Genomic DNA, 54,724 nt, shown 5'->3' on the forward strand with positions numbered 1-54,724 from the left:
GGCGCGGGCCTGATCGACATAGCTGCGGATCCGCCCGGTCAGCCCGCGGGTGATGCGGATATAGCCGTTCATCGACATGTGGATGCCGTCATTGGCGCGCATCAGGATGGGCTTGCCGGTGGCAGGATCGGCCAGATAGGCGGCGTAGCGGCCATCGCCGTCGACGCTGTAGGGCGCGGTCTCGATGAAGGCGACGCCGAGCTGCGCCATCAGGTCGCGATAGAAGGCGTTCATCCGCACGACATCGGCGTCATAGGCCGCCTCGCGCATCTTCGGCAGGCCGACCCAATAGACGATGGCGCCTTGTGCCCGCAGCATCGCCACATAGGAGGAGACGCGCCGCGCGATCGCCGCCTTCCATTTCGGGCTCAGCAGTGCATAGACATGGCCGCCGTCGGCGACGCCCATCATGTCGTTGGCGCCGAAGGAGATGACCGCGATATCGACCGGTGCCGGCGCGAGCCGGGCGCGATCATGGTCCTCGAGGTTGAGCGTCTTGTAGCGGGTGAAGCCGGTGGCCTGCTGGCTATATTTGATCACCTGGTAGCCGGCCTTGCGGCTGAGCTGATTATACAGTGCCGACCAGATGCCGTCGCCGAAGCTGTCGCCGAACACGCCGACCCGCACCGGCCGGCCGGCGGCGATGGCGTTGACGATGCCAGGCTGGATCGGGCGGGTCTCGGCGACGGTGGGCGGACCCGCGGTCGCCCCCGGAACGGTGACGGGAGGCCTGCCGTCAGCCGGCACCGCATCGGCCGGATTGGCGCCGGTGCCGATCGGTGCCGAGACCTCGGGGCCGCTGGCGATGACAGGTATCTCGGCCTGCTGGCGAACGCCGAACGCATAGCCGATCGCCGCGCCCGCGGCGACGCCGAGGAACAAGACCGCCGTCCGATCGAACAGAAGCAGCGCCGCTCTCATCGTCCCACCCGTACACACTCCCGCTACGAACCGACGCGGCCACTCTGGTCAGCGGAACGGGATCGCTGCGGCCGTCCTTAAACTGGCCGCGGCGGCGCTGTCGAGCCGCTTCGGTCGCCCCGGCGCGACAGGATCACGTCCTGCCGGGTTGCACCCGGGCGATCGGCCGAATCACGGATCTCGCCTGCCTTTGTCGCGCGCCGGCACGGCACTGTGGATAAGCCGCAACTTCGGCTGGAGATTCGCACGAGGCTGCCTAGATTGGGATCATGCCCTATCAGCCCTTCGTGCCCCTGCGGATCTTCTCCGCCTATACGATGCTCGAAGGCGCGATCGAGCCCAAGGCGATCTCGAAGCAGGCGAAGAAGCTCGGCTTTCCGGCCGCTGCGCTGACCGATCGCAACGGCCTCTATGCGGTGATGGCCTTTTCCGACGCGGCGAAGAAGGATGGCATCCAGCCGATCATCGGCACGCTGCTTGCGGTGAAGCGGCCGGACGTCGGCCAGCACATCGTCGACTGGCTCGCGCTCTATGCACAGGACGCCACAGGCTATGACAATCTGTGCGCGCTCGTGTCGGCGGCGCATCTCGACAGGCCGGTGCACGAAGAGGCGCATGTTCCGATCGGCACGCTCGAAGGCCGCACCGAGGGACTGATCGCGCTGACCGCCGGCAGCGAAGGCGCGCTGGCCCGGCTGCTGGCTGGCGAACAGGCCAGCGCCGCGGCCGAATATGCCGACAGGCTCCAGGCGCTGTTCCCGGATCGGCTCTATATCGAACTGGTGCGGCGCGGCGACGCGATCGAGGAGGCCGCCGAAGAGGCGCTGATCGACCTCGCTTATGCCCGCGATATCCCCGTCGTGGCGACCAACCCCGCCTGTTTCGCCGAACCCGAGTTCCATGCGGCGCATGACGCGATGCTGTGCATTGCCAGCTCCTCCTATATCGACACCGTCGAACGCCCCCGCTCCTCGCCCGACAGCTGGATCAAGCCGGCAGCGGAAATGGCGCGGCTGTTCGAGGATATTCCCGAGGCGCTGGCCAATACGCTGGTGGTGGCGCAGCGCTGCGCCTTTGCCGCGCCCTACCGCAAGCCGATCCTCCCCAGCCTCGCCGGCGATCGCGATGCCGAGGCGGAAGCGCTGCGCAACGATGCGCGCGCCGGGCTGGAGATGCGGCTGGCCAAGCTCGGCATCACCGATCCCGAGCAGCGCAAAGCCTATTTCGACCGTCTCGCCTTCGAGACCGAGATCATCATCAACATGGGCTTCCCCGGCTATTTCCTGATCGTCGCGGACTTCATCAAATGGGCGAAGGAGCAGGGGATCCCGGTCGGGCCGGGCCGCGGCTCGGGCGCCGGCTCGGTGGTCGCCTGGGCGCTGACCATCACCGATCTCGATCCGCTGCGGCTCGGGCTGCTGTTCGAGCGCTTCCTCAATCCCGAGCGCGTGTCGATGCCCGACTTCGACATCGACTTCTGCGAAACGCGGCGCGGCGAAGTGATCCGCTACGTCCAGCAGAAATATGGCCGCGACCAGGTCGCCCAGATCATCACCTTCGGAAAGCTCAAGGCACGCGCCGTGCTCAAGGATACCGGGCGGGTGCTGCAGATGAGCTATGGCCAGGTCGACCGGCTCGCCAAGCTGATCCCCAACCACCCGACCGATCCCTGGACGCTCGAACGCTCGCTCAACGGCGTGGCCGAACTCGCTGCCGAATATAAGGGCGACCGCGAGGTCCGCCGGCTGCTCGACCTGGCGATGAAGCTGGAGGGCCTGCCGCGCCACAGCTCGACCCATGCCGCCGGCGTGGTGATCGGCGACCGGCGCCTCGACGCGCTGGTGCCGCTCTATCGCGACCCTCGCTCCGACATGCCGGTGACGCAGTTCGACATGAAATATGTCGAGGGCGCTGGGCTGGTGAAGTTCGACTTCCTCGGCCTGAAGACGCTGTCGGTGCTGCAGAAGGCGGTGCAGTTCCTCAAGCAGCGGGGCGAAACCATCGATCTCGACACGCTGGAGTGGGACGACCCGGGGGTCTATGCACTGCTCCAGAAGGGCGACACGGTCGGCGTGTTCCAGCTGGAATCCGAGGGCATGCGCCGGACGCTGGCGGCCGTGCGGCCGACCTGTTTCGAAGACATCATCGCGCTGGTGTCGCTCTATCGGCCGGGACCGATGGATAACATCCCGATGTTCGGCCACCGCAAGAACGGGCGCGAGCCGATCGAATATCCGCACGCGCTGCTCGAGGACATCCTGAAGGAGACCTACGGGATCTTCGTCTACCAGGAACAGGTGATGCAGGCCGCGCAGGTGCTGGCCGGCTACTCGCTCGGCGAGGCCGACCTGCTGCGCCGCGCGATGGGCAAGAAGATCAAGGCGGAGATGGACGCGCAGCGCGAGCGCTTCGTCACCGGCTGCGCGGACAAGGACATTTCCGCGCCCAAGGCCAACGAGCTGTTCGACCTGATCGACAAGTTCGCCGGCTATGGCTTCAACAAGAGCCACGCCGCGGCCTATGCGCTGGTCGCCTATCAGACCGCCTGGCTGAAGGCGCATTACAAGGCCGAATTCTACGCCGCTTCGATGTGCTACGACATGCACCAGACCGACAAGCTGGCGATCTTCATCGACGACATGCGCCGCATGGGGGTCGATTGCCTCGGCCCCTGCGTCAATCATAGCGAGGCGGAGTTCTCGGTCGAGGCGACCGACGACGGCGCACTAGCGGTCCGCTATGCGCTGGGAGCGCTCAAGGGCGTCGGCGAAAAGGCGATGGAGCAGCTGGTCGACGAGCGCAAGGCCAAGGGGCATTTCGCCACGCTGGAGGATTTTTCGGACCGCATCGACCCGCGCCTGCTCAACCGCCGCCAATTGGAAAGCCTGGCGGGAGCCGGCGCCTTCGATGCCTTCGAGCAGGAGCGCGCCGGCGTGTTCGCCGCCGCCGAGATCATCCTGGCCCATGCGTCGAGCGCCGCCGACCAACGCGAAAGCGGGCAAGGCGGGCTGTTCGGCGACTCGCCGAGCGACGTCGCGCCGATCCGCATCGATCGCGGCGTGCACTGGACGCTGATGGACCGGATGGCCGCCGAGAAGGAAAGCTTCGGCTTCTATTTCTCGTCGCATCCGACCGACCGGATCCGGCATCTTGCCGATGCCAATGGCGCTCGCAGCTTCGCCGCGCTGTGCGCCTTGCCGGCGCCGGCCGATGGCGGGCGCGTCAATTCGGTGATGGCCGCGCTGGTCGAGGATGCGCGCTGGCGGACATCGGCCAAGGGCAAGCGCTATATGATGGCCACCTGTTCGGACGCGACCGGGCAGTTCATCGCCACCTGCTTCGACGAGATGGCATCGGCCGAGCTCGAGACGGCGGCGAAGGCCGGGACCTGCGCGCTGCTGCGCGTCGAACTCGACTGGCGAGCCGGCGAGGAAACCCCGCGCGTGACGGTTCGCGGGCTGCAGAGCTTCGATTCGATGCAGTCGATCCGGTTGCGGGTCGATGTCGAGACCGCCGATCCGGCGGTGATCCCCGCCCTCGCGGCGCTGGTGGCTGACGAGCGCGGTGGCCGCGGCGAGCTGTACCTGCGCGCGCTCCTGCCCGACGACAGCTGCGCGGAACTGCTGCTCGGCCGCGATTTCCGGCTGGATGCGGAGCTTGTCGCACGGATCGAGCGGCTGCCGGGCATGACAGCGCGGATCGGCACGGTCGACAAGCCGCAGCTGCGGGTGGTGGCGTAGAAGAGAGCGCGCGTCCGAATTGACTCGCCCGCTCATCCTGAGCAGCCACTGAGCTTGGCGAAGTGGCGTGTCGAAGGCCAAGCTGCGCCCCGCGCACCATTGGCTCCTTCGATGCGGTCTTCGCCAAGCTCAGCCCTTACCCAGGATGAGCGGTTCATGGACATCGAAACATATTTCGCCCCCTTCATCAGGGGACGATCACGCTCCTTGCCGTTACTTCCTCTTGTCCGGCGGGGCGATCGTGATCTTCACCTCTTCGCCCGACTGGCCGGGGAAGTTGGTGAACAGCGCCTCGACCAGGTTGGGCACCAGCCGCGGCAAGGCATCGTCCAGCGAGCGGGCCTTGGCCTTGCCTTCGAACACATGCTTTCCGTCCGAGCTGCGCTCGATCACCATGTCGGCATAGCTCGTATAGACCGTGTAGGTGTCGATGCGCTGGTACCACGGATCGTAGAAGAACGGATCCCAGCCATAATAGAAGGCCGATCCATAGCCCCAGCGTCGGCCATAGGGGCCGAAGCCGCCATAGCCGCCATAGCCCCAGGGGCCGACGGGCTCGGGCCGGGATACCGTCTTCTGGACGCCGTGGTCGACGCCATAATCGAACTTCACCACCAGCTCTGGCCGGGCGCCGCCCTCGACCGGGCGATAGCCATAGGCCGCGAGCCGCTGGCTGACGAGGCCGGCATATTGCGCGAATTCGAGGCCACCCCGGTTGCGGGCATCGGCCGGCTCGATCGCGAAGGTCTGGCCTTCGGGAACCGGCAGCGCCTGGAAGCGCGAGACGTTGGCCTGGAACGGCTGGGTACAGGCGGAGGCCGCGAGCAGCGCCAGCGGGGCCACGGCCGCAAGGACTTTACGAATACTCGGCATGTTCGTGCGCCTTATCATTATCAGCAGGCCCGCTAAGGGCCTGGCTTCAACCTACTTCCGCCACCGTTTATCGCAAGCGGCGAGTGAACATGGCTTGAACGTTCAGGTAGAGGCCCGGTTGCGCGGCGATCATGCCTCTGTGGCCAGCACGCCCTGCGGCGCCGGCTCCTCCAATATTCCCTCGCGCCTGGCAACGATCATCGGCACCAGGATCTGACCGGCGACGTTGGTGGCGGTGCGGCCCATGTCGAGGATGGGATCGATCGCCAGCAGCAGGCCCGCGCCTTCGAGCGGGAGGCCGAGCGTGGACAGCGTGAGGGTGAGCATCACCGTGGCGCCGGTCAGGCCCGCGGTGGCCGCCGAGCCGAGCACCGATGCGAGGACGATCAGGCCATAGTCGGCCAGGCCGAGCGGCAGCCCATAGAATTGCGCGACGAAGATCGCGGAGATCGCCGGGTAGATCGATGCACAGCCGTCCATCTTGGTGGTGGACGCCAGCGGCACCGCGAAGGAGGCGTAGCTGCGCGGCACGCCGAGCAGCTCGGCCGAGCGTTCGGTGACCGGCAGGGTGCCGACCGACGAGCGCGACACGAAGCCGAGCTGGATCGCCGGCCAGGCGCCCGCGAAGAAGCGCCGCGGGGAAATGCCGTTGAGCGCGAGCAGCGCCGGATAGACGAGCAGCATGACGATCGCGAGGCCGATATAGATGGAGGCGGCGAACCAACTGAGCCCGGCCAGCGCACCCCAGCCATATTTGACGACCGCGCTGCCGATCAGCCCGGCGCTCCCGATCGGGGTCAGCCGGATCACCCACCATAGCAGGCGGCGCATGATCGCCAGCAGCCCGCGCACCAAGCCGATGAACGGATCGGCAGCGGCGCCCGCGCGCAGCGCCGCCGCGCCGACCGCGATCGAGATGACGATGATCTGCAGCACGTTGAAGCCGAGCGAGGTGTTGACCGCGCCGTCGTCGCCGGTCCTGGTGCTGGCATAGAGCCCGAGCATGTTGGCGGGAACCAGTCCCTTGAGGAAATCGAGCCAGCTGCCGACCGACTTCGGCGCAGCGGCCCCCTCCTGCACGACGCCGGCGGCGATGCCGGGCTGGATGACCAAGCCCAGCGCAATGCCGATCGTCACCGAGATCAGCGCGGTGATGGCGAACCAGAGCAGGGTCTGGCCGACGAGGCGCGCGGCATTGTGGAGATCGCGCAGGTTGACGATCGACGTGACGATCGCCGCGAAGATCAGCGGCGGCACCAGCGCCTTGAGCAGCTGCACGAAGATCGTGCCGACCAGGTCGAGAGTCTGCGCCAGGGCGTTGGGATCGCCCCCGCCCGTGCCTGTCGACCGGGCGACCAGACCGAGGATCAGGCCGACGGCCATTCCGGCGAGCACCTGCAGGCCGAAATTGCTGACATAGCGCGGAGCTGGCTTTGCGACGGAGGCCATGGATTCTCACTCGAAGGAGCAGCCAAGGTGGGATCGGCCCGGCTGCTCAACAAACGAGATTAACTTAGCGGTCCGACAGCCGCGCTACGCGGCCCGCCCGCGAGATCAGGGCCGGGTCTGGCCGGTCCCGCGCACCAGCCATTTATATGTGGTGAGCCCTTCCAGCGCGACGGGGCCGCGGGCGTGGAGGCGGCCGGTCGAAATGCCGATCTCCGCGCCGAGGCCGAATTCGCCGCCATCGGCAAACTGCGTCGATGCGTTGTGCATCACGATCGCGCTGTCGACGCCGCCCAGGAAGCGGTCAGCCGTCGCTTGATCCTCGGTGATGATGGCGTCGGTATGGTGCGAGCTGTGGCGGGCGATGTGCGCCATCGCCCCGTCCGCGCCATCGACGAAGCCGACCGAGACGATGCTGTCGAGATATTCGCAATCCCAGTCGGCGGCGCTGACCGGTTTGACGCGGGGGTCGAGCGCCTGTGCCTCGGCATCGCCGCGCACCTCGCAGCCGGCATCGAGCAGCGCCGCGACGATCGGCTGCGGCGCGGGATAGCCGCGATCGATCAGCAGCGTCTCGGTAGCGCCGCACACACCGGTGCGCCGCATCTTGGCATTGACCGCAAGCGGCAGCGCCTTGGCGGGATCGGCGGCCCGGTCGACATAGAGGTGAACGATGCCATCGAGATGCGCGAGCACCGGCACGCGCGCCTCGTCCTGGACACGCCCGACGAGGCTCTTGCCGCCACGCGGCACGATGATGTCGATCAGGCCCTGCGCCGTCAGCATCGCGCCGACCGCCGCCCGATCGGTGATCGGCACCAATTGGATCGCGTCTTCGGGAAGGCCGGCGGCGCGCACCCCCGCCAGCATCGCGGCATGGATCGCGCGGTTGCTGCCGGCCGCTTCGGAACCGCCGCGCAGGATGCAGGCGTTGCCGGACATCAGCGACAGCGCGCCGGCATCGGCCGTCACGTTGGGCCGGCTCTCATAGATGATGCCGATGACGCCGAGCGGCACGCGCACGCGCTGCAGCACAAGACCGTTGGGCCGGCTGGCCTCGTCGATCATCCGGCCGACCGGATCGGGCAGGCCCGCCACCGCCTCAAGCCCCGCCGCCATCGACTCGACGCGCGCGGCGTCGAGGGTGAGACGGTCGAGCATCGCGGCCGAGAGACCATTGGCCGTGGCGCGCCCGACATCGGCGGCATTGGCTGCCAGGATCGCGGCGGCGGCGCTGCGGATGGCGCGCGCGGCTTCGACCAGCGCCTTCGCCTTGTCCGCCGTTGGCACAGCGGCGAGCTGCCGGGCGGCCGTGCGGGCGCGGGCGCCCATGTCTGCGATCAGCGCAGCGGCGTCGGTGGGGCGGAGGGCAACGGCTTCGGTCATGCGCGCGCCCTAGCACTTTGCCGCCTTTCGCTAAACCCCACTCGCGCTTGGCCGAGCGCAATGCTAGCTTTCCGCCATGTCGGGGAACTCGAAGCTGTTGCCGATGTCGCGACCGGGGCCATGGCCGCGGGTGCCGTCGATGGCGCGGGCGCGTCGGCGCATGGCGCCGCCGGCGGCAAATGCCTGAACTGCGGCACGACACTGATCGGGCCGCACTGCCACAAATGCGGCCAGTCGGCGCATGTCCACCGCACCGTCGGCGCGCTGTTCCACGACATCGCCCATGGCGTGTTCCATCTCGAGGGACGCACCTGGCACACGATTCCACTGCTGTTCTGGCGGCCGGGCGAATTGACCCGCCGCTATGTCCATGGCGAGCGCGTCAACTTCGTCTCGCCGATGGCGCTCTTCCTGTTTTCGGTTTTCCTGATGGTCGCGGTGTTCGGTCTGGTCGGCGGGCCGATCGACTCGAAGCTCAAGGGCAAGGACGCGGTCGCGCTGGCCGAAGCCCGCACCGAGGCGGCGAACGACCTGCGCAAGACCGAGCGGAAGATCGCGGACCTCCTCAAGCAGAAGCAGGCGCTCGAGGCGAAGGGCACGCCCACCAAACAGATCGATGGAAAGATCCGCGATCTGCGGACCGAACAGGCCGCCCTGCGGCTGATCACGACCGGCCACATCAAGCCGGAGATCAAGAGCGAAGGCATGGCGATCGACGATGGCCGTGTCATCACGGGCGTCCCTGGCGTCGACGACGTGATCCGCCACGCCGCCGAAAACCCGGAGCTTACGGCCTATAAGCTGCAGTCGAGCGCTTATAAATTTTCCTGGGCACTGATCCCGATATCGTTGCCGTTCATATGGCTGCTGTTCATGTTCAAGCGCGGTGTCGGAATGTACGACCACGCGATCTTCGCCACCTATTCGCTGTCGGCCATGACGCTGATGGTTGTCGCGCTCAGCCTCGCGGACGCCATAGGGGTGCCCACGGCACTGGTCTGGCTGACGCTGCTGCTGTTCCCGCCATGGCACATGTATCGCCAGCTGAAAGGCGCCTACCAGCTCGGCTGGTTCGGCGCGGCGTGGCGGATGCTCGCGCTGATCATCGTCGCCTATACCTCGGCGCTGATCTTCTTCATGCTTCTGGTCGCGATGGGCCTGTAGATTATTTGGGCAATTTGCAGGCGGGCAGCTTCAGGCCGACCAGATCGCGGCATGGCCTGACCTGCACCGATCCGTCGCCGCCGATGAAGGCGGCGTAGGCGGCGCCGCGATCGCATTGCACCGTCCACATCTCGAGATTCTTGTAAGGGCCCTGATAGGCGACCGGGCCGATCCGCTTGCAATATTGCTTATCGTCGAGGACGGCGCGACGCATCACCGCCCGCTGCTGCATCGACGAGAGCGTCTTGAGCTTGTCACTGAAATCATTGGCCAGGGCAGGAGTCGTGGCCAGTGCCGCGGCGATCAGGGCGATGAGAGTCTTCATGGCTCGATCATAAGCTATCGGGACCGCGATGCGCCATAGCTGCGCGGCCCCGTCCAGAGATTAAAGGTCAGACCGAATCGCTGATCTTCTTCCCCGCGAACAGCGCCAGCAGCGCGAAGATGATGAACAGCGCTATTGCGATGAAGAACAGGATCTTGGCGATGCCGACGAACGCGCCGCCGATGCCGCCGAAGCCCAGCGCGCCGAGCACGAGGCCGACAACGAGGAAGATAAGCGCCCATTTCAACATCGGAAAAACTCCAGTTGGGTGTGGGCAGGGAACGAGTGGTGTGGTGCCTGGTTCCATCGCGGCCGAGGCCGTAACGACCGCGACCGGCTGATGCGACTCACGGCTCTCCGGGCGCCGTCGCCTTGATCGCCAGCGCATGGATCTTGTCCGCCAGCAGGTCGGAAAGCGCCGCATTGACCGCGCGCTGACGGCTGACCCGGTTCTGGCCGGCGAAGGACGGGCTTTCGACCTCGACGGTGAAATGGCTCTCGCCGGAACCGTCATGGCCGGCGTGACCACGATGCCTGTCGCTGTCGTCGGTCACGACGAGCCGTGTGGGGTTCAGCGCCGCTTGCAGGCGGCGAATGATCTCGGAGGCGACAGGGCCGGTGGGAAGTTGGTTCATCTCGCCTATATAGGGGCATTGAACGACAAGAGGCGAGCGTTGAGCGAAGACTTTACGGAGCGGCGGGCAAGGACCCGGTTCCACGGACGGATCGACAGCGGGCGGCGCGCCTGCATGACCCCGGGCTGCGATCAGCCCGGCGAATATCGCGCGCCCGCCGCGGAGGGGCGGCGGCCCGGCTTCGACGGGCCGGGCGATTGGCGCTATTTCTGCCTGGACCATGTTCGCGCGTTCAACAGCGGCTATAATTTCTTCGAAGGGATGAGCACCGACGAGATCGCTGCGCAGCAGACCCCCTATGCCGGCTGGGAGCGCGAAACCCGCGCCTTTTCCCCGGCGGCGGGCAGCACGCCGCGCTGGGCCGACTTCATCGACCCGCTTGATGCGATCGGCGCGAAATTCGCGCGGGCGGTGGAGCGCGAACGCGCGGACGGCAGGCCGTTGTCCGACGCCGACCGCCGTGCGCTGAAGGTGCTGGGACTGGGCCACGACGCCGATCGCCGCACCCTGAGGACGCGCTATGCCGAACTCGTCCGCCGCTACCATCCCGACAGGAATGGCGGCGACCGGAGCCACGAGAAGGCTTTGCAGAACGTGATTTCGGCTTATACGCAACTCAAAGGCCGCCCCGCCTTCGCATAAGCAACATTATCGATTCCAAAGGCTTTCGTCATGACCGATCTGCCCAACGTCCAGCCCGACAGCCGCACTGAGACGGTGCTCTCGGCGCCTGATCGGATGGTGAAGGTGCGCGATGTGTTCGGGATCGACAGCGATCTGGAAGTGCCGGCCTTTTCCGAATCGGACGAGCGGGTGCCCGACCTCGACCCGGCCTATGTGTTCGATCCCGATACGACGATGGCGATCGCGGCAGGCTTTGCCCATAACCGGCGGGTGATGATCCAGGGCTATCACGGCACCGGCAAGTCGAGCCACATCGAGCAGGTGGCCGCGCGCCTCAAATGGCCGTGCATCCGAATCAACCTCGACGCGCATATCAGCCGTATCGACCTGGTCGGCCGCGACGCGATCGTGCTGCGCGATGGCCAGCAGATCACCGAGTTCCGCGAAGGCCTGCTGCCCTGGGCGCTGCAGACCCCGACCGCGCTGGTGTTCGATGAATATGATGCGGGCCGTCCCGACGTGATGTTCGTGATCCAGCGCGTGCTCGAAACCGAAGGCAAGCTGACCCTGCTCGACCAGAACCGGGTGATTCGCCCTAACCCCTGGTTCCGCCTGTTCTCCACCGCCAACACGGTAGGCCTCGGCGACACCAGCGGGCTCTATCACGGCACCCAGCAGATCAACCAGGGCCAGATGGATCGCTGGAACATCGTCGTCACGCTCAACTATCTGCCGGCGGCGACCGAGGCGCAGATCGTGCTCGCCAAGTCGGGCGAATATGACAAGCCCGACGGCAAGAAGGTCGTCGACAATATGGTGAAGGTCGCCGACCTGACCCGACAGGGCTTCATGGCGGGGGACATCTCCACGGTGATGAGCCCGCGAACCGTGATCAGCTGGGCGCAGAATGCACTGATCTTCAACGATGTCGGCTTCGCCTTCCGCCTGTCCTTCCTGAACAAATGCGATGAGAGCGAACGCTCGCTTGTGGCCGAATATTATCAGCGCGTGTTCGGAAAGGACCTGCCGGAGAGCATCGTCGGGAAAATATGAGCACCACCGCGATCTCGCCCCTGCTGCCGCTCGAAGGCGGCTTCAACCTCCGCGACATGGGGGGCTATGCGGCTGCCGACGGGCGCACCGTCAAGCGCGGCATGCTGTTCCGCTCGGGTGTGATGTCGCTGCTGACCGAAGCGGACGAGCGCCAGCTGGCCTCGCTCGGCATCGCCACCGTCTGTGACCTGCGGCGCGGCGGCGAGCGGCGGCGCGACCCGACGCGCTGGTGCGAGCCGGCAGGCGCCTTCTACTGGTCGCGCGATTATGCCGAAGCGAGCGGCGTGTTTACCGAGATGCTGCGCAGCTCGGCGGCCACCGCCGAAGCGGTGCGCCAGATGATGCTCGATCTCTATCGCGACATATTGGTCGATCATGCGCCGTCATACCGTTTCCTGTTCGAGCGTCTGGTCGCCGGGCATGTGCCGCTGCTGTTCAACTGCACCGCCGGCAAGGACCGCACGGGCGTCGCCGCAGCGCTGATCCTGTCCGTGCTGGGCGTCGCCCGCGACACAATCGTCGACGACTATCTTCTGACCAACCGCTACGCCGACTTCCGCCGGCTGACAGACCGCAAGGAAGGCGGGATCTCGCACTACAGGACGGTCCCGGCGGAGGTGCTGGCGCCGATACTCATCGCCGACGCGGACTATCTGGCGGCGATGTTCGACAGCCTCGAGCGCGACCATGGCGGCATCGATGCCTATCTGCAGGCGATCGGCGTGGACGAGGGCGCGAAGGCGAGGCTGCACGGCCTGTTGCTCGACTGATGGCCGAACAGACCCCCATCGAAGCCTTCCGGCTTGTGCTCGGCGGAACCGCCCGGGCGCTGGCGCATGAGCCGGAGGTCGAACTGAGCTTCACGGCCGAGGCGCCGTCCTCGTCCTACAAGCAGATCCGGGTGCCGATGCCCGCGCGCAACCTGCCCGCCCAGGCGGTCGCCGAGGCGCGCGGCTTCGCCGACAGCTTCGCGCTCAAGCTGCGCCATCACGACCAGCGAATCCATGACCGCACCGCCCCGGCCGAGCCGGTGGCCCGGGCCGTTCACGATGCGGTCGAGCTTGCCCGGGTCGAGGCGATCGGCTCGCGCGCCATGGCCGGCGTCCGCGCCAATCTTTCCCAGGCCCTCGAAGTCCGCCTGCGGTCCGATCCACTGCTGCGGGCGCGAGTGCGCGAAGAAGTGCCGCTGTCTACGGCGATCGGGCTGCTGGTGCGCGAACGGCTGACCGGCGAAGCGCCGCCGGCCATCGCCGAGGCCGGATTGTCACTGGTGCGGGACTGGGTCGAGGAGAAGGCGGGCAAGGATCTCGACGCGCTCGAACTCGCGTTCGACGATCAGGCGGCGTTCGCCAAGCTGGTCGGCCGGCTGCTCGAGGACCTCGACCTGACCGACGGCGAGCAGGCGCCGGAGTTCGATCCCGAGGCGGGCGACGAGGACGAAGGCGACGATCAGGAGGAGAGCGAGGGCCAGCAGGACGAGGACGAGGACGAGGCCGGATCGAGCGATTCCGGAGTCGAGAGCCGCGCCGAGCAGACAGAAGCCGGCGACGAGGATGGCGAACAGCGCCAGCTCGACCAGGACAGCGCCGACGACATGGACAGCGAGTTCGGCGAGGACGGCGAGGATGGGATGATGCCGGTCCGGCCCAACCGGCCGATGTCCGACCTCCCCCCCGGCTTCGATTACCACGCTTACACCACCCGCTTCGACGAGGAGATCGCCGCCACCGAGCTGTGCGACGAGGAGGAGCTTACCCGGCTGCGCGCCTATCTCGATCAGCAGCTGGTCCACCTGCAGGGGGCGGTGACCAAGCTGGCCAACCGGCTGCAGCGCCGGCTGATGGCGCAGCAGAACCGCAGCTGGGACTTCGACCAGGAGGAGGGGCTGCTCGACGCGGCGCGGCTCGCGCGGGTGGTGATCAACCCCGCCCATTCGCTGAGCTACAAGATCGAGCGCGACGTCGACTTTCGCGACACGGTGGTCACGCTGCTGATCGACAATAGCGGCTCGATGCGCGGGCGGCCGATCTCGATCGCGGCGATCTGTGCCGATATTCTGGCGCGGACGCTCGAGCGCTGCGCGGTGAAGACGGAGATCCTCGGCTTCACCACCCGCGCGTGGAAGGGCGGCCAGTCACGCGAAGCCTGGCTCGGCGCCGGGCGGCCGCCGACCCCGGGCCGGCTCAACGACCTGCGCCACATCATCTACAAGAAGGCCGACGAGCCATGGCGCCGCGCGCGCAAGTCGCTCGGCCTGATGATGCGCGAGGGGCTGCTCAAGGAGAATATCGACGGCGAGGCGCTGCTCTGGGCGCATGGCCGACTGATCGGGCGGCGCGAGGAGCGCAAGATCCTGATGGTCATCTCGGACGGCGCGCCGGTCGATGACTCGACGCTCTCGGTCAACAACGGTTCCTATCTGGAACGGCATTTGCGCCAGGTGATCGGCTGGGTCGAAACGCGCTCCCCCGTAGAGCTGATCGCGATCGGCATCGGCCATGACGTCACGCGCTATTATCAGAAGGCCGTGACGATCATGGACGTCGAGCAGCTCGGCGGCACGATGGTCGAGCAACTGGCGACGCTATTCGAAATCGAATGAGTTTTTGTTTAAGCCCTCAGACGCCGGGCGCAGCACGTCCGTGCTGCTTGGCTTCCTCGCTACGCTCGGACGCGCTTTTCGCGCTTGCCTCTTCGAACCACGGATCGACCGAGCTTCGCGATGGGCGAGGCGCAGCCGAGAAGCCGCGAACAGCGGCCCGAGCTTATTGCGAGGAAGCCAAGCAGCACGGACGCCCTGCGCCCGGCGTCTGAGGGCCATCAAACAAAGTGGAGGGCCGCCAGGCCCTCCAGGAACCCGGCGACCCTCCTCCCCACAACGCCACGCGGGGAACTGGTCCGACTTCAGAAACTCTTAGCAGTCGCGGTCGATCGCGCGGCCGGCCAGGGCGCCGACGCCTGCACCAATGATGGCGCCGGTAGTGCCGTCGCCGCGATCATAGCGGCCGTTGCCGATCTCATGGCCCAGCAGGCCACCTGCGATAGCGCCGAGGATGGTGCCGCCGGTGCCCTTGTCGCGGCAGCGGCCGTAGCCGCGCCCGCCATAATAGCCGCGGTTGCCGTAATAGCGTCCGCGATCGGCGTAATACCGGTCGCGGCCACGATAATAGTCCCGGCCATAGCCGCGATGTCCATATCCATCACGGACATGCTCGTAGCGGCCACCGCCAAAATATTGCGCCTGCGCCGCCACTGGCGCGACCGCTGCGAGTGCTACTGCGGTTGCAGCGGCGGCTGTGAAAAACTTGCGCAACATAACTACCTCCTGGTCTCAACCGCGGATTCCGCGAAGAACCCATAAAAAGGCCAACAGGGCCCGATCGATGGCTCGCTTATTCCATGATTCGCGTGAGCCGATGCTGAACATGGCTGTTGGCGGCCGTTCATAATCCGCGACGACCCGAGATCGCCGAGGCGGTCAAAGTCCTTGGGGTTTGAGCGCGCTGCCGGTATCGCCCGGGCCATGAAGAAGGCTCTGGCCGCACTGCTGTTCTGCCTGCTGCCCAGTTCGGCAGGATACCCCCAGGCATCGGACGTTGCGATCGTCGCCACGCCCATCCCCATCGATCCCGACGATCCGGCGCACCGCGACATCGGCCGGCTCCGCTATCTCGGCGGCTGGAAGCTTACCAGCCGCCAGCGCAACTTCGGCGGCTATTCGTCGCTGCGGGTGGACGGAGACCGCTTTGTCGCGCTGGCCGATACCGGCGACTATATGCGCTTCCGCATGGCAGAGCCGGGTATCATCACCGACAGCCGGTTCGGCACGCTGCCCGCTTTTCCGACAAGCACCGGCACGCGCGCCGACCGCGATTCGGAATCGATGACGGAAGGGCCCCAAGGTGACATCTGGGTCGGCTTCGAGGCGCGCAATGCGATCCTGCGCTACAGCGCCGACTTCGCGAAGCCGATCGCATCGGGTTTCCCGCCGGCGATGAAGGCCTGGTCGGTCAACTCCGGTGCCGAGGCGATGGTGCGGCTGGACGACGGCCGATTCGCGATATTCTGCGAAGGTACTGCGGTCGCCCCGTTCGTCCATGCCGCCCTGCTCTTCCCCGGCGACCCCACCGATGCCAGCAATGTGCCGATCCAGTTCGGCTACCGCCCGCCGCGCGATTATGCGCCGACCGACGCGCGGCAGCTCCCGGACGGGAGGATCATCGTCCTGCACCGCCGATTCGGCGTCCTGTCGGGCTTTGCCGCTGCGCTGTCGATCATCGATCCCCGGGCGATCTCCGAAGGCGCGACCGTCGACGGCGAGATGATCGCCGAGATCAAGCCGCCGCTGAACGTCGACAATATGGAGGGGATGAGCATCACCCGCGAAAATGGCAAGGTGATCGTCTGGATCATATCCGACGACAACCAGATCGCGCTGGAGCGGACCCTGCTGCTGAAGTTCGAGCTGCTGGAGCCCGCCGGATAGCTGCGGAGCCGATCGCGACGAGGCGAATCGACCCGCGCAAACAAAAACCGGACCGCGAGAGCGATCCGGCTTCGTTCTGTGTGATCCGCCGGAGCGGAGAAATCAGGCGGCGAGGGCCTGCTTCTTGGCGACTTCACGCTTCAGGCGGCGCGCGCGCAGCGACAGGTCGTCGTCCGACGTCTTGAGCAGCCAGTTGTCGAGGCCGCCGACATGCTCCACCGAACGCAGGCCGTGGGTCGACACCTTCAGCTTGACGCCCTTGCCGAGCGAATCGGAGATCAGCGTCACATTCTGCAGGTTCGGCAGAAAGGTCCGCTTGGTCTTGTTGTTGGCATGGGACACGTTGTGGCCCACTTGGCGGCCCTTGCCGGTCAGCTCGCAGATGCGCGACATGATAGTTCGTCCTGAATGTTCGGGTTGCCCGGAAAGTGGCGGCGGATAACGGCGATCCCGAGATTCGTCAAGCCGTTCGGACGGGCCAATGCAACTCTAGCCGTAACAGATCGTTGTTCGCGCACCACCACATCGGCGGAGGAGTGCCCAAGTGAACACGCCCAACGAGCATTATAAGGAATATCCCGCGCGCAACAATGGTGCTCGCGTCGGTATCATCGTCGCGGTCATCGCGATTCTCGCGATCATCGCCGCCTTCGCCTTCGGGCTGATCGACATCAACCAGACCAAGGAAATGAAGGCTCCCGACGTCTCGGTTTCGGGCGGCCAGGCACCAGCCTTCGACGTTGACACGGCGAAGGTCGATGTCGGTACGAAATCGACCGACATCACCGTGCCCAAGGTCGACGTCGGCACCACCAAGGAAGAGATCAAGGTTCCGACCGTGGACGTCAAGAAGGCCAATTGACGTGGCGCGGCAGCAGGCCATCCGCGCGGCGGCATCGCCCTGGGCGGTCGTCGCGGCGATCCTGCTGCCGCCGCTCGGCGTTTTCCTGGGGCGGGGCATAACGCCCGCTTTCTGGGTGACCGTCCTGCTGACCCTGATCGGCTGGGTTCCGGGCGTAGTGATGGCGCTCGCGCTGTTGCTGGTCCCTGATCGCATCCCGATCCGCTAGAGCGATATGAAGTCAGGTGGAATCACCTGACGACTCGCATATCGCGTAAAATCAAAGACCTAGAGCGGCCAATCCGATGTAATCGGATCACATACCGCTCTAGCGCTGGCCGTGCCCGGCTCGTACAGCGGGCCGATGAGCTTCCCGTTGCCCCCTCCCATGCGCCTCGCGCTCGACCTTGCCAGGCAAGCCGCATCCAGCGGAGAGGTGCCGGTCGCGGCCGTGATCATGCGCGGCGACGAGGTGGTCGCCACCGCAGCCAATGCGATGTGCTCAGGCAGCGACCCTACCGCCCATGCCGAGATGGAGGCGATTCGCGCCGCAGCCGCACGGCTGGGCGCGCAGCGGCTCGACGATTGCGACCTGTATGTCACGCTGGAGCCGTGCGCGATGTGCGCCGGCGCGATCTCGCATGCCCGGCTGCGCCGGCTCTATTACGGCGCCGAGGATCCGAAAGGGGGAGCGGTGGCACACGGCCCGCGCTTCTTCACGCAGCCGACCTGCCATCACCGGCCTGAAATCTATGGCGGCATCGGCGAGGCGGAAGCCGCAGCGTTGCTCCGCGACTTCTTCGTGGCGCGCCGCTGAGAGGGCAAGGGCCGAGCCGCTCGCCAGTCCGGCAGCTCGGCCCTTTGCGCGCCTGTCAGGCGGCGCTCTCCTTGATCGGAACGATCTTTATCTCGACGCGGCGGTTCTTCTGGCGGCCATCGATCGTCGCGTTGGAGGCGATGGGCTGGCTCGCACCGAAGCCCTGGGTCCCCAATCGGGCGGCCGCCACGCCATGCGTCGACAGATAGTTCGAGACGGCCGCCGCCCGGTTGCGCGACAGTGGCAGATTGATGGAGTCGGATCCCGTCGAGTCGGTATGCCCGTAAACATCGACATAGGTCTGGTTATATTCGCCGAGAATTCCGGCGACCTTGTCGAGCGTCGTGCGGAACTGCGGCTGCACCTCGTAGCTGTTGGTCGCGAAGGTGATCCCCGAAGGCATGTTGAGCAGCAACTCGTCGCCGCGACGCTCGACCTCGACACCACTGCCGGCGGTCTGCTCGCGAAGCTTGGCTTCCTGGCGATCCATGTAGGTACCGATCGCGCCGCCTGCCAGCGCACCGATCCCGGCACCGACAATAGCTTCGGTGCGGCTGTGCTTGCCTCCTACCAAGGCACCAGCGCCCGCCCCCAGCGCGGTTCCCGCCAGCGCTCCGATCGCCGCCTTCGACAATTTACGCTCGCCGGTTTCGGGGTTGGTGACGCAGCCTGCAAGCAAGGTTGAAGCCGTGAGAAGGGCGATAAGCCCGTGCATGGTTCGCATCGAAATATCTCCTGTCCCCTGGTGGGATCGGAAGCGAGAACATTCCTTGCCCATGATGGTTTCGTGTCCGTGCCGAATCGTGCGCGATTCAGGACGGTTGTGAAATTGCCGGATTCGCGGCATGAAGCGGCAGCGCCATGCCGCACCCTGCCCCTCTATCCCCCTTTCCGTGGTTCGACCTGGTGATCATCATCGTCCTGGTGGCGATCAATGGCGTCTTCGCGATGTCGGAGTTGGCGATCGTATCGGCGCGCAAGGCGCGGATGGAGGCGATGGCCCGCGCCGGCCATCGCGGCGCGCGGACGGCGATGGATCTCGCAGCCGATCCAGGACGCTTCCTGTCGACGGTGCAGATCGGCATTACCCTGATCGGCATCCTCGCCGGCGCCTATTCCGGGGCGAGCCTGGGCGGTCCGGTGGGCGACCGCCTCGTCCTGTTGGGGGTGCCGGCGGGCACGGCACCCGAGATCGGGTTCGGCCTAGTGATCGCCGTGACGACATTCGCCTCGCTGATCGTCGGCGAGTTGGTCCCAAAGCAGTTCGCGCTGCGCAAGCCCGAGCCGATCGCCGCCGTCATGGCGATCCCGATGCTGTGGCTGGCGCGATTGACCGCGCCTTTCGTCTGGCTGCTCGATCGTACGAGCGCGCTGATCTTCAGGATTCTGGGTTTGGCGCGGGAAGCCGAAAATCATGTGACCGCCGAAGAGCTGCACCTGATCGTCGCCGAAGCGTCTTCGGCCGGCGTCATCGAGGAGAGCGAGCGCGCGATCATCTCCGGCGTGGTCCGGCTGGCCGATCGGCCCGTGCGCGAGGTGATGACGCCGCGCACCGAGGTCGAGTGGATCGACATCAACGCCGATCCGGACGCGATCCGCGCGCAGATCGCCGAAATGCCGCACACGCGGATGCCCGTCGCCGACGGATCGGTCGACGAGATCATCGGCGTGATCCACTCGCGCGATCTGGTCCGCATCCTCATCAACGGCGGACCGATCGACCTGCGCGCGATCCTGCACAAGGGCATCTTCATCCCCGATCATGTCGATGCGATGGACGCGCTCAAGGCCCTGCGCGAGGCCGAGGTGCCGATGGCCTTCATCCACGACGAATATGGCCACTTCGAAGGGCTGGTGGCGCCGGCAAACCTGCTTGCCGCGATCGCGGGCGAATTCGCGTCGGACCAGGACGAGGATACCGACCCGCCGTTCGTCGAGCGCGACGACGGCAGCCTGCTGATCTCGGGAACCGTCGCTGCCGACAGCATGGCCGACCGGCTCGGCCTCTCCCTTCCCGAAGACCGCGATTTCGCGACCGCGGCTGGCTTTGCGCTCTGGCGTCTCAAGCATCTGCCGACGACCGGCGAGTCGTTCACCCACAAGGGATGGCGGTTCGAGGTGATCGACATGGACGGCCGGCGYATCGATAAACTGCTTGCGACGGCGACGCGCCGGGGCGAATAGGCTCCGTAAAGTCCGTATCACAGCGACCTGAGCGCTCGCCTCATCCAAAAATTGCTCGAAAATCGTTCGGTGTCCGTTTTTTTCCGGTTTTCGGCCCAGTTTCCAATTGCCCCAGCCGAAAACGCCGCGCACAAGAGGCGCCTTGCGCCGCCCAACGGTGCAACAACAGTTATCAAGCAACACCAGGAGTGATCATGAACACTGCCGACATCGCCGGCGTTGTCGCCGCTGAACAGGGGATCGACAAAGCCGCTGCCAAGCGCGTCATCGATGCCACCCTCAAGGCTATTACCGACGCCGCAAAAAAGGGTGAGGAAGTTTCGCTGCCGGGGTTCGGCAAGTTCAAGGTCGCCGACCGTCCGGCGCGCGAGGGCCGCAACCCGGCCACCGGCGCGACCCTGACGATCGCCGCTTCCAAGAAGGTCTCCTTCACGCCTGCAAAGGCGCTCAAGGATGCGTTGAACGATTGATCCGGACGAAGGCGCTGTCTCCAGCAGCGCCTTACCGGACATCGGTGAGGGGCGGCAGCGATGCCGCCCCTTTTTTGTTCATTCCACGACCCGTACGTTGCGCGACTGATCGGCTCGCGAATGATCGGCGACGTGCAGCCTCGCGCCGAAGCACATCCGGCGGAGGCCAAGGGTGTTCCTGCCGCGCGCCCAGCTTCAGCTGCTGGTCGTGTTCCTCAGCGAATGGCGGCGCAAGGGGGTGGGCGACACCATCAGACGCTTCGTCGCTAATTGAGCAGCGCGGCGATCTGTTCGATCAGCGCCGCATCGCCGGCGGCGATTACCTGGCCGGGACTCGCCGCATCGAGCGGCCGGCCTTGCCAGTCCGTCATCCGGCCGCCGGCGCCCTCGACCACCGGGATCAGCGCCGCGAAATCGTAGAGCTGGAGCCCGGATTCGATCACCGCGTCGAGATGGCCGGAGGCGGTGAGGCCGTAATTGTGGCAATCGCCGCCCCAGAGCGTATCGCCCGCAGCCGCGCTCACCTTCAGGAACCTCTGATATTCCGGAATACCGAAGGCGGCCGGCGATGTCGTGCCGATATGGGCATTGGTGAGCGCGGAGCAACGGCGCGTCCGTGCCGCTGCTCCGTTGAGCGTGGTCGGATGTCCCGCCGCGCCGATCCACCGGTCGCGCGCGATCGGCTGGTCGATCACCCCGAGCACCGGACGCTTTTCCTCGACGAGGGCGATCAGCGTCCCGAACAGTGGCCGGCCGGCGACAAAGGCGCGCGTCCCGTCGATCGGATCGAGCACCCAGACCCGCGCTGCATCCGCGCGCTCGAGGCCATATTCCTCACCGATGATGCCGTCCGACGGACGCTCTGCCGCTATGATCCTGCGCATCGCCGCCTCGGCGGCGCGATCGGCCTCGGTTACCGGCGAGGCATCGGCCTTGGTCTCCCGTTCGAAACGCGCCCGGAAGAAGGGGCGGATCGCTTCGCCCGCAGCATCGGCGAGCCGCTGCGCGAGGCGGATGTCGTCTTCGGTCATGCTGGCGTCATTCCCGCATCCAAGGCAAAGTGCAAGATCAGCTCGGGAGGTTGAGAATGAACACACCGGCCGGCTTCGCGACCGTCACGCCTTATTGCTTTGTCGAAGAGGCCGATGCCTTCGTCCGATTCCTGGTCCAGGCGCTGGGCGGCGAGCAGATCGGCATCCACTACCGGCCCGACGGAGCGATCGCCAATGCCCAGGTGCGGATCGGCACTGCAACCTTGATGGTCAGCGAGGCGAGCGGGGAATTCCCGGCCATGCCGGCTTCCTATTATCTATATGTCGATGATGCCGATGCGGCGATGGCCCGTGCCATCGCGGCCGGCGCGATATCGGTGCTCGACGTTGCCGACATGCCCTATGGCGATCGCCAGGGCGGCGTCCGCGATCCGCACGGCAATCTCTGGTGGATTTCGCAGCGCCTGACCGACGCGCCCTATTATTGAATCAGTCGAACAGGCTCGATACCGAGCTCTCGTCGGCGATCCGCTTGATCGCCTCGCCGAGGAGCGGGGCAATCGTCAGATGGCGAATCTTCTTCGCATCGGCGACCGACGGCGGCGCTCCGATCGAGTCGGTGATGACCAGTTCGAGCAGTTCCGAACCCTCCACCCGGGCGACGGCGCCGCCCGACAGCACGCCATGGCTGACATAGGCGACGACTTCCTCCGCCCCCGCCTGGCGCAGCGCCGCGGCCGCGTTGCACAACGTGCCCGCCGAATCGACGATGTCGTCGACGAGGATGCAGAAGCGGCCCGATACGTCGCCGATGATGTTCATCACTTCCGATTCGCCCGGCCGCTCGCGACGCTTGTCGACGATCGCCAACGGCGCGTTGTCGAGACGCTTGGACAGAGCCCGGGCGCGGACCACGCCGCCGACGTCGGGCGACACGACCATCAGGTTGCGCCCGGCGAAGCGTGCCTGGATATCGGCCGACATCACCGGCGCCGCATAGAGATTGTCGGTGGGGATATCGAAGAAGCCCTGGATCTGCCCGGCGTGGAGATCGACCGAGAGGACGCGGTTCGCACCAGCGGTCTCGAGCAGATTGGCGACGAGCTTGGCCGAAATCGGCGTGCGCGGCCCCGGTTTCCGATCCTGGCGGGCATAACCGAAATAGGGAACGACGGCAGTGATTCGCCGCGCCGACGAGCGCTTCAGCGCGTCGATGCAGATCAGCAATTCCATCAGATTGTCGTTGGCCGGATAGCCGGTCGACTGGATTACGAAGACATCCTCGCCGCGGACATTTTCGTGGATTTCCACGAAGACTTCCTCATCGGCGAAGCGCCTGACGCTCGCATCGGTCAACGGTAGCTCGAGATAGGCGGCTATCGCCCTCGCGAGCGTCGGGTTCGAATTGCCGGTGAGAAGCTTCATGAACAGGGTCCCCGTGACGGCGTTGCCGTGTTGGCGGCCTCTTAGGGTCCAAAGCCCGTGACCGCAACGCGGTATCGGGTTGAACTGCTCGATCGGCAACAGGGTGGCCCAACCAGCCCGATCGCCTTATGAGCGCCGGCATGATCGTCACTCGCTTCGCGCCCTCGCCGACCGGCCGGCTCCATGTCGGCAATATCCGTACCGCGCTCCATAACTGGATGTGGGCGAAGAAGCATGGCGGGCGCTTCCTGCTGCGGCTCGACGACACGGATCTAGAGCGGTCGACCCCGGAAAATGCCGAGGCGATCCGCGCCGATCTCGGCTGGCTGGGCCTGTTGCCAGACGACAGTGCGCGGCAGTCCGAGCGCTTCGCGCTTTACGAAGCCAGGTTCGAGACGCTGCGCGCCGCAGGCCGGGTCTATGCCTGCTACGAAAGCGCCGAAGAGCTCGAGCTCAAGCGCAAGATCCTCGCCGGACGGGGCCTGCCCCCGATATACGACCGGGCCGCGCTGGCGCTGAGCGGTGCCGAGCGTGCGGGCTTCGAGGCGGAAGGGCGCCGCCCGCACTGGCGCTTCCTGCTCGACCATGACAGCCCGATCGCCTGGAACGATCTCATCCGCGGGCCGCAGCAGCTCGATCCGAAGCTGCTGTCGGACCCGGTGATCCGCCGCGCCGACGGCAGCTGGCTCTATATGCTGCCCAGCGCGATCGACGATATCGACATGGGGGTCACCCATGTCGTGCGCGGCGAGGATCATGTCACCAACACCGGCCTGCAATTGCAGATGTTCGCTGCGCTCGGCGCGCCCACACCCGCCTTCGCGCATGAGGCGCTGCTGGTGGGCAGCGAGGGCAAGCTGTCGAAGCGGCTCGGCTCGCTCGGCTGCGACAGCTTCCGCGAGGAAGGCATCGAACCGATCGCGCTGATCGCGCTGCTCGCCCGGATCGGCACCAGCCTGCCGGTCGAGCCGGCAACCGATCCGGCGGCGCTGATCGAGTCGTTCGACTTCGCCCGCTTCGGCCGGGCGCCGGCGCGTTTCGACCTCGACGAGTTGAAGACGCTCAACGCGCGGATCATCCACGCGCTTGATTATGAAGCGGTCGCCGATCGTCTGCCGGCGCGGATGGACGCAGCGGCCTGGCAGGCGGTGCGGCCCAACCTGAGCCGCGTCGCCGAAGCTGCCGACTGGTGGGCTGTGGTGGAGGATGCGGCAGGGGCATGCGGCCTGCCCGAGGATCGCGAATTCCTGGCTGCTGCCGCCGAACTCGCGTCGGGCATGGCATGGAGCTACGCCATCTGGAAGACGCTGACCGGCGCCCTCGGCGCGCAGACCGGCCGCAAGGGCAAGAGCCTGTTCCTGCCGTTGCGCCTGGCGCTAACCGGCCGCGAACATGGTCCCGACATGAACGCGCTGCTGCCGTTGATCGGGAAGCATCGGGCGTTGGAACGGCTGAAGCGGGCGGCGGGCGGGTAGGTCGCTCGCCCTTCACGTCATCCCGGCCTCCGCCGGGACGACGGTAAAATTCGGGACGACGTTGGCTTTGGATGGAGGGACGCTCAAAACCGGTTCGACGGCGCGATCAGCCCGACCAGCAGGTAGAGGATGATCGTCGAGCCCACGCCGCACAGCGTCAGCAGGACGGCCAGCACGCGGATCAGCATCAGATCCATGCCCGAATAATCGGCGAGCCCGGCGCACACGCCCATGATCTTGCCTTCGGACTTGTTGAGGCGGAACGAATTGCTGCGGACAGACATGGCAAATTCCCTTTCCGGGGACAGGCGTGAAATCAAAGAAGCGTGGGGCGGTCGAGCGATACGGCCGCAGCGGTGCAGGTGCAGTTGGCATTGGCCGGGCCGATCGCAGCGGTGAGGCAGGCCAGGCTGAACAAGAGCGCGCCGCCGACTGCGAGCAGGAAGCGCCCGGTATCGCTCATGCTGGAGTGGGTATCGAACATCGTCTGGCTCCCTTGGTGCCGGCCATCGCTTGGCCGATGCCCGCTGCGTTGCAGGAGCCGTGCCAAGTTTCGGACCGGCCGAAAATCCAAGGATTTTCGATCAGATCTGCAAATGGCCGGGGAACGGTGGCCAACATTTGGGACGACACGCCAAACGCGCTTGGGAAATTACGCCATCTCCTGCAAGATCCCACGACGGCGGCCAGCCGCGGAGAGCTGACGGACGATGACCCTCCGCTTCAAGATCCAGGGCTGATAAGGTAGCGGACGGAACCGAAAATCCCGGGCTCGCCGTCGCATGGGGTGGCGCGGCGGGCCCTGCTTGCCTATCTAGCGGCGATGGCCGTCTTCCCACGCCCCTCCAGCCCGCGCGCCGCATGGGCCGATCTCAAGGCGTTCCTGCGCGGACAAGACCGCATCAAGCTGCTGTTTGCCGCACTGTCGATCCTGATGCCGATGCTGATCGTGCTCGGTTTCTACGTCGACTCGAAGACCGATCCGCCCAGGGCGCAGATCATCTACGCCCAGAGCTGGCCGGCCAGCCGCACCGATGACGAGATCAAGCGACAGAATATCGCGGACCAGAAGATCCTCGATGCCAAGCGTCGTGAAAAGCAGCTTGAATATAAGCGCCTCGCGGACAAGCTCGGCATTGAATAATCAGGGGCTCGACGATCGCCGATGGATGGCGTCCGCCATCGCTCTTGGTGAGCGCGGCCGCGGCCGGACCGCGCCCAATCCGGCGGTCGGCTGCGTGATCGTCCGCGATGGCCGCGTCATCGGGCGCGGCTGGACGCAACCGAGCGGGCGGCCCCACGCCGAGGCGCGCGCCATCGATGCGGCGGGCGACGTCACAGGGGCGACCCTGTACGTGACGCTTGAACCCTGCGCGCATATTTCGCCGCGCGGCCCGGCGTGCGCCGACCTGATTGCCGCTGCCCGACCGGCACGGGTAGTGGTCGCCATCGGCGATCCCGATCCCCGCACCGACGGCCAGGGTATCGCACGGCTCAAAGCCGCGGGGATTGCGGTGACGCAGGACGTGTGCAGAGACGAAGCGCGCGCATCGATGTGCGGGTTTCTCACCCGCCAGGAGAAGGGACGACCGCACGTCACGCTAAAGCTGGCGGTCTCGCTGGACGGACGCATCGCCCTGGCGGACGGATCGAGTCGCTGGATCACGGGGCCCGCCGCCCGCGCCCATGGCCATCTCGAACGCGCGCGATGCGACATGATTCTCGTGGGACGGGGCACGCTCGAAGCAGACGACCCGACCCTCGACGTCCGCCTGCCTGGCCTCGAAGATCGCAGCCCGCGCCGCGCGATGCTTGGACATGACGAAGCTCCGAAGGGGTGGCTGGCGATCCGCCAACCCGCCGAGATCGCAGCCATCGAGGGCGTCGACCATGTCCTTGTCGAGGGCGGCGCCGGCGCGGCGGCGGCCTTCCTTGCGGCCGACCTCGTCGACCGGCTGCTGATATATACGGCACCGATCGTCATCGGGGCAGGCCAGTCGGCGATCGGCGACATCGGTCTGAGCGATCTCGCCGCGGCGCATGGCCGCTGGCGACCGGTCGACACGCGGGTGCTTGGCAGCGACCGGCTCTCTGTTTACCACCGCGCCTGATGTTTACGGGAATCATAACGGATATCGGCACTATCGTCGCGATCGAACAGCGCGGCGACCTGCACGTGCGGATCGCCTGCGGCTATGACACCGCGACGATCGACATCGGCGCCTCTATCGCCTGTTCGGGCGCCTGCATGACCGTGGTGGAACTCGGCCTCGACTGGTTCGCGGTCGACATCAGCCATGAAAGCGTCTCCCGCACGCCGCCCGAGCGCTGGAAGATCGGCAGCAAGCTGAATCTGGAACGGTCGCTGAAGGTGGGCGACGAGCTGGGCGGCCATATCGTCACCGGTCATGTCGATGGCGTCGGCGCTGTCGCATCGCTCGCCCCGGACGGCGATTCACGGCGAATAGAGATTCGCGCCCCCGCGGCCCTGGCGCCCTACCTCGCCGCCAAGGGTTCGATCGCGGTCGACGGCATCTCGCTCACCGTCAACAGCGTCACCGACCAGCCTGACGGCAGCGCCATATTCGGGCTCAACATCATTCCGCACACCAGCGCGGTCACCACGCTCGGCGAGCTTGCCGTTCACGACGGGGTGAACCTCGAGATCGACGTGCTCGCACGATATCTCGGACGCATGGAAGAGCTGCGCGCGCGAACCGCACGGTAAATCACATTACAATGTGGCTTATGGTTGATGGCGACATCGGAATGTGCTAGTCACCCCTCATGAGCACCGATCTTATCGAACGCATCCGCGAAGCCGTCACCGAACGGCGCATCTCCCGGTCCGGCCTTGCAAGGGCCGCAGGCCTCCATCCCAACTCCCTGCGCTCGCTCGACGATCCACAATGGAACCCGACCGCAGAGACGCTCAAGAAGTTGGAGCGCTACCTGTCCTTCTCCGGCCTTTCGCCGATCGAAGAGATCATTGATGAAGCGCGCAACGGCCGGATGTTTATCCTGGTCGATGACGAGGATCGTGAAAATGAGGGGGATCTCATCATTCCCGCGCAGATGGCGACGCCGGATGCGGTCAACTTCATGGCCAAATATGGCCGCGGCCTGATCTGCCTGACGCTGACGCAGGAACGCGTCGACCAGCTCGGCCTGCCGCTGATGAGCCGGAATAACGGTACGCGGCATGAAACCGCCTTCACCGTCTCGATCGAGGCGCGCGAGGGGGTGACGACGGGTATTTCGGCGGCCGACCGCGCCCGGACCGTCGCCGTAGCCATCGATGCATCGAAGGGCCCCGAGCATATCGTCACGCCGGGGCATGTCTTTCCGCTGGTCGCCAAGAATGGCGGCGTTCTCATCCGCGCCGGGCACACCGAGGCCGCGGTCGATGTCTCGCGCCTCGCCGGACTCAATCCGTCCGGCGTGATCTGCGAGATCATGAACGATGACGGCACGATGGCGCGGATGGACACGCTCGTCGAGTTTGCGCGAACCCACAAGCTCAAGATCGGCACGATCCGCGATCTGATCGCCTATCGCCGCAAGCACGACCATCTGGTCGAGAAAGTGGCAGAGACCCGCTTCACCAGCCGATGGGGCGGTGACTGGCGCGCCATGACATTCCGGAACAAGGCCACCAACACCGAGCAGACGGCGCTGGTGAAAGGCTTTATCGACCCCGAAAAGCCGACACTGGTCCGCATGCACATGCTGTCTCCCTTTGCCGATATCTATGGCGAGGATTCCTCGCGGACGCGGCTGATAGAGCGCTCGATGGAAATGATCGCGGAAGAAGGGTCGGGCGTGCATGTTCTCCTGAACCGCCCGATAGCCTCGGGGATGAGCCGGGCGATCGCTGCCCGCGAAACCGGCGATTCTTCAGAGATGGACGAGTTGCGCGACTATGGCGTCGGCGCCCAGATCCTGACCGAGCTGGGCGTGCAGGACATGATCCTGCTTACCAATTCGCATCATACGCTGGTCGGCCTGGCCGGCTATGGCCTGTCGATCGTCGGCGAGCGCCCGATCCCCCCCAGGAATTGAAGGTTATCCAACATGGCCAAGCTGCTTATCGTGGAAGCGCGCTTCTACGATCACCTCAACGAGATGCTCCTCGATGGCGCACGCACCGCAATCGAGGAGGCTGGCCACCGGCACGAAACGGTCACCGTGCCCGGGGCCCTGGAGGTGCCAGGCGCAATCGCGATGGCCGCCGAGAGCGGCCGCTATGACGGCTTCGTCGCGCTGGGCGTCATCATCCGCGGCGAAACCTATCATTTCGAGGTGGTGTCGAACGAAAGCGCGCGCGGGCTCATGGCGCTGTCCATGGATGGCATCGCCATCGGCAACGGCATTCTTACCGTCGAGAACGAAGCCCAGGCACTCGCACGCGCCCGCCGCACCGAGAAGGACAAGGGCGGCGAAGCGGCCAAGGCGGCGCTGCGGATGATGGATTTGCGGGAAAAATTCGGAGCGTAGAACCGGTTCTGGCTCGTCTTGCGGCTGCGGCGATGATGCAAGCGCGCAAGGCTGGCCAGCCGCAGCCGCCGCGCGTAGAAGCAGGGGCATGATCGCACCTATCGACATGACCCTGGACGAGTTGCGCGACGCGCTGGCCGTCACGCTGCCAGCCCATGCCGTGTTCGACGGCTGGAGCAGGACGGCGCTGGACGGCGCCGCGACGGAGTTGGGCGTGCCGGCCGATCGCGCGGCGCTGTGCTTTCCTGGTGGCGCGATTGACATGATCGACGCCTGGTTCGCCATGATCGACCGGTCGATGGCAGCGACCCTGGAAGCACAGGGCGTGAGGGAGATGAAAATCCGCGCTCGCATCCGCGCGGCAGTGCTCGCCCGGCTCGGCGAGGCGGCCCGGCATCCCGACGCGCTGCGCCGCGCGCTGGCAATACTCGGTCGGCCGGGCAATGCGCGCCGCGCCGCCAAGCTGGGCTGGCGGGCCGCCGATGCGATGTGGCGGGCCGCCGGGGACAGCAGCGTCGACTTCGCCTGGTACAGCAAGCGCGCCACGCTCAGCGCGGTCTATGCCGCCACCTTGATGGCCTGGATGGATGACGACAGCGAAGGCTTCGTCGACACCCACGCGTTTCTCGACCGCCGCATCGACGACGTGATGAAGATTGAACAGCTGAAAGCCCGGATCAAGGTCGATCCCGATCGCCACTTCAGCCCGGCACGCTTCCTGGGGCGTCTTCGCTACCGGGCCGGGCGCTAGCCGGGCGCCAGGCGAGGAGACGGCAGGCGCGTGATGCCAGCCATGATTGGACTCGCAATCTTCTCTCGTTATTGATAATCAGTTGCATCATGGACCTCAACACGATCCGCATCACTCTCGACAAGCTGCCGCTCGGAAGTGGTGGCGAAATCGTCGACGTCGATTGGGCGATCCTCAGCGACAAGGACGGCCGCCGCCTGCGCGAGCTGGGCGTCGACGAGGGGGTTTCGGTCGAGAAGCTCCACAAGGGCCCGTTCGGAATTGATCCGATCGCGTGCAGGATTGGCCGGATGACGGTTGCGCTGCGTAGCGCACAAGCTGCCGCCATCGGCGTGGGGCCGCGCCGGAACCAATGAACCCCGCACCCCTGGTCGCGCTGGCCGGCAATCCCAATGCCGGCAAGAGCGCGCTGTTCAACGCGCTGACCGGAGCCCGCCAGAAGGTCGGCAACTATCCGGGCGTGACCGTCGAGCGCAAATCCGGTCGAATGGCGCTGGCGGACGGCCGCCCGGTCGAGATGCTCGACCTGCCCGGCACCTATAGCCTCGAGCCGTCGAGCCCCGACGAGGCGGTGACGCATGACGTGCTGCTGGGCAAGCAGCCCGGTGAGCGGCTGCCGTCGGCGCTGCTGATCGTCATTGACGCGACCAACCTGGACAACCACCTCCGCTTCGCGCTCCAGCTGATCGCGCTGGGCCTGCCGACCGTGGTGGCACTCAACATGATCGACATGGCCGCCCGCGACGGCCTCAGCATCGATGCCGCGAAGCTGTCGGCCGCTCTGGGCGTGCCGGTGATCCCCACCGTGGCGGTGCGCCGCAAGGGCATCGAAGAGCTCAAGGCCGCGATCGGCATGCTCGCCACCGGCGGCCCGGTTCGCCTGAGCGGAACCGATGCCGTGATCCACGAGGACATCGTGACGCTGCAGCGCCGCGCCCGCGTGATAGCGGTCGCGGCGACCACCGAAGAGAATTTCAGGCGCCGCTGGAGCCATCGCGCCGACGCGGTGGCGCTTCATCCCATTATCGGGCCGGCCCTTCTGGCGACGATATTGTTCGTGATGTTCCAGGCGGTGTTCGCCTGGTCGGCGATGCCGGTCGACATGATCGACAGCGGCTTCCAGCAATTGCAGGCGGCGGTGACAGCCGCGATGCCCCCCGGCTTCCTGCGTTCGCTGATCGTCGAGGGGCTGATAGCAGGGGTCGGCGCGGTGATCGTCTTCCTGCCGCAGATCCTGATCCTGTTCCTGTTCATCCTGATGCTTGAGGCCTCGGGCTACATGGTCCGCGCCGCCTTCATCATGGATCATCTGATGTCGCGGGTGGGCTTGTCGGGGCGGGCCTTCATCCCACTGCTCTCATCCTTCGCCTGCGCCATCCCGGGTATCATGGCGACGCGCACCATCGACGATCCCAAGGACCGGCTGACGACCATATTGATCGCGCCGCTGATGACCTGTTCGGCGCGGCTTCCGGTCTATGCGGTGATCATCGCGGCCTTCATTCCCGCGCGCGACGTGGCGCCCGGCGTCGGACTCCAGGGCCTGGTGCTGTTCGGCCTCTATGCCGCAGGCGTCGGCGGCGCGATGCTGGCCGCCCTCATTCTCAGACGCACCGTCACCAAGGGGCCGCCACCGGGCTTCATGATGGAGATGCCGCGCTACCAGATGCCGATCCTGCGCGATGTCGCGCTCGGCCTGTGGCAGCGCGCGATGATCTTCCTCCGGCGGGCCGGCACGATCATCGCAGCGACGACGATGGTGCTGTGGCTGCTGGTCTCCTATCCCAAACCGCCCGTCGGCAACGCGCTGCCCGCCATCGACTATTCGATCGCCGGCCGCATCGCCAACGGGATGGAACCGGTGCTGCGCCCGATCGGCTTCACCCGCGACATGGCACTGGCGCTGATCCCGGCGATGGCCGCCCGCGAGGTCGCAGTCTCGGCGCTGGCGACGGTCTATGCCGTCGATGCGTCGGACGAGAGCGCGCAGCAGCGCTCACTGGTCGACCGGCTGCATGGACGCTGGTCGCTGCCGACCGCCCTCGCTTTCCTTGCCTGGTTCGTGTTCGCGCCGCAGTGCATCTCGACGATCGCCGTGGTGCGCCGCGAGACCAATGGCTGGAAATGGACGGGCTTCATGCTCGGCTATCTGTTCGCCCTCGCATATCTCGCGGCAGGCGCTACATACTGGGCCGCGATCGCTCTGGGACTCTAGAGCAACCCCAAATTAGGAGACAGCCGTGGCTGGCAGCGTGAACAAGGTGATCCTGGTCGGTAATCTGGGCCGCGACCCCGAATCGCGCAGCTTTCAGAATGGCGGCAAGGTGGTGAACCTGCGCGTCGCTACTTCCGAGCAGTGGAAGGATCGCAACACCGGCGAACGCCGCGACAAGACCGAATGGCATTCGGTGGCGATCTTCAACGAGAACCTGGCCAATGTCGCCGAGCGCTATCTGCGCAAGGGCAGCAAGGTCTATCTCGAAGGCCAGCTCCAGACCCGCAAATGGACCGACAATGCCGGCGTCGAGAAATACTCGACCGAGGTGGTGCTGCAGGGGTTCAACGCGGTGATGGTGATGCTCGACGGACCCGGCGGCGGCGGCAGTGGTGGTGGCAGCATGGGCGGCGGCGCGAGCGGCGGCGGCGGCTCCGGCTGGGGCGACGATGATGGCGGCGGCTATGGCGGCGGCGCGAGCTTCGGCGGCGGTGGCAGCCGCGGCGGCGCCAGCGCGCCGGCGGGCCGCAAGTCGGACCCGTTCGATGCCGGCGACCTCGACGACGACGTGCCCTTCTAAGTTCGGGCACCTGATATCGTCGTTATCCCGAACCTGCTTCGGATGACGACTCGACCGGGCGTAAGGAGGGCGGCGGCCTCCCGCTGCCACTCCACGCGACAGTCCCTGCCGAAACAGGGACGAACCGTGAGCGAAACATATTTCCCCTGCCTTATCCGCTTGATCGACGGCGGGGGGAGCGTATTTTCCCGCGATGGGTAAGGTCAGTGGGTGCCGGGCGACACGATGAAGGTTTTCGTTCCGTTCCTTCGGTCCCCGCCCTTCCCCGGCGCGCCGGCGGCCGCCGCTGCCGTCAGCATAGCAAGGCCCGCCCCCTCCCCTCGTGCAGCAGCATCCCCGCAGGACATTGCGCGCGCGCGGATGATCATCGAGCAGATCGTTGCCGAGCGGATCGGCGGCAGCTTCTGGTGCTCCGGAGCCGACGACCTCTGGCACCGCATTGCCCAGGACGGCCCGATCGCCGCGGGTGGCGACGATGAACTTGGCCTGGTCGCGTGGATGGCCGGACGTGAGGTCGACTGGCTCGGCGCCGGCCGGTTTTCCGACATTGCCCGCGACGGCGCGCCCGACCCGCTCGAACGCGCCGTAATCACCTGGCTGATCGACGCCGTCGACTATCGCGATCCTTTCACGGGCCGGCCGGTGGCGATCGAGACAGCCATCGAACAGCTCGTCTTCTGGCGCCACGCGATCGATCGCAATCGCGGCCTCGCGGTCGCCGCCGGCATCGCCCGCTGGAAACGGCGCGAGGTAGAGACGATGCTGTGGCCTGGCCAGCCGCTATATTTTGCGCGCCGTGCCGCCGACGCGGTGCGCAACGCCCGCGCCGGGCAGGGCGCGATCGCCGTGTGGCCGTCCAAGGCGCCCCGCGGCCTTGATGCCGAGGCGGCCGCGCATGGCGTGACGGTGCATCCCGTCGAGGATGGCTTCCTCCGCTCGAGCGGCCTCGGCAGCGATTGCCACCCGCCCCACTCGATCATCCTCGACCGCAGCGGACTGCATCTCGATCCGCGCAAGCCATCCGATCTCGAGACGCTGATCGCGACACCGATCGACAATCCGGTGCTGATCGCCCGCGCCGAACGGCTGATGCGCACCCTGATCGAGGCCGGCATCAGCAAATATGCCAGCGGCGGGCGGCCGTTCGAGCGGCCGGTGCAGGGCCGGCGGCTGGTGCTGGTGACCGGGCAGGTTGAGGACGATCTTTCGGTCCGCCTCGGCGGTGCGGGCGTCGCGGGCAATCTCGACCTGCTTCGCCGGGCGCGCGCCGCCGAACCCGAAGCCTATCTGATCTTCAAGCCACATCCCGATGTCGATGCCGGCCACCGCCGGGGACGGATTCCGGACGGCGAAGCGCTCGAGTTCGTCGACCAGATCGTTCGCGACGTGCCGATGTCGTCACTGCTCGACAGCGTCGATGCGGTGCACGTGCTCACCTCGCTCGCCGGGTTCGAGGCGCTCATCAGGGGGTGCGAGGTCGTGACCCACGGCCAGCCATTCTACGCAGGTTGGGGATTGACGCGAGACCTGGCACCGCCCATTGAGCGGCGCGGGGGCCGCACAGTAACGAAGGCGCAATTGGTGGCGGCAACCTTGATCCTGTATCCGCGCTATCTTGATCCAGCCACAAAATTGCCCTGTCCGCCTGAGATATTGGTCGAAAGACTGGCGGCACAGCCCGTTCCACAGGAAACCCCGCTGACGCGCTTCAGGCGCTTGCAGGGACGTTTGCGGCGCGGAATGGTCAGCGTGGGAGGCAAAGCGTGAAACTGCACGACATAGCCAAGCAACGCTTCCTGTTCCTGCAGGGACCGCCCGGGCCCTTCTTCGATCGGCTGGGTGCGGCGCTGCGCAATCAGGGCCACGCCGTCCACCGCATCAATCTCAACGGCGGCGATGCCGCCTCGTGGTCGGGGCCGGCCGTCGATTATCGCGGCACCGCGGAACGCTGGCCCAGCTTTGTCGACGATTATCTCGTCCAGCACGCGATCAGCGATGTCATCCTGTTCGGTGACTGCCGCCCGCTTCACAATGCCGCCCGCGGCATGGCCCGGCTGCGCGGCGTCCGCGTCCATGTGTTCGAGGAAGGCTATATCCGTCCGAACTGGGCGACACTCGAACTCGACGGCGTCAACGGCCACTCGACTTTGCCGCGCGATCCGAAATGGTATCTGGCCGCAGCGCGCACCTTGCCGCCGCTCGCCGATCTGCCCAACGTGCCGTCCCGCTTCCGCCGCCGCGCGCAGGAAGCAACCAGCTATTATGCCCGTACCTCGCTCGGCAAGCTGCGCTTCCCCAATTACCGGTCGCATCGCGACCGCTCGGCCGCGGCCGAGGCGCTGGGCTGGCTCAAGCAGTTCGCGCTGCGCAAGCTGCACGAGGACCAGGCCGAGACGGCACTCGCCGGGCTGGAAGGCCGCCGCTATTTCACGTTGCCGCTACAGCTCTCCTCGGACCACCAGATCCGCGTCCATTCGCTGTTCGGCACGATGCAGGCCGGCGCATCCTATGTGATCGAGAGCTTCGCGCGCTCGGCCCCGGCCGATACGCTGCTGCTCGTCAAGGAGCACCCGCTCGACAGCAGCCTGTTCAGCTGGCGGCACTTCATCCGCCGCGAAGCGCGTCGGCTCGATGTCGAGGACCGGGTGATCTTCGCCAAGGGCGGCAACATCGCCGACATCGTCGAAGGCTCGCTCGGCGTCGTCACCGTGAACAGCACGACCGGAACGCTCGCGCTCGCGTCCGGGGTCCCGGTGATCGCGCTCGGCCAGGCGGTGTACAACATCCCGGGCATCACCTTCGACGGCCCGCTCGACGCCTTCTGGAGCAACCCGACACCGCCCGACCCGAAGATCTGGGACGCCTTTTCGCGCGTGCTGCAGGCGCGCTGCCTGGTCTATGGCGGTTTCGCCAGCGACGAGGGCATCGAGATGCTCGTCCAGGGCTCGATCGCGCGCCTCGTCCAGGCATCGATGATCATCGACCTGACCAAGCACATCAGCGGCACGGCGCAGGCGGCGGAGTAATCACCTGCGACCGTTTTGGACACGGGTTCATCGGCGCCGGAAGATAAACTCCTCGTCATACCAGCTGCCCACCTTGAATCGATACTCCCCCGCCTTCTCGAATCCGCGCGCGGCGTAGACCGCCTGGGCCTTGTCATTGCCCGACCAGACCCCGAGCCAGACCGGGCCGGGGCGCGTCGCCGCGAGATGGTCCAACGCGCAATCGAGCAGCTGCTTGCCCAGTTTCAGCCCCTGCGCCTCGCGCAGCACATAGAGTTGGTAGAGCTCGCCATGGCCTTCCCGCACATCGGCATGCGGCAATTTGCAGGGCCCGACCTGCGTATAGCCGAGCAGGCGGCCATCGCGCTCGGCGACCCAGTTCTGCCGAGCGCGATCGGCGATTTCGGCAGCGACCGCGGGCTCCGCATAAGAGGCGGCTTCGAAGGCGGCCAGATCGTCCGGCGGATAGGGGATGCCGAAGCCTTCCTCGAGGAAGGTCTCCCGGAACGTGACCAGCTTGAGGCCGGCGAGCGCTGCCACATCATCTGGGCGGGCCGGGCGGATGATTGTCATGCCCCTTGGGTAGGACGGGCCGCCTTCGAAGAAAAGGGCCGGGTGAGTCCCCGCACCGGCAGCCGCCGGACAAGCTCTCAGATGAAGTCCTGATAGCTCAGCGTCGTCGCCGCGATGCCGTCGAGCTTCAGGATCGAGTCGATCGCGCCCGTCGCGCCCGCGCCCTGATAAAACAGGAAACTGTCCGCACCGACCTTGAGCGCAGCGATGTCGGTGGTGCCGGCATGGCCGTCGAGCAGTTGCTGCGCATAGCTCTGCGCTGAAGCGACGGTGGTGAACAGCTTGGTCGCGACGATCAGGTCGCCCGCACCGACCTTGAAAGCGAGGTCGATGTGATCGGTGCCGTGGAGGAAATCCGTCACCTCCTGGAAAAGCGTTCCGGCCCTGGCGGGGGCGCCCGAACCGGGCTGGCTGAAGTCGAAAATATCGGCGCCGGCGCCGCCGGTCAGCAGATCGGCATGGCCGCTGGCCTTGCCCGCGACCAGCCGGTCGTCGCCATCGCCGCCGGTCAGCGTGTCGCTGCCCGCACCGCCCTGCAGGCTGTCGTTGCCCAATCCGCCGGATAGCAGGTTGCCACCGGTGGCCGCGCTCGCGTCGATACGGTCCGCACCGGCGCCGCCCTGCACGCTGTTCGCCCCCGCACCCTTGATGACGATGCCGTCATTGCCGTCGCCGCCATCGACGCTGTTCCGGCCGGTGCTCGCCGTCGCGCCGACGGTGATCCGGTCGTCGCCGCTCTGCCCGTCGATCCGGTTGCTGCCGCCGCCGGCCATGATCGTGTCGTTGCCGTCCTTGAGCGGAACGCCCGCCGCATTGCCGTAGATGATGTTATCGCCATTGCCGACATAGATATTGTCGGATCCATAGCCGCCCGACACCATGTTGGTACCGTGGCCAAGCGCGACGACATCGTCGCCCGATCCGGCGTTGAGGGTGTAGTTGATGTTGGTGGCTTCCTGGCCGAAATAATTATTGGCGCCGTCGCCGGTCCAGGATTTGGCGACGTAGCTTCCGGCCGGATCGGCGCCGGTGACGAGCATCGCCTTATAGACCTCGCCGGCCGCACCATATTGGCCGTTGCTCAGCTTCCCCTTGAAGTCGGCGTTGCTGTCCCAGTAATTCGCATAGGCGACATCATGGGTGTCGAACCATTGCTTGGCGAGCGCGATGAAGCTGCCGCCATTGGCGCTGTTCATGCCCCATTCGCTATAGGCGCTCTGCTTGCCGTGCGCGGCGGCGAAGTCCTCGACCCATTGCAGGCCATATTTGGACGTCACCAGATATTGGAACATCGTGGCGCCGTCGGCGGCCGTGGCGCCCGGTTTATTGAAGTAGAAATCGCCGCCGATGAAATCGACATATTTGTCGCCGGGATAGGCGGTAGCAGGGTCCATCGCCGCCTTTGAGACCTGGATGTTCCACTCGAACCTGAAGTTGCCCGAAACCGAGCGGAAGGCGTCGACGGCGTTGCGAAACGTCTGCGCGAAGGCCGCCGGGTCCTTGATCGCCGACCAGTTGAAATAGCTCTCGTTCATCTCGTTGCCGAGCCGGACGATGATCGGCTGGTCCTTGCCGAAGGCGCCGACCAGCTTCTGCGCCGCATAGACATAGTTGGCGTCATATTTGTGTGCGGCGCCCTCCTGGAGGGTACCGGTGTCGGCGATCAGCGGCACCGACCAGAGCGGGGTGACGCCCTGCGCCTTGGCCGCGGTCGCATTGAACGCGAGTTCCCCCTTCCAGTCGGCCCAGGTGGCCTTCTCGATGAAGATGGTGGTCATCTGCGGGCTGGTGCCGAGCCAGCTGCGCGCCGCCTCCAGCCCGGTTCCGCGCACGCCGCCGACGAACATTCCGGTAAGCATAGGTCACTCGCAATTCGGGAAGCTGAGCCCCCCATCTAGGCGGTGCGACTTAAGTTGCCGTGCAAGCCGGTGGTTAACGCGGCCGAAAGCCGCGGATTTGCGCCGATCCGATGATTAATTACGGTTTCATAACGAGTTGGCGTCCGAGCTTGTTCAGGCCCGAGCCTGTTCAGGCCCGAGCTTGTTCAGGATAGTCGCCGGCATAGAAAAAGGGCGCGGAAGCCGAAGCCCCCACGCCCTCTTCTTGCCGGAGACGCCGCACGGCGCCCCGAGCTGATTTTAGCTGCCCTGGCGCGCCTTGAGCGCTTCGCCCAGGATGTCGCCGAGCGACGCACCCGAGTCGGACGAACCGTACTGCGCGACGGCCTGCTTCTCTTCGGCGATCTGCATCGCCTTGACCGAGAAGGTCGGCTTCTTCGAACGGTCGAAACCGCTCACCATCGCGTCAAACTTCTGGCCGACCTGGAAACGCTCCGGCCGTTGCTCGTCGCGGTCGCGGCCGAGGTCGCTGCGCTTGATGAAGCCAACCACGCCATCTTCGCCGGCCTGCACTTCGAGGCCGCCGTCGGTGATCGCCATGACGGTGACCGTGACGATCGCGCTCTTGCTGAGCTTGGCGCCGTCGCCGGCCGGCGCGGAGGAGACACCGCCACGCTCGAGCTGCTTGATGCCGAGCGAGATGCGCTCCTTCTCGGGATCGATGTCGAGCACGATCGCCTTGACGGTTTCGCCCTTGTGGTGAAGCGCCAGCGCTTCCTCACCCGAGACGCCCCAGGCGATGTCGGACATGTGGACCATGCCGTCGACATCATTGTCGAGCCCGATGAACAGGCCGAACTCGGTCGCGTTCTTTACTTCGCCCTCGACGGTCGAGCCCACCGGATGCGCTTCGGCGAAGCTCTCCCACGGGTTGTTGATCGCCTGCTTCAGGCCGAGCGAGATGCGGCGCTTGTCGGCGTCGACCTCGAGGATGACGACGTCGACTTCCTGGCTGGTCGAGACGATCTTGCCGGGGTGGACGTTCTTCTTGGTCCAGGACATCTCGGACACGTGGACGAGACCCTCGATCCCCGCTTCCAGCTCCACGAAGGCGCCATATTCGGTGATGTTGGTGACCCGGCCGGTGAACTTGCCGCCGATCGGATATTTCGCCGCGGCGCCTTCCCACGGATCATTCTCGAGCTGCTTCATGCCGAGCGAGATGCGCTGCGTGTCCTTGTTGATGCGGATGATCTGCACCTTCACGACATCGCCGATGTTGATCATCTCGTTCGGATGGCCAACGCGCTTGTAGCTGAGATCGGTGACATGGAGCAGGCCGTCGATGCCGCCCAGGTCGACGAACGCACCATAATCGGTGATGTTCTTGACGACACCCTCGATCACCTGGCCTTCGGCGAGCGACTGGATCAGGCCCGAGCGCTGCTCGGCGCGGGTCTCTTCGAGGACGGCGCGGCGCGACACGACGATGTTGCCGCGGCGGCGATCCATCTTGAGGATCTGGAAGGGCTGCGGGATGTCCATCAGCGGGGTGACATCGCGCACGGGACGGATGTCGACCTGCGATCCGGGCAGGAAGGCGACGGCGCCGTTGAGGTCGACCGTGAAGCCGCCCTTGACGCGGCCGAAGATCACGCCCTCGACGCGGCTGGTCGTGGAGAATTCGGCTTCGAGCTTGTCCCAGGCGGCTTCGCGGCGGGCGCGGTCGCGGCTGAGCATCGCTTCGCCATGGACGTTCTCGACGCGGTCGACATAGACCTCGACTTCATCGCCGACCTTGAGATCGGCTTTCTGGCCGGGAGCCGCGAACTCGCGGAGCGCCACGCGGCCTTCCGACTTGAGGCCGACGTCGATGACGGCCATGTCGTTTTCGATCGCGGTGACGGTGCCCTTGACGACGCGGCCTTCGAAGCCTTCGTTTTCGCCGCCAAGCGTTTGATTCAGGAGAGCCGCGAAGTCGTCGCGAGTCGGGTTTGCCGCAGTGGCCATAAAGTTAGAGTTCCTATTCGATAGTTTCCGGCCATCCGGTTGTCTCCGGAGGTCTTGGGGCCAGAACCGCCACAGGGGCCGAATGCCCCAATGGCATCCTTCGAACCATCGCGCTCGCGGCAGGCTACCCGACAAAGCAGAAAGGCGCGGCAAGAGATCGGCTATCCGCCGACCCCCTGACACGCCTGCTTCAGCGACCTCTTTTTAGCGGTCTGCCGTTCGGCCTTCCACAAGCGCAATCGCCCGTTGGACGGCCGCGTCTATACCCAAATCGCTGGTATCGAGCAAGTCGGCATCCGCGGCTTGCCGCAACGGTGCCGCGGACCGCCCCATGTCGCGCTCGTCGCGTGCGAGGATGTCGGCCATCACCGCATCGAAGCCGATCCCCGCGCCCATCGACTCGAGTTCGCGGTGGCGGCGCTCGGCGCGGACCCTGGCGCTGGCGGTCACGAACAGCTTGGCGTCGGCATCGGGCGCGATGACCGTGCCGATATCGCGGCCGTCCAGCACCGCGCCGCCCGGCTGGGCGGCGAAGCCGCGCTGGCGATCGAGCAGCGCCTCGCGGACCTGCGGATGGACCGACACCAGCGAGGCCGCCTTGCCCGCAGCCTCGGTCTTCAGCGCCGGATCGCCCATCAGCGCCGGATCGAAATCGCAGGCGCGCAGCGCATCCTGGGCGTCGGCGGGATCGCCCCCGGCGCGCATCACCGCCATGCCAACGGCGCGATACAACATGCCCGTATCGAGATGCGGCAGGCCGTAATGGCGGGCGAGCGCCCTGGCTATCGTGCCCTTGCCCGAGGCGGCCGGACCGTCGACCGCGACGATCATGCCGTCTCGACCCCCAGCGCGCGCATCAGCGCGGCGAAGCCGGGGAAGCTGGTCGCGACCGGCGACATGTCGTCGATGACGACGGGTGCCCGCGACACCAGCCCGGCGATCGCGAAGCTCATCGCGATGCGGTGATCGAGTCGCGCGGCGATGGTCGCGCCGCCGGGCAGCGGGTCGCCGCCGGTGCCGTCGATGACCAGCCCGTCCTCAAGCTCCTCGACTCGGGCGCCGATCGCGCGCAGCCCTTCGGCCATCACCGCGATCCGGTCCGACTCCTTGACCCGCAGCTCCTCGAGCCCGCGCGCGATCGTACGGCCCTCGGCCAGCGCCGCCGCGACGAACAGGATCGGATATTCGTCGACCATCGCCGCGACGGTCTCGATCGGCGTCTCCATGCCCCAAAGCGTCGAATGGCGCACGACGATGTCGGCGACCGGCTCGCCGCCGACCTCGCGCCGGTTGGTGAAGGCGATGTCACCGCCCATCATCCGCAGCACGTCGAACAGCGCCGCGCGGGTGGGATTGAGGCCGACATTGGTGACCGTCACCTCCGATCCGGGCACCAGCAGCGCCGCCACCACCGGGAAGGCCGCCGAGGACGGATCGCCGGGCACGACGATATGCTGCGGGCGAAGCTCGGCCTCGCCGCGAATCGAGATGATCCGGGTGGTGCCGTCCTGCTCCACCGAAAGCTCCGCGCCGAAACCCTGCAGCATCCGCTCGCTATGGTCGCGGGTCGGCACCGGCTCGATCACGCAGGTGACGCCCGGTGCGTTCAGGCCGGCGAGCAGCACCGCCGACTTCACCTGCGCCGAGGCGACCGGCAGGCGATATTCGATCGGCACAGCCGGACAGAGCCCGCGCAGCATCAGCGGCAACCGCCCGCCCGGCGAAGCGGTGATATCAGCACCCATCAGCGACAGCGGCTCGATCACCCGGTTCATCGGCCGCTTCGACAGCGAGGCGTCGCCGGTGAAGGTGGCGGTGATCGCATGGCTGGCAACCAGCCCCATCAGCAGCCGCGTCGAGGTGCCCGAATTGCCCATGTCGAGCGCGCTCTCGGGTTGGAGCAGCCCGCCGACGCCGACGCCGTGGATGCGCCAGCTGCCATCGGGCTCCTGCACGATATGCGCGCCCATGGCGCGCAGGGCGGCGGCCGTAGCCAGCACGTCTTCGCCGGTCAGCAGCCCTTCCACCCGGCTTTCGCCGACCGCCAGCGCCGACAGCATCAGGGCGCGGTGCGAGATCGACTTGTCGCCGGGAACGCCCACCACGCCCCGCAGCGGACCGGGCGCGGAAAAGCTTGCGGGTTTGGGGGCGGAGCCATGCATAGGGCGCGGCTTTTGACAGCGGCGTTCCGCTATGGCAAGGCGCGCGGCGTTTCGGCTGTCCGATGACTCGAACGGCGCTTAAGTTTTCCTCATTTTTCGACTGGAGTTTCTGTACCGTGGTGAAACCTGAATGGGGCACCAAGCGGACCTGCCCGAAATGCGGCACCCGCTTTTACGATCTCGAAAAGGACAATCCCGTGACCTGCATCGAGTGCGGTGCGGCCTGGGAGCCCGATCCCGTGCTGAAGTCCAAGCAGCCGCTGCCGTTCGACGCCCCGAAGAAGGAAGTCGAGGTCGAAACCGCCGATACCGACCTGTCCGAGGACGATCTGGACATCGACGAGGAAGCCGAGACCAACCCGGACGACGATGTCGACCTGGGCGGCGACGACGACATCGGCCTGAACACGGCCGACGACGACGACGAGAACTGAGGCCTGAGGCCGGAACGCCCCCGCGGGGACGTTCCGGCCCCTCATTTCACCGAAAAGCTGCGCCTCATGCTAAAAGGGCCCTTGCAGGTCCTGCCAAGCTGACATAAAGGGCGCGCTCCGCCGCCGGGCCCAACCGGCGTGGATCGACATGGCATGGGGCCGTAGCTCAGCTGGGAGAGCGCTGCGATGGCATTGCAGAGGTCTGGGGTTCGATCCCCCACGGCTCCACCATTTCATCCTTTCACGCATAGATCGCTCGGCCGGCCGTGCTGCCTCGTTCCATCCGCCAGTTGCGATCGATTCGCATCTATGCCGGGTGCATGGGGTTGTTCGCGCGTTTTTTTGAGTTTTCGCATTCGGACTGCACTTCCCGATACGATCGAGCACCACGCAACGGCCGGACATCCGCCGTTCGAACCGGCAGCAGCCCCCTATATCTGGTCATGAGAATGATCCGCTACGGCACACATAGTCCGCCCGCGCGTCGCTCGATCCCAGCAACTCAGATCCTACATGTAAAGTAGAACTCGCGGGCGATCGTCGCGATCGCCTGATATCCGTCGAGCATGGCGCTCAATTAGGAAATTGTCCCTGTAATTTCCCGGCCATTCTCATCCCGATCGGATTGAACAGCAGGAATCGACCCATTGCGGACGTCCCCAGCCAGTGGCTTCCGAGGGGATTATACTTGATCAATTCGCCATGTGGGTTCGCCGCTCACGGCTGCCGGGCGGGCCGTATCGAAGAACAACCGACGCATTTCTTGCAAGAGAGGCATGTCGCAGCACCTTCCGGACTTCTGAGTATATCGCCTCGGCGCTCTCGCCAAAGACGGTGACGGTAGCCGCGCCATCAGCAATGCTCACCTCTCGAACCTCGCCAATGTTGCCCAAAGCCCATTGCAAACGGTCGACGAAGTGCTGGAGTTCGTCGCTCGTTTTATATCTGTCGTCTATCGATGAGCCGTGCATTCTCAATATCACGGCCTCGTCATCGGCTATAGCAAGCGCACGGAACGCCTGCCGCTTTCTGACAAACCCTACATAGACCATGTAGCCGAACGTCCCGATCGGAATACCAAACCCGATGATGAACAGAGCAATCATGCGGCTCCGACTTCCCGGTTTGATGTGGCTCTCGCGGCAGCCAAATCGTCGGGGCAATCTAGCAACCAAAAGTCCGCTTTCCACTCCTTCTCGGTCATTCCCGTCCAGAACGGATCATGTGGCCCTTCCCCACCCAATAGCGGACGTTGCGTTGCTCTCCCTGCCCGCTCATATCGGTTAAGCCGCGCCCGATTGCGGTGAGGAGGCCCATATCAACCCGCTTAATCGATGCCGTGCCTATTCTTCGGCGGCTTTCCTGGCCGCTGCCTTAGGTTTCGCAACATTGAGTTCACCGGCGCTTGCCGCGCCAGGGGAGTGTATCGAGCCCCCCGCGAAAGCAGTCACCGTCCTTCCCGCCCCTTTGTCGGACTGGGGCATGCTTAGCTGCACGCCTTATGGATATGTGATTGCAGCCAGGGAGGGTTGGGTTTGGTCGCCACCGACCACCTATGCCCCCGTGTTTATCCCCGCCCAGATGGTGCGGAGTGATCCGGCGCTTCTCGGAAGCGCAGCCTATTTCACCAAGATTGATCTCTCGCCAGCCGGCGGTGCCGAGCTTGAAGCCGTGAAGGAGATTGCATTCGCCGGTATGGACGGCCCCCAAAATTTTACCGGCTATCGCCTCGACGTAAACTCGTATCTCGACAGGTCTCTCCGACTCTATTTCCTCGAGGACGGTCACTCGCGCTGGGGGATTTGGTGTCCTCACGATATATGCGATCGCTCCACACTGTTCATGATCATGGATATGTCGAAGCCTCCTGCCTGAGGTGAGGACTTTCAAGATGGCAGGAAGCGACCCATTGCTGCCATCCTGATTGCATGACAGGAAAGCAGGATGGACCGCATCGATCGCCCTGCAGTTGCGCAATGGATGCGCTGGGCCGGCATGACAGTAGCTTTCTTCGCCGTCAGCGGGCTCTCAACACGATCGATCTCGTCCGCGCTCATTGTCCTTTTCATTGGTGCGCTGGGTTGGGCTGTAGAGACGCGGACGGTGCGACCTGCGCGATCCTACTTCAGGCTCCTGTTGGCCTCTGCCATGCTCCTGCTTATCTTCCTGTCGGTTGCCGAAGCATGGGCGCTTGCGACGGTGACGTGGTTGTTCATGACTGGGCTGGGCCTCGTCTGGACCATCTATTATGAGCGGATCGAGCCCGTTCCGTAGATGGGCGAGCGACGTCTGCTGATCATTCCCGGGCATCATACTGCGAACCGGTCATTCAGATGATCGCGCCGCGAGATGCGTTAGCTTCTTGGGATTGCGCACGATATATATCGCCGCAACTCCTTCGCGATCCATGCATAACGACATCACCTGCTCCACGTCGTCGCCGAGGTAGGTTATCACACCAAGAGCGCCGTTGACCGTACGCGCGTCATGCCGCAGCGCCAATCCACGCCCAGCGAACTTTCGCTTCGTTCCGATGACGAAGCGGGCGATTCGATCGGCGCCGACGATCGCGTTCAGCGCCGTAAGCTTGATGCCGCCGCCGTCGGACAACAGCACCGCATCTTCTCGTAACAGCGTCATCAGTGCCGCGAGATCGTCATTCGAAACTGCGCTAGCGAAAGCCACCAGCAACGCCGTTTGTCGCTCCATCGGAATGGGTTTGGTGGGGCGCCGGGCCTTTACGGCCCGCCGTGCACGGGAAGCCAGCTGGCGACAAGCCGCTTCGCTCTTGCCCAGCACCGCCGCGACCTTCGCAAATTCCATATCGAAGATATCGTGTAGAAGGAAGGCGGCGCGTTCCATTGGGGACAATCGATCCAGCACGAGCATCAACGCGAACGAGAGATCCTCCGCCAGTTCCAGGGTCGTCTGCGGAGAAAGCGCCTCGACATCGAACACAGGCTCGGGCAACCACGGCCCGACGTAAGCTTCCCGCCGCACTTGCGCGCTCTTGAGGCGATCGATGCAGAGCCGCGTGACCGTGGTAACCAGATAGGCCTCGCGGTTTGCAATGTCCGTCGCGTCATGGAAGCGCAGATAGGCATCTTGCAAAACGTCTTCCGCTTCGGTGCGACTCCCCAGCATACGATAGGCGAGCCCCAGCAGCCTGCTTCGAAACGGGGCGATCGGATCTTTGATATCGTTCATGCTGCCGGGTTCACCGGTGTCACCAGCTCCGCTCCCACCTGAATCTGCCGACATGATTCTGCGAAACCCAGGCCCACCTTGATCATGGGATAGAGGCGGCTGCCTTGGGTTGTCAGCGTCAGGTCCACCACACCCTTGCCACCCCAACGCTGCCGAACCGCTTCGCGCACTTCCGCGAGATCAGCAGACTTGGACAAGACGGACCGCGCGAAGCGATGCGCCATGGCGACGTCCTGTGACATCTCCTCGATATCGCCGACAAGGATTGCTCGCAGAGTGGCATCGTCCATTCCCGCCGCATGCGCCTGATCGACCGCAATCTGAACACAGGGTCCGCAATCCTCGAAGCTAAAGCTGGTCAGGCGGGCGGCATGGCTAGCCATGATGGGAACCACCTCGCAGTGTCGCGCCAGCGCCGTTGCCTTGAGGAACTTGCCAAAGCCGCGAGGCGAGGCTGCCTGCAATTCTCGCAGATAGCTCATGTCGCTTTTGAGGTACCGCTCCATTGTATCGATCAGTCGCTTGGCGAAAAAGCCGATCATGCTGCTGCCTTTCCGCGCGGCCAAGCCAGCGCCATGCTCAGGAAAGCCGGAACAACGATGGCGACATCGACCCGGGCGTCACCGGAACGGCCCATCGTCAGGTGCGCAAGATGGAAAAGAGCGTGAAACATCACGAACCCCGAAGCACCGAACGCCGCTAACTGGAAACTGCGACGCCAGGCGGTGGCAAGAAACGCCAGACCGGCGGCCAGAAAGCCAAGGCCTACGTCGATTACCAAATGCGGATTGAATGGGCCGGTGGCCGACGCGCCCGGCGTGGTTGCGAACCATCGCGCCGGTGACGAAATCATAACCAGACCATTGATCGTATGGAACAGCCCCAATGCACCCGAAAGCAATCGAAACGACATCCTGTCCTCCTCCCTAGCGATATGTGGATACAAGACGAGGCAGGCGCATGAAGCGTGACAAAATCCTTTACATCGGCCGCCGCAGTACCCGAGATCCCGAGTGTCCGGCCTCACATGAATGAATTCAAAAGCAGACTGCCTCCTTCCCACCCGTTCCTGCCGTGGGTCCACCCGACAAGGGAATACCCCCTTCCTTGGCTTCATCGCTTCCTCATGTTAGCCTGGCTCATGGGGCTCGCGCTATTACGGGACGCCAAATGGTTCGGGCGCTCCCGGGCCGACGGTTACGCGAAGATATTCGTGTTGGCCTATGTGCCCAACCTCGTCCTGATCTTCATCATATCTTCCGGGGCCTGGATCATCCCCGGCGTGGAACGGGGCACGGACTTCTACAGCTTCTGGGCCGCGGCGAAGATCGCGGTCACGCAGGGTGCGGCGGCGGCCTATGATGGCGGCGCCCAGGCCCGGGTCCAGGGGCTGGGAAGCCATTATTATCCGTTCATGTATCCGCCGCAGTTCCTTGCGCTGATCTTTCCACTCGGCCTGATGGCCTATGCCTGGGCCTATCTTGCCTGGGCGGCCGGCAGCTTCGCGGCCTATGTGCTGACGGCCCGGAAGCTCGTCGCCGGCGCGCTGTGGCCTGTCCTCGCCTATCCGGCCGCCTTCATCAATCTCGCCGGCGGCCAGAGCGGGGCGCTCACCGCATCGCTCTTCTGTGGTGCCGCACTGACCCTGGGCTCGCGCCCCTTCCTTGCGGGGATGCTGCTCGGCGGCTTCATCATCAAGCCCCACCTCGCCCTGTTGTTTCCGGTGGCGATGGTCGCCGGGCGGCGGTGGAAGGTCATCGCGGGGGCGGTCACCTCGGCCGGCCTGCTGACACTCTTGTCGCTCCTGATGTTCGGCCCGGGTGCGTGGGACGCCTTCTTCTCCAACGCCGCTCTTGCCCGCACCGTGACGGAGGACACGTCAACGCTCTGGCCCAAGGTCATCAGCCTGTTCGGGCTGGTCAGGCTGATGGGGGGATCGGGCGCGGCCGGCTATGGGGCGCAGCTGATCGTCACGCTGGGCTGCGCCGCCATCGTCTATCGCGTGTGGCGCATCGCCGGGAACGGCAGCGGCCGCGGCGGCGGCGATGACATGGCAAGGATGTCGATTCTGGCCGTGTGCAGCGCACTCGCCACGCCCTATGCGCTGGATTACGACCTGGTGCTGCTGATCGTGCCGATATGCTGGCTGGCGGCGGCCGGATCGCGCGCTGGCTTCGCCCCCTGGTCCAAGGCCGTTCTGGCGACAGCCTATGTCCTGCCCTTCGTCTCCAGGGGCATGGCCGCCCTTGTCGGCATCACGCCCGCATGGTTCATATTGATCGCCTTTCTCGCCGTCCTGCTGAGGGCGATGGGCTCTACCGCCCGCGACCGCGCCGCCGCAGTCCCGCAACCATAGCGGAAGCTACCCGACGCTTGGGCTTGTGCCCGCCAGATGCGCGGTGGCGATCGCCGCCAGGCAGATCGGGACGGCGTAGGGAATCGGACCGCGGCGCTGCAGCGCGATCCAGCCGCCCTCGGCGACGGCCTGAACGGGAAGCATCCCGCGGACGATGAACAGGATGATCGCGGTCAGCCCGCCGATGATCCCGACCGCCGGCAGCCAGATCGCCAGCCCATGGAAATCGAACCACAAGGCGCCGGCCGCAAGCAACTTGGCGTCGCCTCCACCGATGACGCGCCGTGCGAACAGCAGCCCGCCGACCAGCAGCATCGCGGCAAAGCCCGCCAGATTTTGCCAGATGTGCCAGGTCACGCCGTTCAGCACCAGGTGCACGCCAAAGGCCCCGACGATGGCGAGCGGCAGCAGGTTGGATACCTGCAGGCGTTTCATATCATCCAGCGCAGCAGCGATCAGGAGAAGATCGAAGAGCAATATGCCGCTGTGCGCAATGGTCATTTCGCCAGGTCCTTTTCGGCTGTCTCCAGATTGGCGGCTGCCAGGCGGTAATAGGAAGCGTTCGCTTCGATGGCCCGGGCCAGCAGCGCGCGGGCGGCGGGCAGGTCTCCCTTCAGCCATGCCGCATAGCCGGCATTGTTGAGGCGGCGCGCGCTGTCATGATCGTCGCCGGTGGCGCCGACAGCCCCGGGATAATCTCCGCCGAGCGCCATCGCCATCTCGCAGTTGGTGCGGATCCGGGGGTTGTTCGGTTCCAACAGGCTGGCGTGCCGCAACAGGGCGGCCGCTTCGGCGAAGCGGCGCTGCAGCATCAGCGAATAGCCCTTGTTGTTCAGCAGGGCGGCATCGTCCGGCCGAAGCGCCAGCGCGCGGGCATAGGCGGCTTCGGCGTCGCTCCAGGCGCGGCCGGCGTCGGCGACGATGCCGAGGCCGTTCCACGCCTGCCAGCTCGCCGGATCCTGCGCGACCGCAGCCGCGAAATAGGCACGGGCGCGGGCGACCTGGTTGAGCCGCAGGGCGATGATGCCGGCGCCGGTGGCGGCGCGCGGCGAGGGGCCGAGGGCGAGCACATGATCGAACCGGTCGAGCGCCAAAATATCCTGGCCCTGCGCGAGATAATAGCGGCCCATGACCATGTCGACGCGCGGGTCCGACAGCGCAGCGAGGTTCGCCCGCGCGATCATCAACCGCGCCTGGGTGAGCCTTCCCGCATCGACCGCGGATTCGAGCGCATCCAGATCGACCGGCGCCTCGGCGCCTGCCGGCATGGCCGCCACCGACAACAGCACCGCCGCGCCGCCGCAGAGGATATGCCGGATCGAAGCCATCATGACATCTGCGCCGAGCGCAGGCGCTGGTCGAACGGCAGGGCGTTGCGCCCGACGAACAGGATCATGTGCGGCGCCGTCGGCATGACGACGAGCCGCGACGGGAAAGGCAGGGTCCGCGCCAGCGCGACCGCGGCGAGCCGATCCCGGGGGGCATGGAACATCACGCTCTCCATCGGCCGGGCGCGCGCATTGCCGATCGCGCCGCTGTTCCAGCCCTTGGCGCCCAGGAACCTGCTCATCCGACGCGCCAGCCCGCGCGTGCCGACGGCATTGAGCACCGTGACGGACACGGAGGGCGTCGCGGCCACCTTGACGGGCTTGGCCACCTTGGCCGCCAGCGGTTCCAATGCGATGTCGAGGGCGCCGTTGCGCGACCTGGCGAGAACCGGCCGATCGGCGATGGCGAGGCGTGGCGCGTCATCGGCATCGACGGCCTCCCAGCCGTTGCCGACCCCCTTGGTGATCAGCGCGATCTCACGCGTGGATATGCGCTCGAGACGCATGCCGGCGGCGAGCGCGGCGGTCGGGGAGGCGCTGGCCTGCGCGACCGGCGCCTTGCCCCGCGCCGCCAGCGACAGGGCAAGATTGTGCAGGATGTCGGCATCGCGGGGCGCCAGCGCCAGCGCCTGCTCATAATAGCCAAGGCTCAGATCGGTGCGGCCGATCCGGTCATAAGCGACCGCGAGGCCGTTATAGGCGGCCGCCGATTGCGGATCCACCCGGATCGCCTTGCGAAAGCCATCGACCGCCAGCGCAAAATTGCCGAGCGCAAGCTGGCGTTTCGCGCCGGCATAGACATCGCTTTGCTCGGTCGGAGCGGCGATCGAGGCCGGCCGCACCTCCAGCTTACCGAGCGAGCGACCTCCGCTCGCGCAGGAGCACAGGGCCAAGGTCGCCAATATCGTCGGGATACGCATCATCACCCCCCTAGCGCGGGCATCATCGTCCGCATTACCCTGATCACCGCCGGCAGCATGAGCACACCGATTATGGCGGGCAGCATGCAGGCCACGAGCGGGATCGACAGCAGCACCGGCAGGCGGTGCGCCTTTTCCTCGGCCCGCATCCGCCGACGCTCGCGCATCGAGGAGGCGTAGACGCGCAGCGCCTGGCCGATGCTCACGCCGAACCGGTCCGACTGGACGATCAGGCTCGCAAACGACCGGAATTCTTCGAGCCCGGTGCGTTCGGCCATGCGGTGCAGCGCCTGTTCGCGGCTACGGCCGGCGCGCAGTTCGAGCGACAGCCCCGCCAGCAGATCGGCGACCAGAGGATGCGAGCGCGTCATTTCCGAGCCGACTCGGTTGAACGCCGCCTCCAGCCCGAGGCCCGCCTCGACGCAGACCAGCATCAGATCGAGCGCATCGGGGAAGCCGTTCAATATGTCGCGCTGCCGGCGCGCAGCGCGCGACGCAATCCAGAGATTCGGGAAATAGAGCCCGGCGAGCCCAAGCCCCGCGCCGATCAGGTAGAGCTTGACCAGCGAGGGGGCATTGCCCGCCCCGTAGCTGAACAGGACGAAGGCTGTCGGCAGCGCGAGCGTCATGACGAGCCGGATCAGCGTGAACAGCCGCGGGGCCGCAGGGTGCATATAGCCCGCCGCGATCAACCGGTCGCGCAGGACCGCGCTGGTATCGGACAAGGACAGGCCGCGCTTCTCGATTGCCTTGATGAGCTGGAGCCAGGCCGTCTCCGCGCCGAGCGAGCGAAGCGACTGTCCGGAGACCGCGCCATGGTCGCCGGCTACCGCCAGCCGCTGCCTTACCGTCCGGCGATAGGCCAGCCCCGATGCGATCAGGAAGCAGGTAACCGCGACGCCGATGAAGACGAGCAGCAATATGGCGCCGCGCGAAAATCCTGCAAGTGCAATATCAAGGTCAATCATCGCATCAAACCTTCAAATCGACCATTCGGCGTATCGAATAGACCCCGATCGCATAAAGGCCGAGCAACACTCCAAACCCCGGGAAGAACACGGGATCATTGGCAACATCGAGATAGAATGCCGGATTGCTCAAGAATACGAGCGCGAAGGTCAACATCGGCAAGGCGGTGAGCATGATCCCACTGATCCGCCCCTCCGAGCTCAGCGCCCGGACCTTCAGCATCATGCTTGCGCGTTCGCGGATGACCGCGCTCAGATTATCCAATATTTCGGCCAGATTGCCGCCGGTCTCCCGTTGCACGGACACCGACACGACGAACATCTTCATATCGTCGACACCGCAGCGATCGGCCATGCCCTGCAGCGCGTCGCGCAATTCCGAGCCATAGGTGACCTCATCGACGACGATCCCGAATTCGCTGCCGATCGGATCGGCCATGTCGGTGGTGAGGAGCTCGAGCGCGGCGGCAATGGGGTGGCCTGCGCGCAGGCTGCGCACGAAGGTGTCGAGCGCTATCGAAAACTGCTCGGTGAGGCGCCGGCGCCGCTTTTCGCGCTTATGACTGATCGCCATCAACGGTAAACAGATGCCCAGCGATATGGCGAACAATGTGATCAGCAGCAGGCCACCCAGCGACATCGTCATATCCATGACGGCTGCAATGCTTGCCGAGACGACGAACAGCGCCCCCGCGATGCCGGCGAGCAACACCATCAGGTTGGCGGACGATATCGTCATCCCCGCTTCGACGATCATCCGATCGATGCGTTCGGCCACCGCGCCGAGCGGTCCCGACACCGGCAGCCTTGTCCGCACCTCGCGGCGGATACGGGTCATGACTTCGCGCTGGTCCAGGCCCCGCTGGATCAACTGCAGCCGTCGGTTGATCGCGCGGCCCTCCTTGCGCGAACCGTGCACCCAGCGGATCACGCCCTCGACGGCGAGCAGCGTCGCCGCGAAGATGAGGACGAGGACGAGCAGCCTGATCGAAGCCGGGGACATCAGCTTACCCTCTGGCCGAGGCGGAACAGATCGCTCGGAAGCTCGAGCCCCCGCAGGCTGAGATCCTCGATGAATTTCGGGCGGATTCCGGTCGCCTCGAAATGGCCGAGCACCGTCCCGTCGTCTTCCATGCCGGTTCGCTTGAAGCGAAAAATCTCCTGCATCGTGATGACGTCGCCTTCCATGCCCGCAATCTCGCCAAGGCTCACCAGCCGCCGCCGCCCGTCCGACATGCGTTCGACCTGGATGACGACATGAAGTGCGGAGGCGATCTGGCCGCGCGCCGATCGGCTCGATATATCGAGGCCGCTCATGCCGACCATCTGCTCGAGGCGGGACAGTGCGTCGCGCGCGGTATTGGCGTGGACGGTGGTCATCGATCCGTCATGACCCGTGTTCATCGCCTGCAGCATATCGATCGCCTCGCCGGCACGGACTTCGCCGACGATGATCCGGTCCGGCCGCATACGCAGCGCATTCTTCACGAGTTCGCGCTGGGCGACCTCGCCCCGGCCTTCGATGTTCGGCGGGCGGGTTTCGAGCCGCACGACATGCTGCTGCTGCATCTGGAGCTCCGCCGAATCCTCGATCGTGACGATCCGCTCGCGATCGTCGATCGCCGCCGACATCGCGTTCAGCAGGGTCGTCTTGCCCGAGCCGGTGCCACCCGAGATCAACACGTTGCGCCGTCCGGCGACAATCGCCGCCAGCACACCGGCGATGGGGGCCGAAAGGCTTCCCAGTTCGACCAGCTTGGCCATGTTGATCGGGGTCCTCGCGAATTTGCGGATCGACAACAGCGATCCGTCGACGGCGAGCGGCGGGACGATCGCGTTGACCCGCGACCCATCCGCGAGGCGCGCATCGACCATCGGCGAGGACTCGTCCACGCGCCGCCCGACCGCCGAAACGATGCGGGTGATGATGCGCTGGAGATGCTTCTCATCCTTGAAGCGCGCGCCGGTTTTCTCGAGCTGCCCGCGGCGCTCCACATAGACGTTGCGATGGGTATTGACGAGAATGTCGGTGATCGATGGATCCTTGAGCAATGGCTCGAGCGGGCCGAGCCCGAGCAGCTCGTCGAGCAGATCCATCGTGAGCTGCTTGCGCTCGATCGCGTTCAGCGCATATCGCTGCTCGGCCAGAAGCTCCTGGACGAGATCGCCGATCTCCGCCTGGATCTGCTCGCGTGTCGCCATTTCCAGCGCGGACAGATTGATCACATCCAGCAGCCGTTCGTGCAGCTCGACCTTGAGGGCCGTCTGCCGATCGTCCGGCACGTCTTCGGTCAGCAGCGCAACGGGTGCGAGCGGCCTCGTTCCGGCTTCGGCCGATCGCGTCGTCTTAAGATGCCACATCAGGATTGACTCCCCCCTGCAGATGTCTGGAAATCCCCTCGGCGAGGATGGCGAGATCACGGGTGACCCGGTTTCGGGCCTTGATCTCGGAGAAAAGCACCCCCTGATCGAGCGCCGCGCTCACCACGGCAAAATCATTCGCCACGGTGTAATCGATCGCGCGGCCGAGGACCTGGACGGCATCGTCGGTCTTGAGCGCCCTGAAGAGACCCTTTTCCAAACGGTTGAGCACGATCCGGACGTCGACATCGCCCGCCCCCTGCTGCGTCAGCAGATTGAGCTGGCGGCGCGCCTGGCGCAGGCTCGGGACGGTAAGCTCGGTGACCAGCAGGACGAGGTCCGAGCGCGCCGCGAGCGACAGCGACCAATTCGTCCAGTTGCTCGGCAGGTCGAGGAAGATCGTGGAATATTCGCGCGCGGCGATATCGACGAATTCGCAGATCTGATCGGTGTCGATCGTCTCCAGCGGCATCATGTCGTTCGGCGCGGCGATGATGTTGAGCCCGGACGCGTGGCGCACCGTCACGGCATTGAGCAGCGCCCCGTCCACCCGCGCGCCGGCGGCGATGATGTCCTGGAGCGTCAGCTTCGGACTTTCGCCAAGATAAATCGCTCCCTCGCCGAACTGGATGTCCAGATCGATGAAGCAGGCCGAGCGCCCG

The 54,724-nt window shown here is 65.7% G+C and carries 59 protein-coding genes and 1 tRNA gene (1 of these 60 cut by a window edge); 30 read left to right on the forward strand and 30 right to left on the reverse strand.

The window, feature by feature from the left end; all coding sequences use genetic code 11:
* The coding region (locus AC1DPF_RS13620) for an SGNH/GDSL hydrolase family protein (protein WP_477961895.1) at positions 1–921 on the reverse strand (921 nt) is incomplete at its 3' end.
* A gap of 269 nt (positions 922–1,190) precedes the next feature.
* Here AC1DPF_RS13620 and dnaE point away from each other — a divergent pair.
* Positions 1,191–4,661 carry a DNA polymerase III subunit alpha gene (gene dnaE, locus AC1DPF_RS13625; protein ID WP_477872496.1) on the forward strand — a complete coding sequence of 1,157 codons (3,471 nt, stop codon included), beginning with the start codon at positions 1,191–1,193 and terminating at the stop codon, positions 4,659–4,661.
* A 213-nt stretch (positions 4,662–4,874) separates the two neighbouring features.
* Here dnaE and AC1DPF_RS13630 read toward each other — a convergent pair whose 3' ends face one another.
* The 3 genes from AC1DPF_RS13630 to AC1DPF_RS13640 form a co-directional block, all read right to left on the reverse strand.
* Positions 4,875–5,534: a DUF4136 domain-containing protein gene (locus AC1DPF_RS13630; RefSeq protein ID WP_477961897.1), complete on the reverse strand. Its 660-nt coding sequence runs from the start codon at positions 5,532–5,534 to the stop codon at positions 4,875–4,877.
* A 129-nt stretch (positions 5,535–5,663) separates the two neighbouring features.
* The gene (locus tag AC1DPF_RS13635; protein WP_477961898.1) at positions 5,664–6,983 is read right to left on the reverse strand and encodes a dicarboxylate/amino acid:cation symporter; all 1,320 of its coding nucleotides are present in this window, start codon (positions 6,981–6,983) and stop codon (positions 5,664–5,666) included.
* A gap of 105 nt (positions 6,984–7,088) precedes the next feature.
* Entirely contained in the window at positions 7,089–8,366 is a 1,278-nt protein-coding gene (locus AC1DPF_RS13640; protein ID WP_477961900.1) for a glutamate-5-semialdehyde dehydrogenase, read from the reverse strand.
* A 60-nt stretch (positions 8,367–8,426) separates the two neighbouring features.
* On the opposite strand from AC1DPF_RS13640, the gene AC1DPF_RS13645 reads away from it, so the two are divergent.
* Positions 8,427–9,530: a DUF3667 domain-containing protein gene (locus AC1DPF_RS13645; protein ID WP_477961902.1), complete on the forward strand. Its 1,104-nt coding sequence runs from the start codon at positions 8,427–8,429 to the stop codon at positions 9,528–9,530.
* Between the two features lies 1 nt (position 9,531).
* On the opposite strand, the gene AC1DPF_RS13650 is transcribed toward AC1DPF_RS13645, so the two are convergent.
* The 3 genes from AC1DPF_RS13650 to AC1DPF_RS13660 form a co-directional block, all read right to left on the reverse strand.
* Positions 9,532–9,855, reverse strand: a complete 324-nt coding sequence (locus AC1DPF_RS13650; RefSeq protein ID WP_477961904.1) for a hypothetical protein — start codon at positions 9,853–9,855, stop codon at positions 9,532–9,534.
* Positions 9,856–9,922: 67 nt separating this feature from the next.
* Entirely contained in the window at positions 9,923–10,105 is a 183-nt protein-coding gene (locus tag AC1DPF_RS13655) for a DUF1328 domain-containing protein (RefSeq protein WP_477872482.1), read from the reverse strand.
* A gap of 97 nt (positions 10,106–10,202) precedes the next feature.
* On the reverse strand, positions 10,203–10,490 hold the full coding sequence (locus AC1DPF_RS13660) for a BolA family protein (protein WP_477961906.1): 288 nt from the start codon (positions 10,488–10,490) through the stop codon (positions 10,203–10,205).
* Positions 10,491–10,529: 39 nt separating this feature from the next.
* Here AC1DPF_RS13660 and AC1DPF_RS13665 point away from each other — a divergent pair, with 39 nt between their 5' ends.
* Genes AC1DPF_RS13665 through cobT form a run of 4 tightly spaced genes read left to right on the forward strand, consistent with a single transcriptional unit; the run spans position 10,530 to position 14,769 of the window.
* Positions 10,530–11,132 carry a J domain-containing protein gene (locus AC1DPF_RS13665; protein ID WP_477872478.1) on the forward strand — a complete coding sequence of 201 codons (603 nt, stop codon included), beginning with the start codon at positions 10,530–10,532 and terminating at the stop codon, positions 11,130–11,132.
* Positions 11,133–11,162: 30 nt separating this feature from the next.
* Entirely contained in the window at positions 11,163–12,167 is a 1,005-nt protein-coding gene (cobS, locus tag AC1DPF_RS13670; protein ID WP_477872476.1) for a cobaltochelatase subunit CobS, read from the forward strand.
* Entirely contained in the window at positions 12,164–12,937 is a 774-nt protein-coding gene (locus tag AC1DPF_RS13675) for a tyrosine-protein phosphatase (protein ID WP_477961908.1), read from the forward strand. The genes cobS and AC1DPF_RS13675 overlap by 4 nt, the downstream gene beginning before the upstream one ends.
* Positions 12,937–14,769 (forward strand): cobaltochelatase subunit CobT, encoded by a 1,833-nt coding sequence (gene cobT, locus AC1DPF_RS13680; RefSeq protein ID WP_477961910.1) that lies wholly within the window; start codon positions 12,937–12,939, stop codon positions 14,767–14,769. Before AC1DPF_RS13675 ends, cobT begins: the two co-directional genes overlap by 1 nt.
* Before the next feature lie 312 nt (positions 14,770–15,081).
* Here cobT and AC1DPF_RS13685 read toward each other — a convergent pair whose 3' ends face one another.
* Positions 15,082–15,483: a glycine zipper 2TM domain-containing protein gene (locus AC1DPF_RS13685; RefSeq protein WP_477872470.1), complete on the reverse strand. Its 402-nt coding sequence runs from the start codon at positions 15,481–15,483 to the stop codon at positions 15,082–15,084.
* A gap of 207 nt (positions 15,484–15,690) precedes the next feature.
* On the opposite strand from AC1DPF_RS13685, the gene AC1DPF_RS13690 reads away from it, so the two are divergent.
* Positions 15,691–16,653, forward strand: a complete 963-nt coding sequence (locus tag AC1DPF_RS13690; RefSeq protein WP_477961912.1) for an esterase-like activity of phytase family protein — start codon at positions 15,691–15,693, stop codon at positions 16,651–16,653.
* A gap of 102 nt (positions 16,654–16,755) precedes the next feature.
* Here the strand turns inward: AC1DPF_RS13690 and rpmB are convergent, their stop codons facing one another.
* On the reverse strand, positions 16,756–17,046 hold the full coding sequence (gene rpmB / locus AC1DPF_RS13695) for a 50S ribosomal protein L28 (protein ID WP_477872466.1): 291 nt from the start codon (positions 17,044–17,046) through the stop codon (positions 16,756–16,758).
* A gap of 151 nt (positions 17,047–17,197) precedes the next feature.
* Here rpmB and AC1DPF_RS13700 point away from each other — a divergent pair, with 151 nt between their 5' ends.
* The 3 genes from AC1DPF_RS13700 to AC1DPF_RS13710 all read left to right on the forward strand — a co-directional run bounded on the left by AC1DPF_RS13700 (position 17,198) and on the right by AC1DPF_RS13710 (position 18,311).
* A complete protein-coding gene (locus AC1DPF_RS13700) occupies positions 17,198–17,515 on the forward strand; it encodes a hypothetical protein (RefSeq protein WP_477872464.1) in 318 nt (105 codons plus the stop codon).
* 1 nt (position 17,516) lies between these two features.
* The gene (locus tag AC1DPF_RS13705; protein ID WP_477872462.1) at positions 17,517–17,723 is read left to right on the forward strand and encodes a YqaE/Pmp3 family membrane protein; all 207 of its coding nucleotides are present in this window, start codon (positions 17,517–17,519) and stop codon (positions 17,721–17,723) included.
* Positions 17,724–17,882: 159 nt separating this feature from the next.
* On the forward strand, positions 17,883–18,311 hold the full coding sequence (locus AC1DPF_RS13710) for a nucleoside deaminase (RefSeq protein ID WP_477961914.1): 429 nt from the start codon (positions 17,883–17,885) through the stop codon (positions 18,309–18,311).
* 55 nt (positions 18,312–18,366) lie between these two features.
* Here AC1DPF_RS13710 and AC1DPF_RS13715 read toward each other — a convergent pair whose 3' ends face one another.
* A complete protein-coding gene (locus AC1DPF_RS13715) occupies positions 18,367–19,035 on the reverse strand; it encodes a YiaD family glycine zipper/OmpA-like lipoprotein (RefSeq protein ID WP_477872458.1) in 669 nt (222 codons plus the stop codon).
* 137 nt (positions 19,036–19,172) lie between these two features.
* Between AC1DPF_RS13715 and AC1DPF_RS13720 the strand changes: the two genes are divergently transcribed.
* Together AC1DPF_RS13720 and AC1DPF_RS13725 are read left to right on the forward strand one after the other, a co-directional pair.
* Positions 19,173–20,495 (forward strand): hemolysin family protein, encoded by a 1,323-nt coding sequence (locus AC1DPF_RS13720; RefSeq protein ID WP_477872456.1) that lies wholly within the window; start codon positions 19,173–19,175, stop codon positions 20,493–20,495.
* A gap of 194 nt (positions 20,496–20,689) precedes the next feature.
* Positions 20,690–20,965: an HU family DNA-binding protein gene (locus AC1DPF_RS13725; protein ID WP_477872455.1), complete on the forward strand. Its 276-nt coding sequence runs from the start codon at positions 20,690–20,692 to the stop codon at positions 20,963–20,965.
* Between the two features lie 266 nt (positions 20,966–21,231).
* Here the strand turns inward: AC1DPF_RS13725 and hisN are convergent, their stop codons facing one another.
* Positions 21,232–21,996, reverse strand: coding sequence for a histidinol-phosphatase (hisN, locus tag AC1DPF_RS13730; protein WP_477961915.1), 765 nt, complete (start codon positions 21,994–21,996; stop codon positions 21,232–21,234).
* A 56-nt stretch (positions 21,997–22,052) separates the two neighbouring features.
* Between hisN and AC1DPF_RS13735 the strand changes: the two genes are divergently transcribed.
* Positions 22,053–22,445 (forward strand): VOC family protein, encoded by a 393-nt coding sequence (locus AC1DPF_RS13735; protein WP_477872451.1) that lies wholly within the window; start codon positions 22,053–22,055, stop codon positions 22,443–22,445.
* A gap of 1 nt (position 22,446) precedes the next feature.
* Here the strand turns inward: AC1DPF_RS13735 and AC1DPF_RS13740 are convergent, their stop codons facing one another.
* The gene (locus tag AC1DPF_RS13740; protein ID WP_477872449.1) at positions 22,447–23,382 is read right to left on the reverse strand and encodes a ribose-phosphate pyrophosphokinase; all 936 of its coding nucleotides are present in this window, start codon (positions 23,380–23,382) and stop codon (positions 22,447–22,449) included.
* A 140-nt stretch (positions 23,383–23,522) separates the two neighbouring features.
* Here AC1DPF_RS13740 and gltX point away from each other — a divergent pair, with 140 nt between their 5' ends.
* Complete coding sequence (gene gltX, locus AC1DPF_RS13745; protein ID WP_477962003.1) at positions 23,523–24,857, forward strand: glutamate--tRNA ligase; 1,335 nt, start codon at positions 23,523–23,525, stop codon at positions 24,855–24,857.
* Between the two features lie 83 nt (positions 24,858–24,940).
* Here the strand turns inward: gltX and AC1DPF_RS13750 are convergent, their stop codons facing one another.
* Positions 24,941–25,141 carry a PspC domain-containing protein gene (locus AC1DPF_RS13750; protein WP_477872447.1) on the reverse strand — a complete coding sequence of 67 codons (201 nt, stop codon included), beginning with the start codon at positions 25,139–25,141 and terminating at the stop codon, positions 24,941–24,943.
* 32 nt (positions 25,142–25,173) lie between these two features.
* Positions 25,174–25,341, reverse strand: coding sequence for a hypothetical protein (locus AC1DPF_RS13755; protein WP_477872445.1), 168 nt, complete (start codon positions 25,339–25,341; stop codon positions 25,174–25,176).
* Positions 25,342–25,680: 339 nt separating this feature from the next.
* Between AC1DPF_RS13755 and AC1DPF_RS13760 the strand changes: the two genes are divergently transcribed.
* The 11 genes from AC1DPF_RS13760 to AC1DPF_RS13810 all read left to right on the forward strand — a co-directional run bounded on the left by AC1DPF_RS13760 (position 25,681) and on the right by AC1DPF_RS13810 (position 35,926).
* A complete protein-coding gene (locus AC1DPF_RS13760) occupies positions 25,681–26,001 on the forward strand; it encodes a hypothetical protein (RefSeq protein WP_477872443.1) in 321 nt (106 codons plus the stop codon).
* Between the two features lie 25 nt (positions 26,002–26,026).
* Positions 26,027–26,968 (forward strand): bifunctional diaminohydroxyphosphoribosylaminopyrimidine deaminase/5-amino-6-(5-phosphoribosylamino)uracil reductase RibD, encoded by a 942-nt coding sequence (gene ribD / locus AC1DPF_RS13765; RefSeq protein ID WP_477961917.1) that lies wholly within the window; start codon positions 26,027–26,029, stop codon positions 26,966–26,968.
* On the forward strand, positions 26,968–27,585 hold the full coding sequence (locus tag AC1DPF_RS13770; protein WP_477872439.1) for a riboflavin synthase: 618 nt from the start codon (positions 26,968–26,970) through the stop codon (positions 27,583–27,585). Before ribD ends, AC1DPF_RS13770 begins: the two co-directional genes overlap by 1 nt.
* Positions 27,586–27,644: 59 nt before the next feature.
* A complete protein-coding gene (ribB, locus tag AC1DPF_RS13775; RefSeq protein WP_477872437.1) occupies positions 27,645–28,919 on the forward strand; it encodes a 3,4-dihydroxy-2-butanone-4-phosphate synthase in 1,275 nt (424 codons plus the stop codon).
* A gap of 12 nt (positions 28,920–28,931) precedes the next feature.
* The gene (gene ribH / locus AC1DPF_RS13780) at positions 28,932–29,354 is read left to right on the forward strand and encodes a 6,7-dimethyl-8-ribityllumazine synthase (protein WP_477961919.1); all 423 of its coding nucleotides are present in this window, start codon (positions 28,932–28,934) and stop codon (positions 29,352–29,354) included.
* 88 nt (positions 29,355–29,442) lie between these two features.
* Positions 29,443–30,105, forward strand: a complete 663-nt coding sequence (locus AC1DPF_RS13785) for a COQ9 family protein (RefSeq protein ID WP_477961921.1) — start codon at positions 29,443–29,445, stop codon at positions 30,103–30,105.
* A gap of 89 nt (positions 30,106–30,194) precedes the next feature.
* Positions 30,195–30,461 (forward strand): FeoA family protein, encoded by a 267-nt coding sequence (locus tag AC1DPF_RS13790; RefSeq protein WP_477872431.1) that lies wholly within the window; start codon positions 30,195–30,197, stop codon positions 30,459–30,461.
* Positions 30,458–32,320 carry a ferrous iron transporter B gene (gene feoB / locus AC1DPF_RS13795; protein ID WP_477961923.1) on the forward strand — a complete coding sequence of 621 codons (1,863 nt, stop codon included), beginning with the start codon at positions 30,458–30,460 and terminating at the stop codon, positions 32,318–32,320. The genes AC1DPF_RS13790 and feoB overlap by 4 nt, the downstream gene beginning before the upstream one ends.
* 25 nt (positions 32,321–32,345) lie before the next feature.
* The gene (ssb, locus tag AC1DPF_RS13800) at positions 32,346–32,900 is read left to right on the forward strand and encodes a single-stranded DNA-binding protein (RefSeq protein WP_477872427.1); all 555 of its coding nucleotides are present in this window, start codon (positions 32,346–32,348) and stop codon (positions 32,898–32,900) included.
* 360 nt (positions 32,901–33,260) lie between these two features.
* A complete protein-coding gene (locus tag AC1DPF_RS13805) occupies positions 33,261–34,667 on the forward strand; it encodes a capsular polysaccharide export protein, LipB/KpsS family (RefSeq protein ID WP_477961925.1) in 1,407 nt (468 codons plus the stop codon).
* Complete coding sequence (locus tag AC1DPF_RS13810; protein ID WP_477872423.1) at positions 34,664–35,926, forward strand: capsule biosynthesis protein; 1,263 nt, start codon at positions 34,664–34,666, stop codon at positions 35,924–35,926. Before AC1DPF_RS13805 ends, AC1DPF_RS13810 begins: the two co-directional genes overlap by 4 nt.
* 27 nt (positions 35,927–35,953) lie before the next feature.
* Here the strand turns inward: AC1DPF_RS13810 and AC1DPF_RS13815 are convergent, their stop codons facing one another.
* The 5 genes from AC1DPF_RS13815 to aroA form a co-directional block, all read right to left on the reverse strand.
* Positions 35,954–36,478, reverse strand: coding sequence for an N-acetyltransferase family protein (locus AC1DPF_RS13815; RefSeq protein WP_477961927.1), 525 nt, complete (start codon positions 36,476–36,478; stop codon positions 35,954–35,956).
* Between the two features lie 77 nt (positions 36,479–36,555).
* Positions 36,556–38,337 carry a glycosyl hydrolase gene (locus AC1DPF_RS13820; RefSeq protein WP_477961929.1) on the reverse strand — a complete coding sequence of 594 codons (1,782 nt, stop codon included), beginning with the start codon at positions 38,335–38,337 and terminating at the stop codon, positions 36,556–36,558.
* A gap of 279 nt (positions 38,338–38,616) precedes the next feature.
* Positions 38,617–40,326: a 30S ribosomal protein S1 gene (gene rpsA / locus AC1DPF_RS13825; RefSeq protein ID WP_477872417.1), complete on the reverse strand. Its 1,710-nt coding sequence runs from the start codon at positions 40,324–40,326 to the stop codon at positions 38,617–38,619.
* Positions 40,327–40,530: 204 nt separating this feature from the next.
* A complete protein-coding gene (locus AC1DPF_RS13830) occupies positions 40,531–41,157 on the reverse strand; it encodes a (d)CMP kinase (RefSeq protein WP_477872415.1) in 627 nt (208 codons plus the stop codon).
* Entirely contained in the window at positions 41,154–42,488 is a 1,335-nt protein-coding gene (gene aroA / locus AC1DPF_RS13835) for a 3-phosphoshikimate 1-carboxyvinyltransferase (protein ID WP_477961931.1), read from the reverse strand. The genes AC1DPF_RS13830 and aroA overlap by 4 nt, the downstream gene beginning before the upstream one ends.
* Positions 42,489–42,604: 116 nt before the next feature.
* Here aroA and AC1DPF_RS13840 point away from each other — a divergent pair, with 116 nt between their 5' ends.
* Entirely contained in the window at positions 42,605–42,922 is a 318-nt protein-coding gene (locus AC1DPF_RS13840; RefSeq protein ID WP_477872411.1) for a TIGR02300 family protein, read from the forward strand.
* 155 nt (positions 42,923–43,077) lie between these two features.
* Positions 43,078–43,153: transfer RNA gene (locus AC1DPF_RS13845), tRNA-Ala, on the forward strand.
* A gap of 461 nt (positions 43,154–43,614) precedes the next feature.
* Here the strand turns inward: AC1DPF_RS13845 and AC1DPF_RS13850 are convergent.
* A complete protein-coding gene (locus AC1DPF_RS13850) occupies positions 43,615–44,028 on the reverse strand; it encodes a hypothetical protein (RefSeq protein WP_477872409.1) in 414 nt (137 codons plus the stop codon).
* A gap of 457 nt (positions 44,029–44,485) precedes the next feature.
* On the opposite strand from AC1DPF_RS13850, the gene AC1DPF_RS13855 reads away from it, so the two are divergent.
* Complete coding sequence (locus AC1DPF_RS13855) at positions 44,486–44,797, forward strand: hypothetical protein (RefSeq protein WP_477961932.1); 312 nt, start codon at positions 44,486–44,488, stop codon at positions 44,795–44,797.
* Between the two features lie 69 nt (positions 44,798–44,866).
* Complete coding sequence (locus AC1DPF_RS13860; RefSeq protein WP_477961934.1) at positions 44,867–45,196, forward strand: hypothetical protein; 330 nt, start codon at positions 44,867–44,869, stop codon at positions 45,194–45,196.
* 51 nt (positions 45,197–45,247) lie between these two features.
* Here AC1DPF_RS13860 and sigJ read toward each other — a convergent pair whose 3' ends face one another.
* From sigJ to AC1DPF_RS13875, 3 genes are read right to left on the reverse strand one after another with little or no spacing between them, the layout of a single operon-like run.
* Entirely contained in the window at positions 45,248–46,129 is an 882-nt protein-coding gene (gene sigJ, locus AC1DPF_RS13865; RefSeq protein WP_477961936.1) for an RNA polymerase sigma factor SigJ, read from the reverse strand.
* Complete coding sequence (locus tag AC1DPF_RS13870; RefSeq protein ID WP_477961939.1) at positions 46,126–46,671, reverse strand: hypothetical protein; 546 nt, start codon at positions 46,669–46,671, stop codon at positions 46,126–46,128. Before AC1DPF_RS13870 ends, sigJ begins: the two co-directional genes overlap by 4 nt.
* Positions 46,668–47,042 carry a hypothetical protein gene (locus tag AC1DPF_RS13875; protein WP_477961941.1) on the reverse strand — a complete coding sequence of 125 codons (375 nt, stop codon included), beginning with the start codon at positions 47,040–47,042 and terminating at the stop codon, positions 46,668–46,670. Before AC1DPF_RS13875 ends, AC1DPF_RS13870 begins: the two co-directional genes overlap by 4 nt.
* A 213-nt stretch (positions 47,043–47,255) precedes the next feature.
* On the opposite strand from AC1DPF_RS13875, the gene AC1DPF_RS13880 reads away from it, so the two are divergent.
* Positions 47,256–48,485 carry a glycosyltransferase family 87 protein gene (locus tag AC1DPF_RS13880; RefSeq protein ID WP_477961943.1) on the forward strand — a complete coding sequence of 410 codons (1,230 nt, stop codon included), beginning with the start codon at positions 47,256–47,258 and terminating at the stop codon, positions 48,483–48,485.
* Positions 48,486–48,491: 6 nt separating this feature from the next.
* On the opposite strand, the gene AC1DPF_RS13885 is transcribed toward AC1DPF_RS13880, so the two are convergent.
* The 7 genes in view from AC1DPF_RS13885 to AC1DPF_RS13915 are tightly spaced (at most 4 nt apart) and all read right to left on the reverse strand, a layout consistent with a single transcriptional unit that may run on beyond the window.
* Positions 48,492–48,986, reverse strand: coding sequence for an A24 family peptidase (locus AC1DPF_RS13885; protein WP_477872397.1), 495 nt, complete (start codon positions 48,984–48,986; stop codon positions 48,492–48,494).
* Complete coding sequence (locus AC1DPF_RS13890; protein WP_477961945.1) at positions 48,983–49,816, reverse strand: tetratricopeptide repeat protein; 834 nt, start codon at positions 49,814–49,816, stop codon at positions 48,983–48,985. The genes AC1DPF_RS13885 and AC1DPF_RS13890 overlap by 4 nt, the downstream gene beginning before the upstream one ends.
* Positions 49,813–50,736 carry a LytR C-terminal domain-containing protein gene (locus AC1DPF_RS13895; protein ID WP_477961947.1) on the reverse strand — a complete coding sequence of 308 codons (924 nt, stop codon included), beginning with the start codon at positions 50,734–50,736 and terminating at the stop codon, positions 49,813–49,815. The genes AC1DPF_RS13890 and AC1DPF_RS13895 overlap by 4 nt, the downstream gene beginning before the upstream one ends.
* The gene (locus AC1DPF_RS13900) at positions 50,736–51,701 is read right to left on the reverse strand and encodes a type II secretion system F family protein (protein WP_477872391.1); all 966 of its coding nucleotides are present in this window, start codon (positions 51,699–51,701) and stop codon (positions 50,736–50,738) included. Before AC1DPF_RS13900 ends, AC1DPF_RS13895 begins: the two co-directional genes overlap by 1 nt.
* A 4-nt stretch (positions 51,702–51,705) precedes the next feature.
* Positions 51,706–52,704, reverse strand: a complete 999-nt coding sequence (locus AC1DPF_RS13905) for a type II secretion system F family protein (protein ID WP_477872389.1) — start codon at positions 52,702–52,704, stop codon at positions 51,706–51,708.
* A complete protein-coding gene (locus tag AC1DPF_RS13910) occupies positions 52,704–54,062 on the reverse strand; it encodes a CpaF family protein (RefSeq protein WP_477961949.1) in 1,359 nt (452 codons plus the stop codon). The genes AC1DPF_RS13905 and AC1DPF_RS13910 overlap by 1 nt, the downstream gene beginning before the upstream one ends.
* Positions 54,049–54,724, reverse strand: partial view of a CpaE/TadZ family protein gene (locus AC1DPF_RS13915; protein WP_477961951.1) — the 3' portion only. The gene runs 539 nt beyond the window's last position; the window shows 676 of its 1,215 coding nt (coding positions 540–1,215); the start codon falls outside the window, past its right edge; it ends in the stop codon at positions 54,049–54,051. Before AC1DPF_RS13915 ends, AC1DPF_RS13910 begins: the two co-directional genes overlap by 14 nt.

The organism is Rhizorhabdus sp. P4_G6, from assembly GCF_056401045.1.

What these genes read in the sequence shown, in the direction of transcription:
- AC1DPF_RS13760 (WP_477872443.1), top strand. Translation starts at nt 25,681, where the DNA reads ATGGCCGTCTTCCCACGCCCCTCCAGCCCGCGCGCCGCATGGGCCGAT.
- aroA (WP_477961931.1), bottom strand. Translation starts at nt 42,488, where the DNA reads ATGCATGGCTCCGCCCCCAAACCCGCAAGCTTTTCCGCGCCCGGTCCG.
- AC1DPF_RS13805 (WP_477961925.1), top strand. Translation starts at nt 33,261, where the DNA reads ATGATCATCGAGCAGATCGTTGCCGAGCGGATCGGCGGCAGCTTCTGG.
- AC1DPF_RS13690 (WP_477961912.1), top strand. Translation starts at nt 15,691, where the DNA reads ATGAAGAAGGCTCTGGCCGCACTGCTGTTCTGCCTGCTGCCCAGTTCG.
- AC1DPF_RS13910 (WP_477961949.1), bottom strand. Translation starts at nt 54,062, where the DNA reads ATGTGGCATCTTAAGACGACGCGATCGGCCGAAGCCGGAACGAGGCCG.
- AC1DPF_RS13885 (WP_477872397.1), bottom strand. Translation starts at nt 48,986, where the DNA reads ATGACCATTGCGCACAGCGGCATATTGCTCTTCGATCTTCTCCTGATC.
- AC1DPF_RS13655 (WP_477872482.1), bottom strand. Translation starts at nt 10,105, where the DNA reads ATGTTGAAATGGGCGCTTATCTTCCTCGTTGTCGGCCTCGTGCTCGGC.
- AC1DPF_RS13820 (WP_477961929.1), bottom strand. Translation starts at nt 38,337, where the DNA reads ATGCTTACCGGAATGTTCGTCGGCGGCGTGCGCGGAACCGGGCTGGAG.
- AC1DPF_RS13875 (WP_477961941.1), bottom strand. Translation starts at nt 47,042, where the DNA reads ATGTCGTTTCGATTGCTTTCGGGTGCATTGGGGCTGTTCCATACGATC.
- AC1DPF_RS13790 (WP_477872431.1), top strand. Translation starts at nt 30,195, where the DNA reads ATGGACCTCAACACGATCCGCATCACTCTCGACAAGCTGCCGCTCGGA.
- AC1DPF_RS13640 (WP_477961900.1), bottom strand. Translation starts at nt 8,366, where the DNA reads ATGACCGAAGCCGTTGCCCTCCGCCCCACCGACGCCGCTGCGCTGATC.
- AC1DPF_RS13630 (WP_477961897.1), bottom strand. Translation starts at nt 5,534, where the DNA reads ATGCCGAGTATTCGTAAAGTCCTTGCGGCCGTGGCCCCGCTGGCGCTG.
- cobT (WP_477961910.1), top strand. Translation starts at nt 12,937, where the DNA reads ATGGCCGAACAGACCCCCATCGAAGCCTTCCGGCTTGTGCTCGGCGGA.
- AC1DPF_RS13750 (WP_477872447.1), bottom strand. Translation starts at nt 25,141, where the DNA reads ATGTCTGTCCGCAGCAATTCGTTCCGCCTCAACAAGTCCGAAGGCAAG.
- AC1DPF_RS13660 (WP_477961906.1), bottom strand. Translation starts at nt 10,490, where the DNA reads ATGAACCAACTTCCCACCGGCCCTGTCGCCTCCGAGATCATTCGCCGC.
- rpsA (WP_477872417.1), bottom strand. Translation starts at nt 40,326, where the DNA reads ATGGCCACTGCGGCAAACCCGACTCGCGACGACTTCGCGGCTCTCCTG.
- AC1DPF_RS13860 (WP_477961934.1), top strand. Translation starts at nt 44,867, where the DNA reads ATGGACCGCATCGATCGCCCTGCAGTTGCGCAATGGATGCGCTGGGCC.
- AC1DPF_RS13755 (WP_477872445.1), bottom strand. Translation starts at nt 25,341, where the DNA reads ATGTTCGATACCCACTCCAGCATGAGCGATACCGGGCGCTTCCTGCTC.
- AC1DPF_RS13890 (WP_477961945.1), bottom strand. Translation starts at nt 49,816, where the DNA reads ATGATGGCTTCGATCCGGCATATCCTCTGCGGCGGCGCGGCGGTGCTG.
- hisN (WP_477961915.1), bottom strand. Translation starts at nt 21,996, where the DNA reads ATGACCGAAGACGACATCCGCCTCGCGCAGCGGCTCGCCGATGCTGCG.
- AC1DPF_RS13830 (WP_477872415.1), bottom strand. Translation starts at nt 41,157, where the DNA reads ATGATCGTCGCGGTCGACGGTCCGGCCGCCTCGGGCAAGGGCACGATA.
- AC1DPF_RS13650 (WP_477961904.1), bottom strand. Translation starts at nt 9,855, where the DNA reads ATGAAGACTCTCATCGCCCTGATCGCCGCGGCACTGGCCACGACTCCT.
- AC1DPF_RS13880 (WP_477961943.1), top strand. Translation starts at nt 47,256, where the DNA reads ATGTTAGCCTGGCTCATGGGGCTCGCGCTATTACGGGACGCCAAATGG.
- AC1DPF_RS13645 (WP_477961902.1), top strand. Translation starts at nt 8,427, where the DNA reads ATGCTAGCTTTCCGCCATGTCGGGGAACTCGAAGCTGTTGCCGATGTC.
- ribD (WP_477961917.1), top strand. Translation starts at nt 26,027, where the DNA reads ATGGCGTCCGCCATCGCTCTTGGTGAGCGCGGCCGCGGCCGGACCGCG.
- AC1DPF_RS13715 (WP_477872458.1), bottom strand. Translation starts at nt 19,035, where the DNA reads ATGCGAACCATGCACGGGCTTATCGCCCTTCTCACGGCTTCAACCTTG.
- AC1DPF_RS13675 (WP_477961908.1), top strand. Translation starts at nt 12,164, where the DNA reads ATGAGCACCACCGCGATCTCGCCCCTGCTGCCGCTCGAAGGCGGCTTC.
- AC1DPF_RS13850 (WP_477872409.1), bottom strand. Translation starts at nt 44,028, where the DNA reads ATGATTGCTCTGTTCATCATCGGGTTTGGTATTCCGATCGGGACGTTC.
- ribB (WP_477872437.1), top strand. Translation starts at nt 27,645, where the DNA reads ATGAGCACCGATCTTATCGAACGCATCCGCGAAGCCGTCACCGAACGG.
- AC1DPF_RS13870 (WP_477961939.1), bottom strand. Translation starts at nt 46,671, where the DNA reads ATGATCGGCTTTTTCGCCAAGCGACTGATCGATACAATGGAGCGGTAC.
- feoB (WP_477961923.1), top strand. Translation starts at nt 30,458, where the DNA reads ATGAACCCCGCACCCCTGGTCGCGCTGGCCGGCAATCCCAATGCCGGC.
- AC1DPF_RS13785 (WP_477961921.1), top strand. Translation starts at nt 29,443, where the DNA reads ATGATCGCACCTATCGACATGACCCTGGACGAGTTGCGCGACGCGCTG.
- gltX (WP_477962003.1), top strand. Translation starts at nt 23,523, where the DNA reads ATGATCGTCACTCGCTTCGCGCCCTCGCCGACCGGCCGGCTCCATGTC.
- cobS (WP_477872476.1), top strand. Translation starts at nt 11,163, where the DNA reads ATGACCGATCTGCCCAACGTCCAGCCCGACAGCCGCACTGAGACGGTG.
- rpmB (WP_477872466.1), bottom strand. Translation starts at nt 17,046, where the DNA reads ATGTCGCGCATCTGCGAGCTGACCGGCAAGGGCCGCCAAGTGGGCCAC.
- AC1DPF_RS13740 (WP_477872449.1), bottom strand. Translation starts at nt 23,382, where the DNA reads ATGAAGCTTCTCACCGGCAATTCGAACCCGACGCTCGCGAGGGCGATA.
- ribH (WP_477961919.1), top strand. Translation starts at nt 28,932, where the DNA reads ATGGCCAAGCTGCTTATCGTGGAAGCGCGCTTCTACGATCACCTCAAC.
- AC1DPF_RS13815 (WP_477961927.1), bottom strand. Translation starts at nt 36,478, where the DNA reads ATGACAATCATCCGCCCGGCCCGCCCAGATGATGTGGCAGCGCTCGCC.
- AC1DPF_RS13900 (WP_477872391.1), bottom strand. Translation starts at nt 51,701, where the DNA reads ATGATTGACCTTGATATTGCACTTGCAGGATTTTCGCGCGGCGCCATA.
- AC1DPF_RS13710 (WP_477961914.1), top strand. Translation starts at nt 17,883, where the DNA reads ATGCGCCTCGCGCTCGACCTTGCCAGGCAAGCCGCATCCAGCGGAGAG.
- dnaE (WP_477872496.1), top strand. Translation starts at nt 1,191, where the DNA reads ATGCCCTATCAGCCCTTCGTGCCCCTGCGGATCTTCTCCGCCTATACG.
- AC1DPF_RS13735 (WP_477872451.1), top strand. Translation starts at nt 22,053, where the DNA reads ATGAACACACCGGCCGGCTTCGCGACCGTCACGCCTTATTGCTTTGTC.
- AC1DPF_RS13685 (WP_477872470.1), bottom strand. Translation starts at nt 15,483, where the DNA reads ATGTTGCGCAAGTTTTTCACAGCCGCCGCTGCAACCGCAGTAGCACTC.
- AC1DPF_RS13725 (WP_477872455.1), top strand. Translation starts at nt 20,690, where the DNA reads ATGAACACTGCCGACATCGCCGGCGTTGTCGCCGCTGAACAGGGGATC.
- sigJ (WP_477961936.1), bottom strand. Translation starts at nt 46,129, where the DNA reads ATGAACGATATCAAAGATCCGATCGCCCCGTTTCGAAGCAGGCTGCTG.
- AC1DPF_RS13895 (WP_477961947.1), bottom strand. Translation starts at nt 50,736, where the DNA reads ATGATGCGTATCCCGACGATATTGGCGACCTTGGCCCTGTGCTCCTGC.
- AC1DPF_RS13770 (WP_477872439.1), top strand. Translation starts at nt 26,968, where the DNA reads ATGTTTACGGGAATCATAACGGATATCGGCACTATCGTCGCGATCGAA.
- AC1DPF_RS13905 (WP_477872389.1), bottom strand. Translation starts at nt 52,704, where the DNA reads ATGTCCCCGGCTTCGATCAGGCTGCTCGTCCTCGTCCTCATCTTCGCG.
- AC1DPF_RS13635 (WP_477961898.1), bottom strand. Translation starts at nt 6,983, where the DNA reads ATGGCCTCCGTCGCAAAGCCAGCTCCGCGCTATGTCAGCAATTTCGGC.